The sequence below is a fragment of the Enterococcus pingfangensis genome (assembly GCF_005405205.1).
Classification (GTDB): Bacteria; Bacillota; Bacilli; order Lactobacillales; family Enterococcaceae; genus Enterococcus_A; species Enterococcus_A pingfangensis.
The window spans coordinates 1-57,671 of the sequence record NZ_BJDP01000007.1 but is presented as its reverse complement, the minus strand read 5'-3'; the positions used below and the strand labels follow the sequence as shown (position 1 = coordinate 57,671).

The 57,671-nt window shown below is 38.7% G+C and carries 56 protein-coding genes and 1 other annotated feature (1 of these 57 running past the window's edge); of the genes, 43 read left to right on the top strand and 13 right to left on the bottom strand.

Annotated elements, in window-relative coordinates; all coding sequences use genetic code 11:
• The 4 genes from FFM63_RS05370 to rplS all read left to right on the top strand — a co-directional run.
• Window positions 1-797: the 3' portion of a hypothetical protein gene (locus FFM63_RS05370; protein ID WP_137609296.1), read on the top strand. It extends 40 nt beyond the left edge of the window; only the last 797 of its 837 coding nucleotides appear in the window; its start codon lies off the left edge, out of view; it ends in the stop codon at window positions 795-797.
• A gap of 23 nt (window positions 798-820) precedes the next feature.
• A complete protein-coding gene (gene rimM, locus FFM63_RS05365) occupies window positions 821-1,345 on the top strand; it encodes a ribosome maturation factor RimM (protein ID WP_137609295.1) in 525 nt (174 codons plus the stop codon).
• Entirely contained in the window at window positions 1,332-2,072 is a 741-nt protein-coding gene (trmD, locus tag FFM63_RS05360) for a tRNA (guanosine(37)-N1)-methyltransferase TrmD (RefSeq protein WP_137609294.1), read from the top strand. The genes rimM and trmD overlap by 14 nt, the downstream gene beginning before the upstream one ends.
• Before the next feature lie 353 nt (window positions 2,073-2,425).
• Complete coding sequence (gene rplS, locus FFM63_RS05355) at window positions 2,426-2,773, top strand: 50S ribosomal protein L19 (RefSeq protein WP_137609293.1); 348 nt, start codon at window positions 2,426-2,428, stop codon at window positions 2,771-2,773.
• A gap of 316 nt (window positions 2,774-3,089) precedes the next feature.
• Here the strand turns inward: rplS and FFM63_RS09880 are convergent, their stop codons facing one another.
• Window positions 3,090-3,398, bottom strand: coding sequence for a hypothetical protein (locus tag FFM63_RS09880; protein ID WP_246033290.1), 309 nt, complete (start codon window positions 3,396-3,398; stop codon window positions 3,090-3,092).
• 642 nt (window positions 3,399-4,040) lie between these two features.
• Here FFM63_RS09880 and sstT point away from each other — a divergent pair.
• On the top strand, window positions 4,041-5,276 hold the full coding sequence (gene sstT, locus FFM63_RS05345) for a serine/threonine transporter SstT (protein WP_137609292.1): 1,236 nt from the start codon (window positions 4,041-4,043) through the stop codon (window positions 5,274-5,276).
• A 666-nt stretch (window positions 5,277-5,942) separates the two neighbouring features.
• On the opposite strand, the gene FFM63_RS05340 is transcribed toward sstT, so the two are convergent.
• From FFM63_RS05340 to FFM63_RS05330, 3 genes are all read right to left on the bottom strand, one after another.
• Window positions 5,943-6,530 carry an ECF transporter S component gene (locus FFM63_RS05340; protein WP_137609291.1) on the bottom strand — a complete coding sequence of 196 codons (588 nt, stop codon included), beginning with the start codon at window positions 6,528-6,530 and terminating at the stop codon, window positions 5,943-5,945.
• A complete protein-coding gene (locus FFM63_RS05335; protein ID WP_137609290.1) occupies window positions 6,493-6,897 on the bottom strand; it encodes a DUF4430 domain-containing protein in 405 nt (134 codons plus the stop codon). Before FFM63_RS05335 ends, FFM63_RS05340 begins: the two co-directional genes overlap by 38 nt.
• 199 nt (window positions 6,898-7,096) lie before the next feature.
• Entirely contained in the window at window positions 7,097-7,666 is a 570-nt protein-coding gene (locus FFM63_RS05330) for a cob(I)yrinic acid a,c-diamide adenosyltransferase (protein ID WP_137609289.1), read from the bottom strand.
• Between the two features lie 244 nt (window positions 7,667-7,910).
• On the opposite strand from FFM63_RS05330, the gene orr reads away from it, so the two are divergent.
• The 10 genes from orr to FFM63_RS05280 all read left to right on the top strand — a co-directional run bounded on the left by orr (window position 7,911) and on the right by FFM63_RS05280 (window position 18,311).
• Window positions 7,911-8,987: an ornithine racemase Orr gene (gene orr, locus FFM63_RS05325; protein ID WP_137609288.1), complete on the top strand. Its 1,077-nt coding sequence runs from the start codon at window positions 7,911-7,913 to the stop codon at window positions 8,985-8,987.
• 14 nt (window positions 8,988-9,001) lie between these two features.
• Window positions 9,002-10,426: an amino acid permease gene (locus tag FFM63_RS05320; protein WP_137609287.1), complete on the top strand. Its 1,425-nt coding sequence runs from the start codon at window positions 9,002-9,004 to the stop codon at window positions 10,424-10,426.
• Between the two features lie 31 nt (window positions 10,427-10,457).
• Window positions 10,458-11,513, top strand: coding sequence for a 2,4-diaminopentanoate dehydrogenase (ord, locus tag FFM63_RS05315; protein ID WP_137609286.1), 1,056 nt, complete (start codon window positions 10,458-10,460; stop codon window positions 11,511-11,513).
• A 20-nt stretch (window positions 11,514-11,533) separates the two neighbouring features.
• Window positions 11,534-11,833 (top strand): 2-amino-4-oxopentanoate thiolase subunit OrtA, encoded by a 300-nt coding sequence (ortA, locus tag FFM63_RS05310; RefSeq protein ID WP_137609285.1) that lies wholly within the window; start codon window positions 11,534-11,536, stop codon window positions 11,831-11,833.
• A complete protein-coding gene (ortB, locus tag FFM63_RS05305) occupies window positions 11,833-13,233 on the top strand; it encodes a 2-amino-4-oxopentanoate thiolase subunit OrtB (RefSeq protein WP_137609284.1) in 1,401 nt (466 codons plus the stop codon). The genes ortA and ortB overlap by 1 nt, the downstream gene beginning before the upstream one ends.
• Window positions 13,234-13,245: 12 nt before the next feature.
• On the top strand, window positions 13,246-13,617 hold the full coding sequence (locus FFM63_RS05300; protein WP_246033289.1) for an ornithine aminomutase subunit alpha: 372 nt from the start codon (window positions 13,246-13,248) through the stop codon (window positions 13,615-13,617).
• Between the two features lies 1 nt (window position 13,618).
• Window positions 13,619-15,577: a D-ornithine 4,5-aminomutase subunit OraE gene (gene oraE, locus FFM63_RS05295; RefSeq protein ID WP_137609283.1), complete on the top strand. Its 1,959-nt coding sequence runs from the start codon at window positions 13,619-13,621 to the stop codon at window positions 15,575-15,577.
• Between the two features lie 341 nt (window positions 15,578-15,918).
• Entirely contained in the window at window positions 15,919-16,545 is a 627-nt protein-coding gene (locus FFM63_RS05290; RefSeq protein ID WP_137609282.1) for a TetR/AcrR family transcriptional regulator, read from the top strand.
• Window positions 16,546-16,548: 3 nt separating this feature from the next.
• Entirely contained in the window at window positions 16,549-17,499 is a 951-nt protein-coding gene (locus tag FFM63_RS05285; protein ID WP_137609281.1) for an aldo/keto reductase, read from the top strand.
• Between the two features lie 221 nt (window positions 17,500-17,720).
• Complete coding sequence (locus tag FFM63_RS05280; protein ID WP_137609280.1) at window positions 17,721-18,311, top strand: PepSY domain-containing protein; 591 nt, start codon at window positions 17,721-17,723, stop codon at window positions 18,309-18,311.
• A gap of 238 nt (window positions 18,312-18,549) precedes the next feature.
• Here FFM63_RS05280 and FFM63_RS05275 read toward each other — a convergent pair whose 3' ends face one another.
• Together FFM63_RS05275 and FFM63_RS05270 are read right to left on the bottom strand one after the other, a co-directional pair.
• On the bottom strand, window positions 18,550-19,641 hold the full coding sequence (locus tag FFM63_RS05275; protein ID WP_137609279.1) for an ABC transporter permease: 1,092 nt from the start codon (window positions 19,639-19,641) through the stop codon (window positions 18,550-18,552).
• Window positions 19,628-20,368, bottom strand: a complete 741-nt coding sequence (locus FFM63_RS05270; RefSeq protein ID WP_137609278.1) for an ABC transporter ATP-binding protein — start codon at window positions 20,366-20,368, stop codon at window positions 19,628-19,630. The genes FFM63_RS05275 and FFM63_RS05270 overlap by 14 nt, the downstream gene beginning before the upstream one ends.
• Before the next feature lie 133 nt (window positions 20,369-20,501).
• Here FFM63_RS05270 and FFM63_RS05265 point away from each other — a divergent pair, with 133 nt between their 5' ends.
• On the top strand, window positions 20,502-21,104 hold the full coding sequence (locus FFM63_RS05265) for a TetR/AcrR family transcriptional regulator (RefSeq protein ID WP_246033288.1): 603 nt from the start codon (window positions 20,502-20,504) through the stop codon (window positions 21,102-21,104).
• A 242-nt stretch (window positions 21,105-21,346) separates the two neighbouring features.
• On the opposite strand, the gene FFM63_RS05260 is transcribed toward FFM63_RS05265, so the two are convergent.
• The gene (locus FFM63_RS05260; RefSeq protein WP_137609277.1) at window positions 21,347-22,270 is read right to left on the bottom strand and encodes a LacI family DNA-binding transcriptional regulator; all 924 of its coding nucleotides are present in this window, start codon (window positions 22,268-22,270) and stop codon (window positions 21,347-21,349) included.
• A gap of 23 nt (window positions 22,271-22,293) precedes the next feature.
• Window positions 22,294-22,566 (bottom strand): hypothetical protein, encoded by a 273-nt coding sequence (locus FFM63_RS05255; RefSeq protein ID WP_137609276.1) that lies wholly within the window; start codon window positions 22,564-22,566, stop codon window positions 22,294-22,296.
• Window positions 22,567-23,026: 460 nt separating this feature from the next.
• Between FFM63_RS05255 and alsS the strand changes: the two genes are divergently transcribed.
• Together alsS and budA are read left to right on the top strand one after the other, a co-directional pair.
• Window positions 23,027-24,679 (top strand): acetolactate synthase AlsS, encoded by a 1,653-nt coding sequence (gene alsS, locus FFM63_RS05250; protein ID WP_137609275.1) that lies wholly within the window; start codon window positions 23,027-23,029, stop codon window positions 24,677-24,679.
• A 13-nt stretch (window positions 24,680-24,692) separates the two neighbouring features.
• Entirely contained in the window at window positions 24,693-25,406 is a 714-nt protein-coding gene (budA, locus tag FFM63_RS05245) for an acetolactate decarboxylase (protein WP_137609274.1), read from the top strand.
• A 64-nt stretch (window positions 25,407-25,470) separates the two neighbouring features.
• On the opposite strand, the gene FFM63_RS05240 is transcribed toward budA, so the two are convergent.
• Window positions 25,471-26,871, bottom strand: a complete 1,401-nt coding sequence (locus FFM63_RS05240; RefSeq protein ID WP_137609273.1) for a peptidoglycan DD-metalloendopeptidase family protein — start codon at window positions 26,869-26,871, stop codon at window positions 25,471-25,473.
• A 320-nt stretch (window positions 26,872-27,191) separates the two neighbouring features.
• On the opposite strand from FFM63_RS05240, the gene msrC reads away from it, so the two are divergent.
• Together msrC and FFM63_RS05230 are read left to right on the top strand one after the other, a co-directional pair.
• Entirely contained in the window at window positions 27,192-27,668 is a 477-nt protein-coding gene (msrC, locus tag FFM63_RS05235) for a free L-methionine (R)-S-oxide reductase MsrC (protein WP_137609272.1), read from the top strand.
• Between the two features lie 118 nt (window positions 27,669-27,786).
• A complete protein-coding gene (locus FFM63_RS05230; protein WP_137609271.1) occupies window positions 27,787-28,014 on the top strand; it encodes a hypothetical protein in 228 nt (75 codons plus the stop codon).
• A 93-nt stretch (window positions 28,015-28,107) separates the two neighbouring features.
• Here the strand turns inward: FFM63_RS05230 and icd are convergent, their stop codons facing one another.
• Window positions 28,108-29,343, bottom strand: a complete 1,236-nt coding sequence (gene icd, locus FFM63_RS05225; protein WP_137609270.1) for an NADP-dependent isocitrate dehydrogenase — start codon at window positions 29,341-29,343, stop codon at window positions 28,108-28,110.
• Window positions 29,343-31,988, bottom strand: a complete 2,646-nt coding sequence (gene acnA / locus FFM63_RS05220) for an aconitate hydratase AcnA (RefSeq protein WP_137609269.1) — start codon at window positions 31,986-31,988, stop codon at window positions 29,343-29,345. The genes icd and acnA overlap by 1 nt, the downstream gene beginning before the upstream one ends.
• 169 nt (window positions 31,989-32,157) lie before the next feature.
• Between acnA and FFM63_RS05215 the strand changes: the two genes are divergently transcribed.
• The 5 genes from FFM63_RS05215 to FFM63_RS05195 all read left to right on the top strand — a co-directional run bounded on the left by FFM63_RS05215 (window position 32,158) and on the right by FFM63_RS05195 (window position 37,999).
• On the top strand, window positions 32,158-33,501 hold the full coding sequence (locus FFM63_RS05215; protein WP_137609268.1) for a citrate/2-methylcitrate synthase: 1,344 nt from the start codon (window positions 32,158-32,160) through the stop codon (window positions 33,499-33,501).
• A 180-nt stretch (window positions 33,502-33,681) separates the two neighbouring features.
• Window positions 33,682-33,928 (top strand) — a binding site (T-box leader).
• 113 nt (window positions 33,929-34,041) lie between these two features.
• On the top strand, window positions 34,042-34,881 hold the full coding sequence (locus tag FFM63_RS05210) for an SAM hydrolase/SAM-dependent halogenase family protein (RefSeq protein ID WP_137609267.1): 840 nt from the start codon (window positions 34,042-34,044) through the stop codon (window positions 34,879-34,881).
• 41 nt (window positions 34,882-34,922) lie between these two features.
• Window positions 34,923-35,474 carry an ECF-type riboflavin transporter substrate-binding protein gene (locus FFM63_RS05205; RefSeq protein ID WP_137609266.1) on the top strand — a complete coding sequence of 184 codons (552 nt, stop codon included), beginning with the start codon at window positions 34,923-34,925 and terminating at the stop codon, window positions 35,472-35,474.
• Window positions 35,475-35,490: 16 nt separating this feature from the next.
• On the top strand, window positions 35,491-37,179 hold the full coding sequence (locus FFM63_RS05200; RefSeq protein ID WP_137609265.1) for an ABC transporter ATP-binding protein: 1,689 nt from the start codon (window positions 35,491-35,493) through the stop codon (window positions 37,177-37,179).
• Window positions 37,166-37,999, top strand: a complete 834-nt coding sequence (locus tag FFM63_RS05195) for an energy-coupling factor transporter transmembrane component T family protein (RefSeq protein WP_137609264.1) — start codon at window positions 37,166-37,168, stop codon at window positions 37,997-37,999. Before FFM63_RS05200 ends, FFM63_RS05195 begins: the two co-directional genes overlap by 14 nt.
• A 106-nt stretch (window positions 38,000-38,105) precedes the next feature.
• Here the strand turns inward: FFM63_RS05195 and FFM63_RS05190 are convergent, their stop codons facing one another.
• A complete protein-coding gene (locus tag FFM63_RS05190) occupies window positions 38,106-39,467 on the bottom strand; it encodes an MFS transporter (protein WP_137609263.1) in 1,362 nt (453 codons plus the stop codon).
• 101 nt (window positions 39,468-39,568) lie between these two features.
• Here FFM63_RS05190 and FFM63_RS05185 point away from each other — a divergent pair, with 101 nt between their 5' ends.
• From FFM63_RS05185 to FFM63_RS05100, 18 genes are all read left to right on the top strand, one after another.
• Window positions 39,569-39,988: a MarR family winged helix-turn-helix transcriptional regulator gene (locus FFM63_RS05185; protein ID WP_137609262.1), complete on the top strand. Its 420-nt coding sequence runs from the start codon at window positions 39,569-39,571 to the stop codon at window positions 39,986-39,988.
• Window positions 39,989-40,008: 20 nt separating this feature from the next.
• Window positions 40,009-40,578 carry a hypothetical protein gene (locus FFM63_RS05180; protein WP_137609261.1) on the top strand — a complete coding sequence of 190 codons (570 nt, stop codon included), beginning with the start codon at window positions 40,009-40,011 and terminating at the stop codon, window positions 40,576-40,578.
• Window positions 40,579-40,601: 23 nt separating this feature from the next.
• Window positions 40,602-40,811: a hypothetical protein gene (locus tag FFM63_RS05175; protein WP_137609260.1), complete on the top strand. Its 210-nt coding sequence runs from the start codon at window positions 40,602-40,604 to the stop codon at window positions 40,809-40,811.
• Between the two features lie 478 nt (window positions 40,812-41,289).
• Window positions 41,290-42,414 carry an acyl-CoA dehydrogenase family protein gene (locus tag FFM63_RS05170; protein WP_137609259.1) on the top strand — a complete coding sequence of 375 codons (1,125 nt, stop codon included), beginning with the start codon at window positions 41,290-41,292 and terminating at the stop codon, window positions 42,412-42,414.
• Window positions 42,415-42,479: 65 nt separating this feature from the next.
• Window positions 42,480-43,268: an electron transfer flavoprotein subunit beta/FixA family protein gene (locus tag FFM63_RS05165; RefSeq protein WP_137609258.1), complete on the top strand. Its 789-nt coding sequence runs from the start codon at window positions 42,480-42,482 to the stop codon at window positions 43,266-43,268.
• Between the two features lie 14 nt (window positions 43,269-43,282).
• Window positions 43,283-44,251 carry an electron transfer flavoprotein subunit alpha/FixB family protein gene (locus FFM63_RS05160; RefSeq protein WP_137609257.1) on the top strand — a complete coding sequence of 323 codons (969 nt, stop codon included), beginning with the start codon at window positions 43,283-43,285 and terminating at the stop codon, window positions 44,249-44,251.
• A 44-nt stretch (window positions 44,252-44,295) separates the two neighbouring features.
• Complete coding sequence (locus tag FFM63_RS05155; protein WP_137609256.1) at window positions 44,296-45,165, top strand: helix-turn-helix domain-containing protein; 870 nt, start codon at window positions 44,296-44,298, stop codon at window positions 45,163-45,165.
• Window positions 45,166-45,663: 498 nt separating this feature from the next.
• A complete protein-coding gene (gene nox / locus FFM63_RS05150; protein ID WP_137609255.1) occupies window positions 45,664-46,998 on the top strand; it encodes a H2O-forming NADH oxidase in 1,335 nt (444 codons plus the stop codon).
• 346 nt (window positions 46,999-47,344) lie between these two features.
• A complete protein-coding gene (locus FFM63_RS05145) occupies window positions 47,345-48,439 on the top strand; it encodes an ABC transporter substrate-binding protein (RefSeq protein WP_137609254.1) in 1,095 nt (364 codons plus the stop codon).
• A gap of 163 nt (window positions 48,440-48,602) precedes the next feature.
• Entirely contained in the window at window positions 48,603-50,228 is a 1,626-nt protein-coding gene (locus FFM63_RS05140; protein WP_137609253.1) for an ABC transporter permease, read from the top strand.
• The gene (locus FFM63_RS05135) at window positions 50,218-51,177 is read left to right on the top strand and encodes an ABC transporter ATP-binding protein (RefSeq protein WP_137609252.1); all 960 of its coding nucleotides are present in this window, start codon (window positions 50,218-50,220) and stop codon (window positions 51,175-51,177) included. Before FFM63_RS05140 ends, FFM63_RS05135 begins: the two co-directional genes overlap by 11 nt.
• Entirely contained in the window at window positions 51,174-52,385 is a 1,212-nt protein-coding gene (locus tag FFM63_RS05130) for a glycosyltransferase family 4 protein (RefSeq protein ID WP_137609251.1), read from the top strand. Before FFM63_RS05135 ends, FFM63_RS05130 begins: the two co-directional genes overlap by 4 nt.
• Window positions 52,386-52,436: 51 nt before the next feature.
• On the top strand, window positions 52,437-52,682 hold the full coding sequence (locus tag FFM63_RS05125) for a hypothetical protein (RefSeq protein WP_137609250.1): 246 nt from the start codon (window positions 52,437-52,439) through the stop codon (window positions 52,680-52,682).
• Between the two features lie 286 nt (window positions 52,683-52,968).
• Window positions 52,969-53,169: an ATP-binding cassette domain-containing protein gene (locus FFM63_RS09920; protein ID WP_212741168.1), complete on the top strand. Its 201-nt coding sequence runs from the start codon at window positions 52,969-52,971 to the stop codon at window positions 53,167-53,169.
• Between the two features lie 13 nt (window positions 53,170-53,182).
• Window positions 53,183-53,833: an AAA family ATPase gene (locus FFM63_RS05120; RefSeq protein ID WP_212741167.1), complete on the top strand. Its 651-nt coding sequence runs from the start codon at window positions 53,183-53,185 to the stop codon at window positions 53,831-53,833.
• Entirely contained in the window at window positions 53,830-54,630 is an 801-nt protein-coding gene (locus tag FFM63_RS05115; protein WP_137609249.1) for an ABC transporter permease subunit, read from the top strand. Before FFM63_RS05120 ends, FFM63_RS05115 begins: the two co-directional genes overlap by 4 nt.
• A 150-nt stretch (window positions 54,631-54,780) precedes the next feature.
• Complete coding sequence (locus FFM63_RS05110) at window positions 54,781-55,161, top strand: VOC family protein (RefSeq protein WP_137609248.1); 381 nt, start codon at window positions 54,781-54,783, stop codon at window positions 55,159-55,161.
• 1,330 nt (window positions 55,162-56,491) lie between these two features.
• A complete protein-coding gene (locus FFM63_RS05100) occupies window positions 56,492-56,830 on the top strand; it encodes a hypothetical protein (protein WP_137609246.1) in 339 nt (112 codons plus the stop codon).
• A gap of 111 nt (window positions 56,831-56,941) precedes the next feature.
• Here FFM63_RS05100 and FFM63_RS05095 read toward each other — a convergent pair whose 3' ends face one another.
• Window positions 56,942-57,610, bottom strand: coding sequence for a DUF975 family protein (locus FFM63_RS05095; protein WP_137609245.1), 669 nt, complete (start codon window positions 57,608-57,610; stop codon window positions 56,942-56,944).
• Between the last annotated feature and the right edge of the window lie 61 nt (window positions 57,611-57,671).

Genomic DNA, 57,671 nt, shown 5'->3' with positions numbered 1-57,671 from the left:
TCGCTGCCTGTAACTCAGGAAATAGCAATTCACAAGATAGCACCGCAGAATCGACTGTTGCGACAAAGATAAGTTCGAAGACAAGTACATCGAGTTCAACGGAAAATTCAAGTTCCAGCACAGATTCATCCACTATAGCTAACACTAACACACAAAATAGTTCAACAAAAACCAATTCATCGCATGAAAATCATGCATTATCGGCGATGGAAGAATTGCAAGCCAACTATCCGAATGACAAGTTTCCTGATCCAACAACAATCAGCAGCGGAAACCCAATTGGTATCACTGTTTCTGAAGCGCAGCAAACACTGACCATCAATTATTATGAAGCGGGAGAAGCCGTACCGTTAAATGATCCGTCATTAAATGGTCAAACACCAGTCGCTCAATTTCAGCGCAAAATTTTTAACTCAAGCGCAGCGGCACAAAATGAAGTTGGACAAACCTATGATCCAAATGGCCAACAAGTCGATCTCGGATATAATATCACGGGCTATCAGAGCGCTGGTGCGGGATCTAGTTTTTTGATGTGGCAAGAAGGCAATTGGAGCCTAGCTGTGCAAGCCAATAATCTTGAGCAGGAGAATCCCGTTCCGTTAGCCAAGCAAACCGTTGAATATTTGGAGCAAGCTTTTCTGCCAGTCCCGCATGATGCTGGACAAATTTCTTTACGAGTAGCTACAGGTGATTATCAATCAAACAGGGTGGTTTGGCAAGACAATCAAACCATGTATACAATTATGAATGCTGATTCGATGAGCAGTTTAAAAATGGCTGTCTCAATGGCAAACTAGCCTAAGCAGAAAGAGGAAAATAAGTGACTAATTACTATAAAGTCGGAAAAATCGTTAATACGCATGGAATACGCGGTGAAGTTCGAGTGATTTCTACTACTGATTTTACGGAAGAACGTTACCAAGTTGGAGAACAGCTGCTTTTATTCCGTGACAAACAAGAAGTTCTTCCTTTGACGATCGCAAGTTATCGCAGACACAAAAATTTTGATTTGCTCAGTTTTGAAGGCTATCCCAATATCAATGATGTTGAAGCCTTTCGCGACGGCGTCTTGAAGATTTCAGAAAAACAATTGGGTGAATTAGACGAACATGAGTATTATTATCATGAGATCATTGGTCTGACAGTAATTGACGAAGAAGATAAGGAAATCGGCAAAATCACCGAAATTTTATCGCCTGGAGCCAATGATGTCTGGGTTGTAAAACGCAAAGGACAAAAAGATGCTTTATTGCCATATATTGAATCTGTAGTCAAAGCTGTCGATTTGACCGCAGGCACAGTTCGCGTTGAAATTCCGGAAGGATTGTTAGATGATGCGGATTGATGTCTTGACGCTTTTTCCTAAAATGATCGAAGGCCCATTAGGAGAATCGATCATCGGAAAAGCAGTAGAAAAAGAATTATTAGAAATCAACGTTCATGATTTCCGGCAATATTCTGATAACAAACATAAACAAGTCGATGATTACCCTTATGGCGGTGGCGCTGGAATGTTGTTAAAAGTTCAACCAATCCATGATAATCTGCAAGTGATTGAAGCTGAAACGGCCAATCAAAAAAAGCGCGTGATTTTACTCGATCCGGCTGGGAAACCTTTCGATCAAAAAATGGCAGAGGAATTTTCGCAAGAAGAACAATTGATCTTTATTTGCGGCCATTACGAAGGCTATGACGAACGAATTCGTTCACTAGTAACCGATGAAGTTTCTTTAGGAGACTATGTTTTGACCGGCGGCGAACTTGGCGCGATGGTAATGATTGATGCAACGGTGCGGTTATTGCCAGACGTTTTAGGCAACCAAACGTCCGCCAAAACAGATTCTCATTCGACGGGTCTATTAGAACATCCGCAATACACCCGCCCCGCAGAATTTGAGGGGATGGGTGTACCAGAAGTCCTGATGAATGGCAACCATCGTTTGATTGAAGAATGGCAATTAAAAGAATCACTGCGCCGGACTTATTTGCGTCGCCCAGACATGTTAGAAAAATTAGAATTGACACCAGAAATGATGAAATTTCTAGCTGAGATCAAACAAGAAGAACAATAAGAAGTTGTGCTAGCAGTATACAGCTTCAAGAATAAGCAGAGAGTTCATAAAAATTGCTGCTCAAATTTTTATGGAATTTTGGCCCATTTCCAAAGAGGTTGGAACACTATTTACTCGGAAAAAGGACTGTGACAAGACTTTTGTCACAGTTCTTTTTGATGAAAGTAAATTGAAGTGAACATTCAGCAGCAAAATAGATCTGGATCAAAGCAAAATATTTCTGACAAGAATTTTATCTTTACAGATATATATTCCTCTGTTAGAATATTCAAGTGAGTGTAAAACTCATCTATTACGATAATCCGCTGGGGTGATAGACCCTAAGATTGTTTGGAAATTAGGAGAATGATAAAATGAATCCATTAATCGAAGCTTTAACTCAAGAACAATTACGTACGGATATCCCAGCATTCCGTCCTGGGGACACTGTTCGCGTTCACGCGAAAGTTGTCGAAGGAACTCGCGAACGTATCCAGTTATTCGAAGGCGTAGTTATCAAACGTCGCGGAGCTGGCATCAGCGAGACTTATACTGTACGTAAAATCTCTAACGGTGTTGGTGTGGAACGTACATACCCATTACACACTCCACGTGTTGCAAAAATCGAAGTAGTTCGTTACGGTAAAGTACGTCGTGCAAAACTTTACTACCTACGTGCATTACACGGAAAAGCAGCTCGTATCAAAGAAATTCGTCGTTAATCGATTGTTATCCGATGAAGCAAAGCCCTTGTCTATCAAGGGCTTTTTCTTTTTGAGTTGTTTTTTTATTTGAAGAAAAATAGCATTGATAAACTCTTCAGAAAACGAAAAGGGCAAAAAAGAGGCAAGATCTTACAATTTCTCCAAGTTTTCCTTCAAACGTTTCTTTGTATTTTTCGTTACGTGAGTATATATTTTTTCGGTTATGTCGCTATGTTCATGACCAACACGATCTTGGATAACCTAGAGTAGTACGCCAAGTTCAGCAAGTTTTGAAATATGGGTATGACGAAATATAGGTGAGCTGAGTGGCTTATCAATTTCCATTCGTTTTTTTACGATCTCGTAAATAAGTATTGATTGCTGTGATCTGAAACGGAGTTCCTTTTGTTATTTGAAATAAAAAATGCCCTTTAGGATTCCTTTCTAGAAGTTCATTGTAAATATCAACCGCTTTTTTCGGAATACTAATTTCTCGCATGCCAGCATTATTTTTCGTTGAATTAGATTTCTTCCTACCTTCGTCGATTTTTTTATCTAATAATTTTTGAGCCTCTTTTTTTGTATCCTGTGCTTTGTTAGGCGTTGTGACAGTCATTTTTTTGTGTATTTGTTCGCGAATCAAAATGCCGCTCGTTAAATTATATGTTGTTTTTCCTTTGAAAGGTGATGGAAATGGGAGTAATCTACAATTTACAGAAAATTATGACAGTCAAAAAGTGAAGTTTCATACAAGCAGACTAAATGATCTTTTAGGCAGACATTTCACCGAGTCGTTTCCTAAAAGATCGGGTACATTTTATATAATCCCTGGACCGTAAAGTCAGAAGGAACGTTAAATGCTTCTAATTCAAGAATAAAGAATATTTTTACAAAATTCATCTATAATTTTATTGGGAAATCACCTAAAGAAGCGATGGTTCCGCTAATCAAAAGAATAGATGAAAATAATAAAAGTGGATTACTTGCCTATAAACTAGATACACAGTAGTAACACTGCTTAGGTGTAAGGCGAATGTGTATTTTTCTTAGTTAGCTGGACAGAAGAGTCATTTAAAAAAGACTCAGAGAAATTTATCTGATTATTTGAGCCGTCCTTCGCTTGATTTATGTTGGAAAATTAAAGCTAACCCATGATATTTCATCTTTAGTATTATTTTAATTAGAAAGTAACAACATTCTATGTTGAAAATATCTGCTTATTCAATTAAACTTTAATTATCATACGATCATATGATAATTAAAAATAGAAAAGAGGGCACTTATTTTGCTAGAATTTTTTAAACAGCTTTCGCTCATCAAACGAATTGCCATAGGGATTGTCATTGGTGGAATATTAGGGGTTTTCCTTCCTCAATGGAGCTTTATTGCGATACTAGGCAGCCTATTTGTTGGCGCGTTAAAAGCGATTGCTCCATTATTAGTATTTGTATTAATCATGGCTTCTGTATCGAAACATCAATCAGGAACTCAAACTTTTATTAAGCCAATCATTTCTCTGTACTTATTCACTACCTTGCTAGCAGCAATAGTTGCTGTATTGGCTAGCTATATCTTTCCTCTAACTATCTCTTTGCAACAGGTTTCAGGAACTCAAGAAGCACCAAAAGCTCTGGTCGATGTATTGACGACTATTTTAAATAATATCGTTCAAAATCCATTACAAGCAATGATTGATGGAAATTATTTAGGAGTTCTATTTTGGTCAGCTTTAATTGGCTTTGCTCTACGTGCACGGAAAAATTCGGTAAAAGAAGTAATTGACGAATTTTCTCAAGCAATCACCGGAGTAGTCCAGTTGATTATTGCTATGGCACCATTCGGTATCGCTGGTCTAGTCTTTGATTCAGTTGCCTCAACCGGTCTGGCAGGATTAGCACAATATGGCCGACTTCTACTTCTATTAGCAGGAACAATGTTGGTTGTAGACTTGATTGTTTATCCGTTAGTAGCTTTTGTGGTAATTAGACAAAATCCATATCCTCTCGTTTGGTTCTGTTTAAAAGAAAGTGCTATTCCAGCATTCTTTACTAGAAGTTCTGCAGCAAATATTCCAATCAATATGATGTTAGCAAAACGCTTAGGGTTAACAAAAGAATCTTATTCTATTTCGTTACCATTAGGTGCGACTATCAATATGGGGGGAGCAGCAATTACTATCTCTATAATGACCCTAGTTACAGTCCATACTTTAGGAATCGATGTTCCTTTTGGTTTGGCCTTGATTTTATGTGTGCTGTCAGCCTTGGCTGCTTGTGGAGCTTCAGGAATCGCTGGGGGATCCTTATTATTGATTCCATTAGCCTGCAGTCTCTTTGGAATTTCTAACGACATTGCTATGCAAGTTGTCGGTGTTGGGTTCATTATTGGGGTGGTTCAAGATTCCGTTGAGACAGCTGTTAACTCATCAAACGATTTATTTTTCACTGCAATCGGTGAATTTTCAGATCTTCGTAAACGTGGAGAAAAAATCGATCTCAAGGAACGCTTGCTAAACAAATAAATGTTCTCCGATTTTATTGACCTAGCTGAAAGGTTCAAGAAGGGTCTAGAGTAAATGAAGGGGACGTTTTATACGTATTTATAAAGTCAAAAAGGAGAATATTGTTTTTGAACTAATCCGGAATTTATAATTTTTGTTTCCTATATTTAGGCGTGCACAGAAAATGGGATAGGCTCCTTATAAATAAAGATGGAAAAACAAGAATTTTGTGAAATTATCAAGAAAAACTCAACAACACTCAGTTAAAAAAATTAGGATTATCTTTTCTAGAATTCTTCAGAGAATGGATGATTAAGGGGAGACTGTAAATAAAGTCCAAATTTTGGGCGGATATTTACAGTCTTTTTCATATTTCTAAATGTCAAATTAAGTTAGACGAGGACTCTTCAATCATGTAGCTCAAAAATACTTACAAAGTAGTTGCCTACTAGAAAAATTAGCAGACCTAGTAGCACGATTCACTTTTAGCTTTTCAGCTAGATAATTTGCGAATTATTCTTTTTACTTAAAAGAAATCTATTGATAGTGATGAAGAGGTATTTGGCACCTTAATTTTTCAATATTTTTATTTATTGACGGGGCACCGTTTCGGATGTTTTTGTGTCCCGAATGGTGACCCGTACTCATAAAAAAACCACCCGTTTTCACGAGTGGCAACGCCTTAGCTTACTTTTCAGGACTGAACCTGTGCCATTTTTGGATCGTCTGAGTTAATAATTTTTTTAAAATCGGTGTTAGCAATATATAGAATATAATATTGCCAACAGCATGCATGATGTCCATTGGAATACCGGCTAAATAATAGGGCAGAAAAGCGGAAATACCGAAAAAAGGAGCTTGGATGGCCGAAATAAACAGACCGAACAGCAATCCGGTAATACCTGCATAGGCAGTTTGGAGTACAATGCTATTTCTAAAAATTGATAGATTCGTTAATAATCCTGTCAGAACTATTAGTAGAAAATAGGTTGCGATTTGCGCAATTGTCCAGACGCCCATCCCCATATAGAAATTTGTGATCAGAATTGAGAGGATGCTGACTAGCAGTCCTTGATAGATTCCCCAATAGATTGTGATGATCAATAGTATTGCGGTCACAGGCTGTACATTAACAATAAATTGAAAAATAGAACGACTGACCACACATAAGGCAATCATCATTGACAGCAAGCTTAATTCTTTCACTCCTAATGAAAAGAGAGAATAAATTTTGCTATTAGAATTGTTCAAGTTTGAACACCACTCGATCGCCATTCTTTAATACAACGTCTTTTGCTCCGGAGTTTACTTCCTCATCATTTACTGTAAAGACCCAATACTTATTATTTTTATCATCTTGCTTGTGACCGTCAATCGAGGTGATCATGCCATCCTTATCCTCAATAGCATAATTTTCTGCTAGCACATCAAACAACTTTTCCCCATCTTTGAATTCAACTTCTTTTTTTGATAGTTCTTTTTCCCCATCTAATAGCGTGATGCTTGCTTGGATCTCTGCCTCTTTACTGCTGGAAACGGCTTCTGTGGATGAATTTTCTGTTGTGCCGGCCTCTTTCGTAGTACAACCGCTGAACGCTAACAGGCTGACTAATAGTGTAAAAGCTAAAATACTTCTTTTCATATAACTCTCTCCTTTTCAAAATTAGTTAATAAAAAAGACACCTTAAATAAAAGGGTGTCTAAAATGATTGAAACAAACGACCCTGATATTGCTTGTTTTTATCAATCAAAATTAGTGTCTGACTTTGCATAAAGCATTTACAGTAGAAAGGGACTGTAAAGGAATTCCACCTTTTTCCTAATGTATGATTGAAATCTATTTAGTTTTTAAAAACATTGTCACTGTTGCGATAGAAAACTTCTGTTTCATTCGTTTGATTGTTGACGTACCGAGCAACTATGAATAGATAGTCTGATAAACGATTAATAAAGACATAGGCATGAGTATTGATTTCTTCTTGTTCTAACAATGTCACTACACGGCGCTCAACTTTACGACAAACAGCTCGAGCATAGTGAAGCCAAGAAGCTAAAGAACTTCCACCTGGCAATACGAATTTTTCAATCGTAGGTGTCTTTTCAACATAATCATCAATCTGCTGCTCTAACCATTTTGTTGGATCTGCCGTGATGCGCAAGGGGAGATCACCATCTATGTTTGCTAGGTCTGTTCCTACATCAAATAGTAAATGTTGAATTTCAATAAGCTCATTAGATAATTTTGTGAATGTTTCTTGCTTTAATTCTTCTTGACTGATTATTAAACCAATGAGTGAATTTAACTCATCTACCTCGCCATATGCATCAATGCGCGGAGAGTTTTTCATGAGACGGGGGCGACCAATTGCGCTGGTTTTCCCTTTATCGCCGCTTCTAGTATAAACTTTCATTGCAACAAGACCTTTCTAAATTGATTGGATAAGTATACTTCTAAAATAACAGATTAATTTAATAAAATAAATACCAAAACAGAATGGTTAGTATGCCGTTTTGTATTATTCAGCACATAATTTGATCAGCGGGCAAAGGCAATCGTTTTTTGAATAGTAACTATGCTTGTTTAGGATTTTTTTTATAAGAAGAGAAAGTATCATTTAGTTGAAAGCGCTTTACTAAAAAGAAAGGACGAATTGTATGAGAAATCCGAGAATAGTTGTTGATCGGAAAAAGTTGAGAGAAAATATTTCGTTTATTGTTTCCAAACTGAAAAAACATCAACTTTCGACCATGGCAGTAACCAAAGTATTCAATGCACATCCGGAGGTGATCGCTCTATATGATGAATTTCCCGAAATTCTTTATTTTGGCGATTCACGTATTGAAAACTTAATGAGCTACCACAACTCAAGAAAGCAAAAAGTATTGATTCGACTGCCGATGATAAGTGAGGCCACTGAAGTAGTTCAATATGCGGATATTAGTTTTAATTCAGAAATAGCGACGATTCGAGCGCTCAACCAAGAAGCAGTGAAACAAAAAAAGAATCATAAAATCGTTCTAATGGTCGATCTGGGTGATTTACGTGAAGGTTTTTTTGAGCGAGAAGCTCTCTATGACTGTATTCAAGAGACTATGAAACTAGAAAATATTCAAATCTATGGACTAGGTGTGAATTTAACTTGTTACGGTGCAATAATTCCTAGCTCGAAAAATTTAGGGGACTTGATCAGTATCAAAACAGAAATTGAAGAACGTTTCAATTTACCGATTGCGATGATTTCTGGTGGAAACTCTAGTTCACTTTATTTATTAGATTCGTCAGAAGACATGCTTCCGATTGGAATTAATAATTTGAGAATTGGCGAAAGCTTCGTACTTGGGAGGGAAACCGCTTATGGAGCTGATTACAAACAAATGAATCAAGATGCTTTTACCTTAGTAACGGAAATCGTCGAGTTAAAGGAGAAACCTTCTTATCCGATTGGCGAAATTGGTGTGGATGCATTTGGACGAAAACCTCAGTATGTTGATAAAGGGAATATGAAACGATGCATCGTGGCCATTGGGTTACAAGATGTGTCGCTTGACGATATCACGCCCAAAGATTCGCAAATTGAGATTTTAGGAGCAAGTTCGGATCACTTGCTTTTGGATCTGACTCATGCTGAAAGAGACTACAAAGTTGGCGATGAAATTGAGTTTACTATGTCTTACGGTTCCGTTTTAAGCACATTTACTAGTAAATATATCAAAAAAGAGTTCATTCGATAAAAGGGGGAAAAATAATGTCACTCAAAGAACAACAGGAAGAGACAGCAAACGATTCTGGTTCGCTAAAAAGAGGAATGAAAATTCATCATGTTGCGATGCTCAGCGTAGGTGGAACGATTGGAACAGGGTTATTTTTGGGAACAGGATACGTCGTTCAGCAGTCTGGTCCAGGAGGAACTTTTGTTGCCTATGCATTTGGTGCATTGATCATGGTACTTATGATGTTGAGTATGGGAGAAATGCTGGTACAAATACCAGTAGCTGGGAATGTCCAAGTTTATGCGTCAAAATTTCTAGGCTATGGCGCTGGGTTTACTGTTGGTTGGGTAAAGTGGTTGCAGTTGGCAGTCACCGTTCCAACACAGATCGTTGCTTCGGCAATTATTATGGGCAATATCATCCCACAAGTGCCATCACTTGTATGGATTGTCGGATTTAGTTTGTTACTATTTTTCTTAAATTCTCGTTCTAATGAAGAATATGGCTCGTCCTCCTTCTTCTTCAGTAGTATCAAGGTAATTCTAATCGTTGTCTTCGTGTTAGTTGGTCTAGGAATGATTTTTGGCGTAGGAGGTAGTCAGGGAGTAGGACTCGTTAATTACACTAATGATGGCGGTTTGTTTCCAACTGGATTTAGTCCAATCATGATGTCTATGATGACAGCTGTTTTTGCTTATAGTGGGGCAGATATGTTCGCAACAGCCGCAGGTGAGAGTGAAAATCCAGAAAAGAATCTGCCTCGAGCGATCAAGATCAGCTCATTGAGTATTATCATCAGCTATGCGTTGACATTGTTTGTTTTAGTCGCTGTTTTACCATGGCGTGAAGCAGATCTGATGGGCAGTCCATTTGCTTATGTTTTCGCTAAATTAGGAATCCCTTCAGCAGAAATGATTGTGAACCTGGTTGTCGTAACATCTGCCTTATCTTCAGCAAATGCCCATGTTTTCGCAGCTGTTCGGACGTTATGGTCAATGGGACATTTTGAACAGGCACCAGGTTTTGTAAAAAAAGTAAACAAACGAAAAGTTCCATTGAATGCGTTGATTGTGACGATGGTCTTTGCCGTATTTGCAGTCGCATCAAGCTTTATTTCACCAGATGTAGTGTATCTATTTTTAACTTCATTTATCGGTGCCGCAGAATTAGTAGTTTATGCGATTACTGGATTATGTGCGATGAAATTTAGGAAGGCCTTTTTAGCGGAAGGCAATCATATCTCTGATTTGAAATTTAAGATCCCGCTATTTCCAATAGTACCGATACTTTTGATTATTTTGTGTATTTTGGTAGCTACCGGAATGATTTTAGAACCAACGCAACGCGGAGCTTTAACGATGGGTGCACCGGTGTTCATTGCATTATTTGTCGGAAGTACTTTATGGGCAAGTATGAAGCGAAAAGTTGGTGTGAAAGCACCTGATGAAACAAAAGAATAAAAAATTGAAAAGTAATTAAGGAGGATTTATTTTGGAAAACGTAAAAGTCATTATTTGGGGAATGGGTGCCATGGGCAGCGGCATGGCAAAAATGTTAATGAAAAAAACAGGTGTCGATGTAGTTGGAGCTATCGATATTGGGGACAAGATTGGAAAACCAATTTTTGAAGTATTAGGAGAAGAATTTCCAAATAATGAAAATATAAAAATAAGTACTGCGGATGATGCAATCAAAGAAAAATCAGCAGATATCGTTCTGCTTTGTACAGACTCTTTTACAGCCAAAGCATTCGAAAAAATTAAAAAAATCGTTGAAAATAAAATCAACGTTATCACAAGTGCAGAAGAGATGGCCTTTCCGAAAGCTCAAAATCCAGATTTAGCTGAGAAATTAGATAAATTAGCGAAAGAAAATGGCGTATCGATTCTAGGAACAGGAATCAATCCCGGTTTAATCATGGATGTTTTAGTATTGGTGATGACCGGTGCTTGCGAAGATATCAAGCACATTACTTCTCGCCGAGTAAATTCGCTTTCTCCATTTGGCAAAGCAGTAATGGAGGAGCAAGGTATCGGTATTTCAGTAGAAGAATTTGAACAAGGAAAAGAAGACGGCAGTTTAGCAGGGCACGTTGGTTTCTCAGAATCTATTTCAATGATTGCAGAAGCTTTGGGCGTCAAATTAGATGCTATCAATCAATCGATGGAGGCAATCGTAACCGAAGTAGATCGGGTCGCACCATACGGCGAAGCAAAAGCAGGATCTGTTGCCGGTGTTTCAATGAAAGCTAGCGGTATGAAGGATGGGAAAGAACTGATTGCAATGGATCATCCGCAACAAATCGAACCAGAACAGGTAGGTGTTCAAACTGGTGATTATGTGATTATTGATGGCAATCCACAAGTAAATTTAGTTAATTCTCCAGAGATTGAAGGCGGAGTTGGAACGATTGCGATGTGTGTCAATATGATTCCCCAAACGATCAATGCTCGCCCAGGTTTAGTCAGCATGATTGATCTGCCGATTCCTCATGCGATTTTAGGCGATTTTAGAGATCAAATTCACGAAGAGGCAAAAATTGTTTAGGAATAGGGAAGGATAGAACTATGGTGAAAAAGGGAAGTTGGGTACAGATTCATTTGGTTGTGTTAAAAACGAATGAGCGAGCACCGCAAGTACCAGATAGCACAAAAAAAGTACCACTTGAAATGTGGGTAAAAGGTTTTTTACAAAAGGATGCAGAAATTGGTGAAGAAGTTACTATCAAAACAGTTACCGGACGTTTGGAAATTGGCAAGTTAGTCCAAGTAAATCCTACGTTTACGCATAGCTTTGGCAATTTTGTACCAGAAATCATTGAAATTGATCAGATGTTGCGAAATGAATTATTTGGAGGTGAAAGTTAGTGAGAGACGATAGTTATCAAGCTGTTATGGCACGTCGCGGAGAGCTAATGGAAGCCTCATTACAAATCAACTATGAAGAGTTTGAGTTAGAAGGTATCGCATTTGATTACGAGAAAATGATGTCAGAAGTAGCCTACTCTATGGAAGAAATGCTTGAGATCCAACGGACATTAGGCGTAGGAAATACTCCGATCATTGAGCTGAAGAATTTGACTAAGCTCGCAAGAAAGTATGCTGCAAAAGGAAAAGGGGCACGGATTTTTGTAAAAGATGAAGCAGCCAATGCTTCGGGGAGTTTTAAAGATCGACGCGCGGCAATCTCCGTATACCATGCTAAAAAGTTAGGATATGAAGGAGTTGTTACCGCTACTAGCGGAAATTACGGTGCGGCCGTTGCTTGTCATGCCGCAAAACTAGGGTTGAAGTGTATTGTTGTACAGGAATGTTTCGACTCAAAAGGTGTTGGGCAACCTGAAATTGTTGAGAAAGCGCGGAAATGTGAAGCGTTAGGTGCGGAAGTCGTTCAATTAACTGTGGGCCCTGAATTGTTTTATCAGTTTTTAAAATTAATTGAGAAGACGGGCTTCTTCAATGCTTCCTTATATACGCCATTTGGAATTGCTGGTGTTGAATCTTTAGGTTATGAAATCGTCCAACAATTTAAGCAGTTTGGCCAACAGCCAGATATTGTAGTTGCCACAAATGCTGGTGGTGGGAACTTGACAGGTACTGCCCGAGGAATGCGGAAAGCTGGGAATACTGCGACTAAAATCGTTGGAGCTAGCGTAGATCTAAAAGGTTTGCACATGGCATCAGATTTAGACTTTAATCGAAAGTCATTCACGACTGGTCATACTGGTTTTGGCGTACCATTTACAACGTCACCGGATCGTTCTGATGTTCCGAGGTCGGCAGCACGTCCATTACGTTATATGGATCGTTATGTAAAAATTCGTCAAGGTGAAGTGTTCTTTATCACAGAAGCTTTGGCAAATTTAGAGGGACTAGAAAAAGGGCCGGCAGGAAATACATCTTTAGCCGTTGCCTTTGTTTTAGCGCAAGATATGCCAGAAGATCAAATTATTTTAGTCCAAGAGACTGAATATACTGGTGCTGGAAAAAGTGTTCAGCCACAATTATCCTTTGCAAGAGAAAATGGAATTAATATATATTTTGGCGATCCTGAAGAAGAGGTTCCAGGGAAATCGATTGTTTTACCGTCTTCACCGGCTGAAATTTCAGTGAATGACATTGATTTGTCTTACTTGAAGCAATCACTTATAAAAAATGCATTAAAAACAGCTGATCAACCATTATCAGAAGTTGAGTTGAATTATTTAGCTGAAGAAATTAACGGTTCTGTTGAACAGGTGCAACAAATTATTGAAAAATTGAGCTAAGAGGTGACGAAATTGGAAAACAAAGCAGAAAGAATAAAATTTGAAGAAGCCAGAAAACATTTAGCAGATTTAAACGATGAAGAATTGAAGGCACGTTTTTGGCAATTAGCCGAAGAAGTTGTTGAACCAATGTTAGAAATGGGGAAAAAATATACCTCGCCATCAATCGAACGTTCTGTTCTGCTGAGAATGGGATTTTCTTCAATAGAAGCAACAGAAATCGTAAAACGCGTGCTATCGCATGAGTTAATGGGCAAAGGCGCCGGACATATCGTCTATCGAATCGCTAAAGAAAATGATCTAAGCGTGCGAGATGCGGGCTTAAAATTAGCTGATGGCGAACTTTGGGAACAAGTAGATAATATTTTCAAGGAGGCAAATTAATATGTCAAAAGAAATTAAGCTTGATGAAAATAAAAAATTAGATATTCACGAAATCTTAGATGATTTAGCTAATTATCGCCCAAGACGCCGCGGCTGGTCATGGCGTACACCAGTGCCGCGTTATAAAATGCATAGTTTTGAATACCATGATATGGCAGAATCATTGAAAAAATATGTACCATTGCCTTCAGCAAAATATTTTGACAACATTGATCCGCAAGGGACATCTTCGATCACAACCGAAATTGCCTCAGGTCGTTTTGAAGATGATATTCGCAGAATGCGTATGGCTGCTTGGCATGGTGCGGATCATTTGATGGTTATTCGTACCGCCGGTCAGTCTCATTTTGAAGGCTTGATTGAAGGAACACCGCAAGGAATCGGCGGTATTCCAATTACTCGGAAACAAGTCCGTGCTCAAAGAAAAGCACTGGATGCAATCGAAGACGAAGTGGGTCGTCCAATTAACTATCATAGTTATGTTTCAGGAATCGCTGGACCAGAAGTTGCGGTAATGTTTGCTGAAGAAGGGGTCAATGGCGCACACCAAGATCCGCAATACAATGTCTTGTATCGAAATATTAATATGATTCGTTCTTTTGTCGATGCTTGTGAATCTAAAAAGGTAATGGCTTGGGCAGGGATCGCTCAAATCGATGGTGCACATAATGCTAATGCAACGGCCCGTGAAGCTTGGAAAGTAATGCCAGAACTAATGGTACAGCATGCAATCAATTCTATTTTTTCTCATAAAGTAGGAATGGAAAAATCAGATATTTGCTTGTCAACAGTACCGCCAACAGCGCCCCCGGCACCGTCAATGTATTTAGATCTGCCGTATGCTGTTGCACTGCGTGAATTCTTTAGCGACTATCGGATGCGTGCCCAACAAAATACAAAATATATGGAAGCATCGACCCGTGAAGCGACGGTGACCCACGTATTGAATTTACTGATTTCAAAATTAACAAGTGCAGATATTCAATCGACCATTACGCCAGATGAAGGCCGAAACGTTCCGTGGCATATTTATAATATCGAAGCAGTGGATACTGCTAAACAAGTTTTTCAAGGATTAGACGGATTTGGCGACATGGTGAAATTGCTTGATGACGGTCCGTTGCACGAAACTGCGCGTGAAATCAAAGAAAGAGCTGTCTTATTCTTTGAAGGAATCATTGAAGCCGGCGGATACTTCCAATCAGTTGAAGATGCCTTTTTCGTGGATTCAGGAAACTATCCAGAAAGAAGTAATGTAGTGTGTCATATGGTCACATCAATTGACGGCAAAATAAACGGACAGTACGCAAAAGAACCCTTAACTGAGAAAATTTTTGGTTTTTACTATGAAACCTTATTTGATCAATTGGGAACTGCAATGGCGGTAGGAAGAGCAACTAATGCAGAGTCTTTAGAAGTAGTTGGGCATACCGAAATAGATTTTGAAAAATATAAAGATACTGATATTGATTATGAAGATTTTATCGTTCAAGATCCAGATAAATACTACTTCTTAAGTTTTGACAGAAAAGGCAGTTGTAATTGGGCAAAAAGTCATTTTGAACATTTGGGCAAACGACTGTTGATAGTTGAAGTATTAACGAAAGAAGTCAAAAAGGAATATCTTGCCTATTTACGCGAAGTTGGTATTCCCTATATTTTTGCTGGGGAGTCTGCTTCAAAAATGGATTTGAATCTTGCTTTGAGTAAACTTAAAACAGAATTCGGTATTGAGAATGTAGTATTATGTGGCGGTGCAGTTCTCAATGGTGCATTTTTTAAAGAGGATTTAATTGATGAAATCTCTCTTACCGTTGCTCCATATATAGAAGGAAACAGAGATGCAAAATCCTTTGTTGAATTATGGGCTGATTACCGGAATACGCCTTTTCCACTAAAAGAAGCCACTCCTATACCTGGTGGCGGTGTCCATTTGATTTATAAAAAAGCGGACCAATAACTGTGAATTTGGCATCTATTTATCGAGGGGAAATTTGATTTAGAAGCATAAAAAGTTGGAATAGAATTACAACAGGAAAAATCACAAAAAGATTTTTTTCAAATTGTTTCACAGATAGTTGTTATACTAGTAGGCCCAATCGTCTTAACAGATGATTGGGCTTTTTTAGAAGAAAGAATATTCTAGGGAAGACAAAACCTATTGTCTAAGTGACCCTATCTGCCAAGAGCATATCTCTTCTTCATAGGAATGAAAAAAACTAAAGAAAAAATATTGACACGGTGTCAGAATCGGAGTATGATCTTTTTGTAGTTGACACGATGTCAGGAGGTGAAGAATGAATGACACAAGAAAAAGCTAGTAAAACAAGAAAGAGTGAGATTCTTACAGCGACAAAAGAATTAATTGATCAAGGTTACTATTATAAAGATATCAATATGAAAAAAATCAGCGTGATGACCTCTTTTAGTAGGCCTTCAATTTATAACTATTTTCAAACGAAAGAAGAAATATTTTTGGCATTGTTAACCCAAGAATATGTCGACTGGTCCGGTGAATTATATTCTTTAAATGAACAAGCAGGTCAGATTCATCAGCAAGAATATATCGAAAAACTTGCCCAATCTTTAGAAAATAGACCACTGATGTTGAAACTAGTATCAAATAATTTGACTGATTTTGAGGAAAATAGTCGGATGGAACTGATTATTCCATTTAAGGCTTCATATGGTGAGACGTTAAAGGCGGCTGATAGTAATCTGCAACACTTTTTCCAAAAAATGTCGGAGAAAGATCGTAACGAATTTCTTTTTGCCTTTTTTCCCTTCATTTTTGGATTGAATCCTTATGCGGTAGGAACAAAAAAGCAAAAAGAAGGACTGAAACAAGCGGGAGTGGCATATACTTACCATTCTGTTCATGATTTAACACTGAATTTATTAAAAAAATTATTGAAAATTGAGGGATAGAATATGGAAAATAAGAAGAATGAAATTGCACTAGGTACTTGGTCTTGGGGAATAGGTGGCTTTGCAGGCGGAAATGTTGTTTTTGGCAATCACTTAGACACAAGTGATCTAAAAAAAGTTTTTGCAAGCGCCGTGGCGAATGATTTAAATTTATTTGATACGGCTTATGCTTATGCAAATGGCGAATCTGAACGAATCTTAGGAGAATTAGTTGCGGATTATGATCGAGAAGCGATACAAATTTCCGATAAGTTTACGCCGGGGATGCAAAAAGATGAAGCCGAAAATCCTGTATTGGATATGCTAGAAGGGAGCCTTGAGAGATTAGGTACAGATTATATTGACATTTACTGGATTCACAATTCAGCTGATATTGAACGTTGGACGCCGTTTTTAGCAGATGTTGTGAAGTCAGGAAAAGTTCGCCGTATTGGTGTTTCAAATCACAGTTTAGATCAAGTGAAGCGAGTCCAAGAAATTCTTGAACCAGCAGGAATTAAAATTTCAGCTGTTCAAAATCACTTCAGCTTGCTTTATAGAGAATCAATTGAATCTGGACTTTTAGATTATTGCTTAGAAAAGGATATCCAATTCTTTTCTTATATGGTTTTAGAACAAGGAGCTTTATCTGGTAAATATGATGAAACACATCTTCTACCTGCAGAATCTAACCGTGGGAAAACCTATAATCCACTTTTCTCAGATTTAAAAGATCTTTTAGCAGGGTTAAAAGGAATTGCCGCTAAACATGATGCTTCAGTAGCACAAATTGCAACTGCATGGGCAATCGGTAAAGGAACAACTCCAATTTTAGGAGTAACAAAAGTCAATCAAGTGGAAGATGCAGCACAATCAGCACGAATTAATTTGTCAGAAGAGGAAATGCAACAGTTAGAAAAATTAGCGATCGACGCTAAGATAGATACTCGCGGCGGCTGGGAAGGCGAAGCGTAGTATTTCTGCTAAAGATAGATCCGACCATTTAATAATGAATATAATATTAAAAAAAACGATATTATTAAATTAAAAACAAACGAGTTAAATATATTTTTTTGATGATAAAATAATTCAATGATTTTACAATTCGCTAGATAAATGTAATGATTAATGTGTATTTGTAAATGGGAAGTTGGCTTTGAGCCGACTTATTTCCTATCGATTAAGGAGTGGATATCATGAAAAAAATTATTGTCTTAGGTTTATCGGCAGCACTGCTTGCTGGTTTAGCAGGTTGCGGGAGCGATCCGGAATATTCGAGCGGTTCCAGTTCTGCGCAAGAAACGAGTCAAGCGAGTCAGTCAAGTAATGAAGCGGATACGGATTTCAAGGTGAGTGTTGATGATGCGATCAACGCATATCAAGAAGCGTATCCTGATAGTGATATAACATCCATCGATTTAGAGAAGTCATTGGGCAACTATGTGTATAAAATTGAAGGTGTCGATGACGACAAAGAGTATGAGCTACGAGTAGATGCCAACACTAAAGCTGTTTCTAAAGAACGTGAAGAAAATCTAGATACAGAAGATCAAGCGGGTGTTAAAAGAACAGAGGATAAATTGGATTTGCAAGATCTATTGAGTATCAAGCAAGTATCTGATATTGCTGAAGAACATGTTGGAAATGGGAAAGCGACTGATTGGAGTCTGGATAAAGAAGACGGGACGACTTATTGGGAAGTCAAGGTAACGAATGGAAACGAAGAAACAGAAGTTAAAATTGACGCACAATCAGGCGAAGTATTAGAAACTGATGTAGATGATTAATAATTATTATGGAGGTCCGCGATACTTATCGTGGACCTTTTTTGTGTGGGTATTTTGATTATCGGAAAAATATTTACAAAAAATAGTGTTCCGGTTTCTTCGGAAATTTTAGCCTATTCTTGAAGCGGTCCACTTCTGTCACGGCTTTCTTTCACGAATAATGGCAATAAATATCGTCTGTATTTCACTTGTGATGTTCTGACAACGAACCGTGTTCTCGTTAAGTGTAGGACAGGACTTAAACTTTCCGGTATTTTTTTAGTCCAGTAATATTTAATAAAGTGAATGCTGTGATGAATAAAATCAAAATCAGCAGATCAAATTTAATCGTTTCCCAGCCTTGGCCTTTAATCATGATGGCGGTCAAAGCGTCTCCTCCGTAACTTAAAGGAAAGATATGGGAAAGGTAGCGTGCCCAAGGAGCCATAGTATCTAATGAAATCAAGCCTGAAAAGAAAATCTGCGGAATAACGACTAATGGGATAAATTGAATCATTTGAAATTCAGAGCTGGCAAAAGTTGAAACGAAGATCCCCATGGAAAGAGCAGTCAATGCTATCAAAATGTTTATTATAATTACCCAGATTAGGCTTCCAGCGATTTGCAGATCGAGTACATAAACTGAGAAGAGGATAATCACAAACGTCTGGATAATCGCAAACAGACCATAGCTTGCCAAGTAGCCTAAGACGAGCTCGCTGCGTTTGATTGGTGTTGCTAACAAGCGTTCCAATGTCCCGCTAGTCCGCTCTTTTAATAACGCGATGCCGGAAATTAAAAAGACAAAGAAGAAAATAAAGAAACCAATCAAAATTGGAAATATCTTATCAAAGAAAGTACTGTTAGCTCCGCCATAAACGTAAGAATTTTTGATATGGATAGTTTGAACTGCGGCAGGTGTCTGGGTTTCAGCTGACGATTTTTGTAATGCTTGCCCCATTTCTTTCATTTTATTAGTTGTTAAAATATTTTGGATCATGGCTTTGACCTGTGTAGTATTGCTGGGGGCTTCATTTTCATACATCACTTTGACGGTTGTATTGTCTAATGTGATAAAAGCAGTGAGATTGTCTTGCTTGATCGCGTCTCGAATAGCTGTTTTTTTAGGATAGGTTTTCGTTTCAACTTTGTCAGCAGGGAAACTTTCTACTAACGCAGAAGGGACGGTATCATCTACACCGATCGTTGCTTTAGTCTCTGAGTTTGAATCGAACACGATATTCATCAGCGATAAAATAAGAATTGGGGCAATCAGCATAAGTGCCAATGTTCGTTTGTCGCGAATCAATTCTTTTAATACTCTAGTCAAAACGGCATTAAAACGCTTCATTTGTTTCACCCTCCGCCTTTAAGAAAACTTCTTCAATAGAATCAACTTCAAATTTTTGTTTTAGTTCAGTTGGACTACCAAACGCAAAGATTTTTCCGGCAATAATCAAGCCGACAGCATCACATTTTTCGGCTTCATCCATTACATGTGTAGTAACAATGATCGTTTTTTCTGATTCTGCAAGCAAGCGGAGCTGGTTCCAAATAGCCGCACGTAAACTTGGATCGATTCCAACAGTAGGTTCATCTAAAACGATCAGATCGGGATTAGCTAACAAGGTGATTGCTAAAGACAATCTACGTTTCATTCCGCCAGAATACGTTCCAACTAACTGATCCATAAATTCGTTTAAATTGACCAAAGTCATCGTTCGCTCGATTGCTTGAGTCAACTTCTCTTTTGGCATCCCCGTCAATTGTCCAAAGAAGAGTAAGTTTTCTTTAGCGGTCAGTTCATCGTATAGAGCATTGCTCTGTCCCATATAACCGATTCTGCTTAAAATTTTCCGGTTGGGCATTTTAGTTTGGAAAACGGTCGCTTCGCCTTGATCCAGTTTTTCCATTCCTAGTAAGCATTTGATGGTAGTGGATTTTCCAGCGCCGCTAGGTCCAATCAGTCCGATGATTTTTCCAGTTTCGATTTGAAGATTCACATCCTTTAAGATCTCCCTTTGATCAAAAGATTTGTAGGCGGCAGTAATTCTTGCCGCTATTTTGTCAGTAGTCATTTTATTCCTCCTGCAAAGGCTATATTTTCTTAAAACTTCGAGTTGAATTGGCATAATAGACATCGTGTCTATTATTTTGTACTATATGAATTATAAAAGGACTACTATCTGTTGCAAGAAAAGAATGTTAATAATGGATAAACGGAAAAATACTGTTCACTATTTTGAAGAAGGTATAGAATTGAAAGAAGACTTACGTTATTATCGGACCCGAAAAAATATTTTAGCCGCAATGACTGTACTGCTTCAAACTAAAAAATTTGAGCAGATCACCGTGACAAATATCTGCGAAGAGGCTCAGATCAGTCGAAGCGGTTTCTACCTGCATTATGTAGATAAGTATGATTTAGTTGAAGCGAATTTAAAAGAGTTCCGCGATCAAGCCAATCAATTTATCCAAACAAAGAATGAAAACAGCAAGACAAAACTGTTTCTCAATATGCTGACGTATTTGCAAAGTGAAGGAAAACTTATCGCCGCTTTGATCTCGGAGAATGGTTCGGTGGAAGTCCAAAATTATATTAAACGGATGATGCGGGAAAATGCTCGGATAAATATTTTTCCGCGATTAGATTTGAAACTTGAAAGTGCTACAGAGATCCATTATGCGTTATTATTTTTGAGTAATGCAGTGTTTGGCGTTTTGCAAGATTGGATCAATCGGGTACAAAAAGAATCACCTGAAGAACTTGTAAGAATAATCGATCGTTTATTAGCGTTTGAATTTAAAAGTTAACAACCCTGCTGTAAAGTATTGATAATTTTGTTTAACGCGGACTCCTAGAAATGATAAGTAAGTTATTCTGATTTTGCTGCCATAAAGAAAGAATACTCTGGTTATATGTCAGGTAGAAGCGGGTGATGTGAGGTTGTGACAGAAGTGGGCGTCAAAAAATCAGCAGGAATTTCTTGAAGCTACTGAAACGTTATTTATTCAAAAAAAGGGGTTTGACAAGATTTTTGTCAAACCCCTTTAGGTTAACGTTGAATAAAATCATGTGGAATACATAATTTTTCTTGTTTATGATAAAAGAATGCTTCAAAAGCTCGTTGTCCAATTTCTGCTAAGTGATGATCGATGCTGGGAAAGCCAATCAAACGGCTGATCAATAAATTTTCGCGTCCAATCACTAAAGGCGTCTTGTCATGAGAGTGTGCTACTATGACTGCGGCAATCTCATCACCATTTGTCAAAATACCATCAACTTCACGTTTTTTGAAAAACTCCACTGCTTTTTGCCCGTCTTGACCATGAACGCAGCAATCCCAAAAGATATTCTCCTTATCAAAACCAGGGAAAATTTCTTCAGCAATCTGAAGTGTGACTTTTGAGTTATGGCTGATATGTTTACTGCGGCCTAAAGTCATTCCAAGTTGCTTCACGCCATTGTCTTTCAAATATTGGAAGGCTTCACGCAAGGAATGTTCTAAATTGAAATAAACGCAGCTAACAGGGGCATCTGGAATATTTTCGCAAAAAACGATGGGACCATATTGATGATAGTCCGCAAAAACTTCAATGGGGTTTGATTTGGTCGTAACGATCAGCCCATCATAAGTTTTTGTCGCAAATTCATCCAAGTAGCTTTTTTCAAGTTCTTGGTCGTAATTTGTCGGCAACAGACTGACACGGTAACGATGTTGAAAAGCCGCTTGCATGATACCGCTAAGCATCTGGTCGTAGTAAGCATGGTTGATGAACGGCAAGACGACACCGATGTTCTTTGTTTTGCCGTAACTTAAATTTTGCGCCGAACGATTCGGAACATAATTCAGTTCTTTCATTACTTCCAAGACTTTCGCCCGTTTTGTTTCATCCACATAAGGATGATTGTTGATGACACGAGAAATCGTGGAGACAGAGTAACCAGTGATCTTTGCGATATCGCGGATATTTGCCATAAAACACACCTCTTCTAACTTTATTAAACGAGTAAATGTTCTTTTAAATACTCGGTGACGCCAAGACCAGATTGATAAAACGTATACCGGCGGTCTCGATAAAAGAAACTGATAATGGGACAGCCAAAAAATTCATTGATAAATAGATGTTTGATTTCAGCTAATTGAAGGTTCTGGATAGTTGGTCGTTTGAATCCACGGCTTCTGACTAGCTGCAATTGTTTATCAGAGAAATGCAGGGAAACTTGAAAATGTTCTTGAAGATGATCTTGCTGAACTTTTACATAAGTATTCATAAAAAATTCCTCCTTTTTCTTTACGAGGAAAGTATAATTTATGAAACTCGTTTCATAGCAAGTGTTTTATTTTAGTTTTTAAACTTCATCGGTAAATTGAAATGTACATCCTTACTATCCCATAGATTTTTTCTGACCACAATCAAAAATAGCGTTAAAAAGATTTCTTAGAATTTATCCTTCAAGAGTAGTTATGAAAAGCAGAATCGGATAAAGAGCGGTCGAACGTTTGCATTGAAAGGCCGGCATCGTTTTAACTGTGTCAGAACTATTTCAAGTAGCTGATTTTGTTAGTAAATAGAATAAAATATTCAAAGTAAAGGAGAAGTCTTAAATAAAAGGCTTCTTTTTTAGGATTATGATAAAACAATTTGAACCGATGTTTCATCGTTGATAAATAAAGATAACGGTGCTATATTATCAAATATAATTAATACAGATTTTAAGGAGATGTAATACAGTGAGCAAGAAGGGTTCAGAAATCATTGTTAATAGTTTAGAAAATCATCGCGTGCCATTTGTTTTTGGGATTCCCGGTGCTAAGATCGATGGTGTGTTTGATACATTAGAAGATCATGGGCCGCAATTAATCTTGACGCGTCATGAACAAAATGCTGCTTTTATGGCACAAGCTATTGGACGCTTAACAGGAGAACCTGGAGTAGTGATCGCAACAAGCGGTCCTGGCGCAAGTAATTTAGCCACAGGATTAGTTACTGCGACTGCAGAAGGCGACCCGATTCTAGCGTTAGCTGGTCAGGTGAAACGATCGGACCTTTCAAAATTGACTCATCAAAGCATGGACAATGCGGCACTGTTTGCACCGATTACAAAATACAGCTCAGAGATCCAAGACTCAGAGACGTTATCAGAAAGCATTGCGAACGCGTTTCGAATTGCTAAAACAGCGAAAAAGGGAGCCAGCTTCTTATCGATTCCACAAGATGTAACAGATGGAGAGGTTGAAGGAGAAGCGATCAAACCTTTATCTACCCCCGTATTAGGTACAGCCGCCGATGAAGATATCGCAGATTTAGTAAAACGAATCCAAGAAGCGAAATTGCCAACATTATTAGTCGGTATGCGGGCTTCTGGGGAAAAAGAAACACAAGCAATCCGAAAGTTGGTTGAGAAAACTGGCTTGCCGGTAGTCGAAACATTCCAAGGAGCCGGGATTATTTCTCGTGAATTAGAAGAACATTTCTTCGGCCGAGTAGGATTGTTCCGTAATCAACCGGGAGATATGTTGTTGAAGCGCAGCGATTTGGTTTTAGCAATCGGTTATGACCCGATCGAATACGAAGCACGCAATTGGAATGCAGAAAAAGATGCTCGAGTGATAGTTATCGATGAAGTTCCGATGGAAATTGATCAATACATGCAACCGGAAGCTGAATTGATCGGGAGCATCGCGAAGACAATCGAGAAGCTGAGTGATTCAATCGCGGCATATCAATTGTCAACAGATGCTGATCAGTATTTAGCGACACTGCAGGAAACATTAGTCAACGGCAAACAAAAAAGTAAAACGGCTGAGAGTCGAGTACATCCATTAGAAGTCATTGACACTTTGCAAAAAAATGTGACTGATGAAATGACAGTGACTGTTGACGTGGGCAGCCATTATATTTGGATGGCACGCCATTTCCGCAGTTATGAACCGCGCCATTTATTATTCAGTAATGGAATGCAAACGTTAGGGGTCGCTTTACCATGGGCGATTGCAGCAGCATTAGTACGACCAGCAACACAAATTTTCTCTGTTTCTGGCGATGGCGGCTTCTTGTTTTCTGCGCAAGAACTTGAGACGGCTGTTCGTTTGAAACAAAAAATCATCCACTTGATTTGGAACGATGGTAGTTATAATATGGTGGAATTTCAAGAAGAAATGAAATATGGCCGTTCTTCGGGCGTTCATTTTGGACCGGTTGATTTTGTGAAATATGCGGAAGCTTTTGGAGCAAAAGGGTTGCGTGCGACGACCCAAGCGGAATTAGAAGCAGCTATCCAAGCGGGATTGGCAACAGAGGGTCCGGTTATCATCGATATTCCAATCGATTACTCTGATAACAAAGAACTAGGCAAGACAATCTTACCGGATCAATTTTATTAAGAGGGGATTACTCATGACAGTGAAAACAAGAAATTATATCTATCAGCATGGAACACTTGGTGGATTGATGCAAGATTTGCTGGAAGGTACAGAGAAAATCGGGACTTTAGCAAATTATGGTGATTTTGGTTTAGGGACATTGGAAGGCGCAAATGGCGAAGTCATTATCTTAGATGGCGTCATTTATCATGTCGATCAAACAGGAAGAGTCACTCAATTAACTGGCGATGAGCTGACACCTTATGCAGCAGTCACTAATTTTGAATCTGAAAAACAATTTTTCTTAACGAATGTTTCTGACGCTGTCGTAAAAACAGAGATTTCAGCAGAAATTAGCCACAATTTATTCTCGGCTGTTAAAATAAGCGGAACATTCAGTCACATGCATGTGCGCGTAGTACCTAAACAACAAAAACCGTATCCGCGCTTTGTAGAGATCGCGCGAAATCAACCAGAATTTTCAGCGGATAATATCACTGGGACGATCGTAGGTTTCTTTACACCAGGGTTATTCCAAGGAGCCGCCGCAGCTGGATTTCATTTGCATTTCATTAGTGATGATCGGAGTTTTGGCGGACATGTCTTAGATTTCTCATTAGAAGAAGGGGGAATCGATCTGATGGAATTAGCAGAATTTAGACAAAACTTTCCAATAAAAAGTGCGGATTATTTAGCTAATGAGATTAAATTAGAAGACATTTCAAAAGATATCGAAGAAGCGGAATAAAAGTGTTATTTACTAACTAAAAAGTGCAACAGCGTCTATCGGCTGTTGCACTTTTTTACTTTTTTTAAATACCTAATAATGGAGCAGGATCAACAAATCCAGACCATAAAGCGGTAGACACACCGAAATGTAAATGAACACCAGTCGAGTTTCCGGTCGTTCCCATGCCGCCTAAAACTTGTCCGGCACTGACTTCAGAACCGACAGCGACACTTGGTGCAGAAACCATGTGCATGTAGTATGAGTAGTGGCCGTCTGAATGTTGGATTACAACGTGGTTGCCGGCAGACCAATGGAAACCGGCCTCAACAACTTGTCCACTTTTAGATGCCATGATCGGAGTTCCGGCAGAACCCGCGAAATCTATTCCGTCATGCTGGGTGCCGGAAGCACCAGTTGGATCTTGACGCAAACCGAATGGACTAGTCACAGAAAGACCGATTGATAAAGGCGCGGCCCAGCCACTGCTATTTTCCGCCGGTTTCGACTCAGTTTCTGCAGGATTTGTCGTTACCTGACTAGCACTTGTGTCAATTACTGTTTGCGCTTGTTCTTGTTGTTGTTTTGCTTGTTGTTCTTGTTGCTGTGCTTCTAGTTGAGCAATTTCAGCTGCTTGTTTTTGCTTTTCTGATTCAGCGGCCGCCGCTTGAGCTTGAGCTTCTTCTGCTGCCTTTTGGGCTTCTTCTGCCGCTTTTTTTGCTTGTTTTTCTGCTTCAGCTTGCGCTTTTTCACGAGCGGCTGCTTCTTTTTTGCGTTGCTCTTCTAATACTTTCAAAGCTGCTTGCCGTTTCTTTTCAGCATCTTCTTTTTGTTTCTCATATTTCTTCTTCTGATCTTTTTCAGTCGCGATACTTGCTTGCAGATCATTGATTTTTACTTGCTGATCCAACTTTGTTTGGACGAGTTGATCTTGCTTCGCTTTTAGCTCCGCTGTTTTTTGAGTAATCAGTTGCAAGCGTTGTTCTGCTTCTTTTCCAAGCTGTTCAAGTTCAGCCTTATCTTTTGTTTGTTGTTCCATGATATCTTTGCTCGCACTTAAGATAGTAGAGACGGCTATTGTTTTTTTCACAGCTTCGCCAACAGATTTTGCGTTGATGACAACATCTACGATTGAAGCGGAATCATGATTGGTTTGGACATCGCGTGCTTGATTTCGAATCTGTTCTTCGCGTTTTTGGATTTTAGTTTGAAGAAGTCCGATTTTAGCAGTCAAATCACTTAATTTTTTTTCTTCATTGGTTTTTTCTTTTAAAACGTCTGCGACTTCTTGTTCAACAGCCGCAACTTGTTGTTCTAATACGGCTTTTTGCTCTTCCACCGTTTGTTCTGTTTGCTGCAAATCAGAGATCTTTTTATCTTGATCAGTAATCTTTTGGTCATATTCGTCTGCTAATACACTTAATGGTGCAGTAGTTAATGTCAAGGCACATAAAGTTAGTGCTGTATATTTTTTTAATTTAATCAATGGGTTCCCTCACTTTTCATCTTTCGAGCTTAATTATATAAGAAAGTCGGATTGAAAAGTTTAAAATAGTCGAATCTTCATTTAACCGTATAGATTGTAATGGTAATGAAATATTCAGCAAACAGAATTAAGCGGAAAATCAAGTAACAATATTTTTCCAGCAATAATTTCATATTTTATCGGCGGGAACGGTACTGTTATCAATGGAGTTCTCTTCAGAGTTAGGGTAGAATAAATCAAAAGTTATAAATTTTACTATTAATAAGGATAGACAAAGAAGCGATGTTCGATTGAGATCGAATGAAATAGGAGGAATTATTGTGAGTTGGAAAGATCAAACGGAAAAAGAAGAAGCCTATAAATTATTATTGTTGCAGCAAAAAGCGTTACTAGAAGGAGAAACGGATTTGATCGCTAACTTGGCGAACTCATCTGCTTTATTAAATCAAACGTTACAAGAAACGATCTTTGCCGGATATTATTTGTTTAAAAACGACGAACTGATCTTAGGACCGTTCCAAGGAAATGTTTCATGCGTTCATATTGCCATGGGAAAAGGGGTCTGCGGTGAATCAGCAGCAAAGAACCAAACGGTGATTGTTGAAAATGTCTTAGAACATAAAAATTATATTGCATGTGATTCAGCGGCGCGTTCTGAAATTGTAGTACCGATGAAGAAAAATGATCAGCTGATCGGTGTGCTGGATCTTGATAGTTCTGAAATTGGTATGTATGATCAAATCGATCAATTGTATTTAGAACAATATGTGTCGTTATTATTAGAAACTGTCAACTAAAACTAGAAATATCCGCCTAAAAAATCGTTTATTTAACAAATAACACTGTTAATGTAGTTTTTAATCCGCGTTAGTGCTATTATATAAGTGTAGTATAAAACATTAATGAGGTGGTTGAATGAATAAAGAAGCGATTATTGTAGGAGAAAGCTATGAGTGCCGTAAAACTGATTTTGCTCGGCCGATCATTGGTGAGGTAATCCGTAAAGAGAACAATGGCTGTATCGTGAATGTAGAGCGTTTTTACGGGTTAGATGCAGATAAAATCGATCAAGTAGACGGGCAAGTATTAATTAAATATAGTGAAATAGCGGGAATTAATTATAAGAAATGTTTCTTTAATTAATAAATCGGTCTATCTAAAAAACCACTCAAAAATATTTTGAGTGGTTTTTTTGTGCGTAATGACAGTAGACTAGTCCATTCTCAATCGATGGGTTCAGTGAGCTTTTTGCAGAGCGTTGATTAAATAGTCAGAAAATTCCGCAGTAGACAGTGCTTTGGTTTCTAACATCTGTGCAAAGTCGTGAGTCACGTGCTTACTTTGTAAGGCTTGTTCGATAGCGGCTGTAATTTTTTTGCTTGCTTCGAACCAACCTAAATGATTCAGCATCATCGCAGCGGAAAGAAGCAAAGAGCAAGGGTTGGCCCAGCCTTTGCCGACAATATCTGGGGCTGTACCGTGAGTGGCTTCAAAAATCGCATGTCCCGTCTGATAATTGATGTTTGCTCCTGGCGAGATACCGATTCCGCCAACTTGAGCGGCCAAGGCATCTGAAATGTAATCCCCATTCAAATTTGTTGTCGCTACGACTTGATAATTTTCTGGGTATAAAAGAATTTGTTGTAAAAAATTATCCGCGATGACGTCATCTACAATGATTTTATCAGAACTTTTTGCTTCTTTTAGTGCCGCATCTGCTTTTTCGACGCCTATTTCAGTAGAAAGCTTTTTATAGCGATTCATAGTAAAAACTTGCGGGTAATTTTCTTCAATTAATCCATAGCCCCAGTTTTTAAAGCCGCCTTCAGTAAACTTCATAATGTTTCCTTTATGGACTAATGTCACACGTTTTTTTCCGTGTTCAAGTGCATAATCCAAAGCGGCTGTGATCAAACGCTGACTTCCTTCTTGAGAGATCGGTTTGATTCCCAAGGCGCTTGTTGCCGGAAAGCGAATGTTAGTCACCGCTAATGTTTCCGTTAAAAAATTTAAAAGCTGGTTTGCCTCGGCAGATTCGCTGGCAAATTCGATCCCGGCGTAGACATCCTCAATGTTTTCACGAAAAATCGTCATGTCTGTTTTTTCGGGCGCCTTTAAAGGGGAGGGGACTCCTTTGAAATAGCGGACGGGTCGTACACAAGCATAAAGATCTAATTCTTGCCGCAATGTAACGTTTAGCGAACGAAAGCCTTCACCGATTGGGGTAGTCAAGGGGCCTTTAATCGTAAGTTTATATTTTTTTAGTGCCGCCAAGGTTTCTTTAGGAAGCCATGCTCCGGTTTGATCAAAGGCTTTCTGACCAGCAAGGACTTCTAACCAGTTGATTTTACGTTCAGCCTGATAGGCGGAGTAGACCGCAGCATCAACAACTTTTTGTGTTGCTCGCCAAATTTCTGGGCCAATACCATCACCTTCAATATAAGGGATGACAGGGTTTGCGTGTTTTGTCATTAGTCCTGCTCCTTTCTTATTTTTTTGTGGATGACTAAAGGCAGGATCCCATGGTTTTTCCAATAGGCAATATCTGCTTTTGAATCAAACCGCAGTTTAACTTTGAAATGAGTCGTTTGCTCGCCTTTAGCAGTCACATCGATGATTTGATTGATCAGTGGCTTGTTAGGAAAGTCGAAACTGTAATTTTCTGTCCCTGTTAAACCAAGCGTTTCAGCTGTTTCTCCTGGAAGATATTCAAAAGGAATGACACCCATCATCACTAAATTGCTGCGATGGATTCGTTCATAACTTTCTGCTAAGATTGCTTTGACGCCTAAGAGATTGGTTCCTTTAGCCGCCCAATCGCGGGAAGAACCCATTCCGTAATCTTTTCCCGCAAGGATCAAAGTGCCAATTTGTTTCTTTTGATAAGACATAGCTGCATCATAAATCGACAGCTCTTCACCTGTAGCCAGTTTTGTATAGCCGCCGGTTAGCTCCGGTGTTAATTGGTTTTGGATTCGGATATTTCCAAAGGTGCCACGCATCATCACTTCATGATTTCCGCGTCTGGAACCGAAGGAATTAAAATCTTTATAAGTGATGCCGTGATCTTTCAAGTATTTTCCCGCAGGTGATTGAAGGCCGATATTTCCAGCTGGCGAAATATGATCTGTTGTTACTGTATCGCCAAATTTAGCTAAAACCGATAAATTTTTTAAGGGCGCTTCGGCTGTCGCTTGATTTAAGTTGGTAAAGAAAGGGGGATTTGCAATATAAGTAGAGGCGTCATCCCACTCATAACAATCACCCGCAGAAGTTTCGATTTGGTTCCACCGTTCATTTGAGTGATAAATATTTTTATACGCAGCACGAAAATCTTCAGGATTTAAGAAATCGTTGATGTAAGCATTCACTTCTTCTTGCGAAGGCCATAAGTCTTTTAAGTAAATGGCTTTTCCGTCAATAATCGCGAGTGCTTCTTTAGTTAAATCTTTTTTAATCGTTCCCGCCAAAGCATAAGCGATAACTAGCGGTGGGGAAGCTAAATAGTTCGCTTTGATCAGCGGATGGATTCGCCCTTCAAAATTTCGATTGCCGGATAAGACCGCCGACACGACTAATTCACTTTCTTTTAAACCAGTCTCGATTTCAGCATCTAAAGGACCTGAATTTCCTATACAAGTAGTGCAGCCGTAGCCTACGATATCAAAACCTAACTCAGCCAAAGGTTCGAGCAAATGGCCTTTTTCTAAATAACTTGTCACGATTTTTGAGCCGGGAGCTAAAGAAGTTTTGATTGTTTTTGGTACGCGCAATCCTAGCTTCACAGCATTTTTTGCTAATAGTCCAGCAGCTACCATGACAGAAGGATTGCTTGTGTTGGTACAGCTGGTGATCGCAGCTAAAACTAAATCGCCCGTCTCAATCGAATCTTTTGTGTTTTCTAACACTATTTCTCGCTCGATTTCAGCAGCTGCTAAACCAAAGCCTTGCGGTCCATTTGGCTTAGTCAACGATGCTTGAAAATTTTCTGCGACTTCAGCTAATAAAATTCGGTCTTGCGGTCGTTTCGGTCCGGCAAGAGAAGAATGGACAGTAGATAAGTCTAAGTGGATTACGCGCGTGTAACAGGGCGTTTTGGTCTCATCGTAAAAAAGCTGGTTTTGCTTTGCATACGCTTCGACTAAATCGACTTGTTCTTCAGAGCGGCCGGTCAAACGAAGATAGCTCAGTGTTTCCTCGTCGATTGGACAGAAGCCGCAAGTAGCGCCGTATTCAGGTGCCATATTGGCAATTGTCGCACGATCGGAAAGGCTTAAATTTTTATAACCGGATCCAAAGTATTCAACGAATTTTCCAACTACTTTTTCACTGCGCAAAAGTTCCGTCAGAAAAAGTGCCAAGTCTGTTGCGGTTGCACCAGGACTTAAGGTTCCAATGACTTCTACTCCGATGACTTCCGGCGTGGGAAAATAAGAGGCTTCGCCTAAAATAGCCGCTTCTGCCTCGATGCCGCCGACGCCCCAACCAAGGACCCCTAATCCATTGATCATCGTTGTGTGCGAATCAGTTCCCTCTAAAGAATCTGGGAAGAGCAGATTTTCCTCATCCCTTAAGACGACATCCGATAAATATTCAAGATTGACTTGATGGATAATTCCAGTTTCAGGTGGAACGACATCAAAATTATCAAACGCTTGTTGAGCCCATTTCAGAAATTGATACCGTTCATGATTACGTTCAAATTCTTTTTCAGTATTATAGGCCAAGCTTTCTTTGGTGCCCGCATGATCTACTTGAACCGAATGATCTACGACTAAAGTAACTGGGATCTCAGGATTGATGAGTTTTGGGTCGCCCCCTAAAGCAACGACCGCATCACGCATAGCTGCAAGATCGACAACAGCAGGCACCCCTGTGAAATCCTGTAAAACAACCCGTGATGGTCGAAAAGGAACAACACCAGTTGGTTTTTTTGCATCAAAGTTGATCAATTTCTCTAAATCAGTGATTTCTTGATGACGGGCCAGACTTTCCAATAATACACGGATACTGTATGGGAAATCAGTGATTTCTTTTTGATAGTCAACAGCAATCGTTGAAAGGTCGAAATATGTATATTGTTCGTTATTAACAAAAAGTTCTTTTTTCCAGTTCAATGAAAAATCCCTCCTAAGTACGTTATCGTTTGGATTGAATAGTTATATTATACGAATAAAAAAATAGAAAGTAAATGAAATTATTAAAACTATTTCATTTTAAACCAATGATGTTATAATGTTCCTTAACCTGATTATTAAAAATTTATAGGGTTAGGAGGACACAATAATGTTAGATTTAAACCAATTGGCAGATGTTTGTCGCAAAGAGGATCATTTAGAAGCTTCTTTATATAGGAAGCATCATGTAAAAAAAGGGTTGCGAGACCTTGATGGAAAAGGCGTTTTAGCTGGACTTACCAACATTTCTACGATCCATTCACAAGTGATGGAAGGGGACAAAATCATCTCCCAATCCGGCGAACTGCGTTACCGCGGAATCAATATTAATGAACTGGTGGACGGATTTGTTTCAGAAGACCGTTTAGGGTTTGAAGAAATCAGTTATTTGTTATTATTTGGTTCGTTGCCGACCCAATGTGAATTGGCGGAATTCAAAGTGTTGATCGGTAAAAGACGAACACTTCCAACTAACTTTGTTCGTGATGTTATTATGAAGGCGCCCTCGCATAATATTATGAATGTGATGGCTCGCAGTGTCCTGACATTAGGATGTTACGATCAAGCATCTGATGATACTAGTATTGAAAATGTTTTAGATCAATCTTTGTCCTTGATCGCTGCGTTTCCAATGATTGCGGTCTACTCATATCATGCCTATAACCATTATAGCAAAGGGGCTAGTATGTATATCCATCGGCCAGATGAGAACTTGAGTACAGCAGAAGCGATATTAACGATGTTGCGTCCAGATAAAAAATATACTTTCCAAGAAGCACAAACATTAGATATGGCATTGGTTTTACATATGGAACATGGAGGAGGGAACAATTCGACTTTCACTACCCGAGTTGTTACTTCAAGCGGGACAGATACTTATTCAACAATTGCGGCGGCACTCGGTTCACTAAAAGGTCCCAAGCACGGCGGCGCCAATATCAAAGTGACACAAATGATGGAAGACTTAAAAGCAACGATCACTGATTGTGAAGATGAAGAGGAGATTCGTGACTATTTAGAAAAACTTTTGAAGAAAGAAGCTTTTGATAAACAAGGGTTGATCTACGGTATGGGTCATGCCGTTTATGCTGAGTCTGATCCGCGAGCGGAAATCTTTAAGCACTATGTTGAAAAATTAGCAACAGAAAAAGGGTCTGAGGCGGCGGCTGAATTCAATTTGTATCGTAAAGTCGAATCTCTAGCACCGGAGATCATCGCGAAAAGCCGCAAAGTTTACAAAGGCGTCAGCGCGAACATCGATTTTTTCAGCGGCTTTGTCTATCACATGTTAGATCTGCCGCAAGAATTATATACGCCGATGTTCGCAATTGCTCGAATCGTCGGCTGGTCAGCCCATCGCGTAGAAGAGCTAGTGAATGTACAAAAGATCATTCGACCTGCTTATATGGAAGTTTCTGAAAATCGTGAGTACCAAGAAATGAAAGAACGCTAAAAAATCTATAATTGATTGGCTATTTTTCTCTGATCAATCGTTAAGACAGCTAAATTTTTATACTCTTATTGTAATAGAAAAGCATTCGTTGCTTATTTTGACTGTAGCTATTGATAAGCAAGTTTTCATTGACAAGTTAGCTCTTCTCTGCTATTTTATTAACAATCAATGAAAAATGAATGAAACGCGATGAAAAAGAAAGTAAAGTAATGAAATTTTCTAAAGAGAGTTCCTGTTTGGTGAAATGGAATGTTGATTCGTTACATGAAAATGGCTTTTGAGCGGATTTCCCGAATGTTTAAGGAAATACGGATGCCCCCGTTAACAGGACACAGTCTCCAAGAAATAACTTTTTGGGTACTGATCGAGGTGAAGTCTGTGAGGATTTTACGATTAAAGGTGGTAACGCATAGTCAATGCCCTTAGCAATTTTTGCTGAGGGTATTTTTTTGTGTTTGCTTTGACGCAAGGGGTGACGACCTCAAGCTGAAAAATGATTCAATGATCAACCTCAAAAAACGATTGGAAGGTGGGAAATTTATGGCAGGTTTTTTAGTAGTTCAAACGGATTTCGGGTTGCAAGATGGGGCGGTTAATGCGATGTATGGCGTGGCGTATCAAGTCGAGCCAACATTAAATATCAACAATTTAACGCATGAGATTGAACCATATAATATCCATGATGCAAGTTATCGTTTATTACAGGCCGTGACTTATTGGCCGGCAGGAACCGTTTTTGTTTCAGTCGTCGATCCGGGCGTCGGCTCAACGCGCCGAAGTGTTGTTGCGGAATTGAAGGATGGACAATATGTTATCACGCCAGATAATGGCACGTTGACTTATTTAGCACAATATGTGGGAATCAAAGAAGTCCGACAAATCGATGAAGAAACTCAGCGCTTGCCAGGATCTTCAGAAAGCCACACATTCCATGGACGCGACGTGTATGTTTATAATGGCGCACGTTTAGCAAGTAAAAAAGTGACGTTTGCTGAATTAGGTTCGGTGATTTCAATTGATGAATTAGTGACATTTCCTTTGATTGCTCCCGTTCAAAACGAAAATAAAATCATTGGGACGATCGATATTACGGATATTCGTTTTGGTTCACTATGGACAAATATCCCAGTCGACTTTTTTAAAAAGTGGCAAGTTGGATACGGACAAAGCCTATTAGTGAAAATATATTATCAAGGCGTTGTACGTTACCAAGACGAAGTCGTCTTTGGACGGTCATTTGCGCAAGTCGCACCAAAAGAAGCGGTACTTTATATCAATTCATTATTAAATGTTGGTCTCGGGGTCAACTTAGATTCATTTTCTGCCGTGTACAAAATTGGGACCGGCAATGATTGGACGATCGAACTGACAAAAATTTAAGAAATAAGCACTTATAAATTATTAATTGGAGGAGTAAAATTATGAATAAAAAGTTTACAGTAAAACACATTGTGGCAATAGGTATCGGCGCGGCGGTCTTCTTTATTTTGAAACGGTTTGTAACGATCCCAACAGGAATTCCCAATACTGATATCGCAACAGCATATCCCTTCTTAGCTTTATTAGGTGTTGTGTATGGTCCAGTCGTTGCGGGCTTAGCCGGTTTTATCGGACATGCGCTAGGTGATTTGACAACTTATGGAGCTTGGTGGTCATGGATCGTTGCTTCTGGGATCTTGGGAGTCTTCTTTGGTCTGTTAGCTAAACGGATCCCGATTGAAGAAGGAATTTTTGGCAAGAAAGAAATCGTGACCTTCTTAGTTGGTGAAACTATTGCCAATCTAGTCACTTGGGTAATCATCGCACCAATCGGCGACATCTTGATTTATGCAGAAGCGCCAAGTAAAGTCTTTACGCAAGGAATCGTTGCTGGAATTACAAACGCGATTGTCACAGGGATCATCGGTTTTATTTTGTTAAAGGCCTACGCGCAAACAAAAACGAAAAAAGGCAGTTTGAATAAAGAAGCTTAGAACGAGAGGAAATAAAATGATCGAGTTTCGTAATTTTACATTTCAATATCAAAGTCAAGCCGAACCCACACTGAAAGATATCCAGCTGACTATCAATCAAGGAGAAAAAATCTTAATTATGGGACCCAGCGGTTCAGGTAAATCGACGTTGGGAAAATGTTTGAATGGTATCATCCCACAAAATGAGCAGGGCAGTTTTACCGGCAGTCTGACAATCAATGATAAAGTTTTTAGTGAAGCTTCTATCTATGATCTTTCTTTAGACGTCGGGACAGTATTGCAAGATACTGATAGCCAATTTGTCGGATTGACCGTGGCAGAAGATATCGCTTTTTCGCTTGAAAATGAGATGATAAAACAAACAGAAATGCGCGAAGCAGTAAATTACTGGTCGAAAAAAACCAATCTGGCAGCTCAACTGGAAAAACGTCCGCAAGACCTTTCCGGTGGACAGAAACAGCGAGTGACGATGGCAGGGGTTTTGATCGATGAGACACCGATTCTTTTATTTGATGAGCCGTTAGCCAACTTGGATCCCCAGACTGGCTATGAAGCAATCCAAATGATCGATCAGCTGTATCAGTCGCAAAAATTTACGACGATCATTATTGAACACCGTTTAGAAGAAGTCTTAGCAGCTCCCATCGATCGAGTTATTTTGATGGATGAAGGCAGGATCATTGCGGATCTGACGCCGACTGAATTATTGAAAAGTGATTTATTAGCTAAATACGGGATCCGTGAACCCCTTTATATCACTGCTTTAAAACGGGCGGGGATCTCATTAGCTGATTTTTCGGATTTGACCCAAGTCGATCAATTGGTTTCGCCGGAAATATCAGCTGCTTTAGCCAAGGCGCAAGGGACATTCAAACCACTGCCTAAAAAAGAAGATGCATTACTAACATTAAATCAAATTTCCTTTGGTTTCGGGGATGAGCTGGTGATCAAAGGAATCGATCTGACTCTTTATCAAGGAGAGATGGTCAGTTTAGTTGGGCATAACGGTGCGGGAAAATCTACATTGTCCAATCTGATCACTGGTTTTCATTCTTTACAGCAGGGTGATTTATTGTGGAAAGGGCATTCGATCGCAGCAGCAAGTATCAAAGAACGAGCGGATAAAATCGGCTATGTTTTACAAAATAGCAGCCAAATGCTCTCAAAGAATATGATTTTTGAAGAGGTTGCGTTAGGTTTAGAAAACCGAGGTGTTGATCCTGAGACGATCCAAGAAAAAGTCTTTGAAACATTGAAGGTTTGCGGGCTTTACGAGTTTCGTAATTGGCCGATCTCAGCGTTGAGTCACGGACAAAAACGGCGAGTAGCAATCGCGGCGATTTTAGTGCTCGAACCGGAGCTGCTTATTTTAGACGAACCGACAGCGGGGCAAGATTATTATCATTACAATGAAATGATGGTATTTTTACGCAAGCTGAATCAACAGGGAATCACGATCTTGATGATCACCCATGATATGCATTTGATGCTGGAATATACACAGCGGACGATCGTATTAAAAAATGGGCAAGTCATTGCGGATAAAACCCCAGCCAATGTTTTATCTTCCGCAGATTTAGTGGCTTCCGCAAGTCTGCGTGAGACGAGTCTGTATCGTTTAGCGAAAAATAATCATTTAACAGATGCTGCGGGTTTTGTTTCGGCATTTATCCAACATGAGGAGGCGTCTTATGGAGACCAATAATTTGATCGGTTATCTGCCAAAAAAAACTGCGATTCATCAACTCAGCGGTTTTACCAAACTCATTTGTTTCTTGATGATCTCAATCGTTGGTATGATCTCATACGATACTCGTTTTTTGCTGGGACTTGCTGTATTTTCGGTGATCATTTTCCAACTTGCACAAATCAGTTATCGCGAAATTTCCTTTGTACTGAAATTTATCGCGTTTTTCTCTATTTTGAATCTGCTGACGGTCTATTTGTTTGCGCCAGAATACGGAGTGACGATTTATGGAACACGCCATGTACTTTTTGAAGGAATCGGTCGATACACAATTACGCAAGAACAACTTTTTTATGAATTTAATTTATTAGTTAAATACTTTGTTACGATACCGCCGGGGTTGATTTTTATTTTGACGACAAATCCGAGTGAATTAGCATCAAGTATTCATCGAGTTGGCGGATCGTATAAGATTGCTTATGCCTTTTCTTTGGCTTTGCGGTATATTCCAGATATCCAAGAAGATTTTCGAACGATTTCAAAAGCGCAACAAGCCCGCGGTAATGAGCTTTCCAAGAAGGCATCGTTGATGAAACGAATTCGAGGAAATCTGACGATTGCGATTCCTTTGATTTTTTCAAGTTTAGAACGAATCGAGACGATTTCTTCTGCGATGGAACTACGGCGTTTCGGTAAGAAAAAAGGACGGACATGGTTACTGGCTAAACCATTGAAACAGCAAGATTATCTGGCTTTAGCAATTGTGATCCTCTTGTGTTCGGCAGGAATTTTCTTATTAGTTATCAATGGTGGCCGCTTTTACAATCCTTTCCATTAATTAAAAACAGAGTCAGCTGGTTTGCGCCGCTGACTCTGTTTTTGTATCTGGATGAAGTTGTACCGGCTCCTCAATAAAGTCGGTCAGAGCTATTTCCATAAGATTATTAATTCTTTATCCGTTCTTTTGAATTCTTACGGTAGCTGACTAAAAGTAACAGGGCAATAAAGATGATACTAATCGTTAAATAGACACTATGGTAGCCGGCAATCTGCTGATTTTCCAGCAAAAAGATTTGCTGGTTGATCACACTGAGCAAAGTTACCATAAAGCTTTGACCTAATGTCCGGCAAAGAGTAATAAATCCAGAAACAGTGCTAAGATTTTGCGTAGTCGCATAAGCTTGGGCTGAGATCACGCTGAGCGTTACTCCAGTTCCAATAAAGAAACCGAGCAAGCTAGAAAAGATAAGTAAAGTCAGATAACCGGTGGTACTAGGTAAAAGGCTTAAACATAAAAATCCAAGCAAGGCGCCGCTGATCACTAATTGTAATAAACGTTTTTGTCCAAATTGGATCAAAAGCTTGCTGGAATAATAAGATCCAATAATAAAAAATACAGAAGATGGCAACAGTGCCAACCCAGCTGAGGTAGGAGACAGATGCAATTCTGTTTGGATCCACATAGGAAGATAGACTTGAAAACCGATTAAAGCACCGTTGATCAGGAAAACACAAATTGTTAGTAAGCGAAAATCGTAAATGGCGATTGTACTGACAGGGATGATCGGACTATCTTCCTTTTTTTCACTATGATAAAAACGAAAAAGAACCAAAATACCTACAATCAAAACACCGATCCCTAATAAAAAGTGGGTACTGAATAATTGGATTCCGCTCAATACTATCAATAAGCCTAAGATGAAAGAGGTATATTGTTGAAACACGCCTGACTGGGCAACTATCTGATGCGCTTTTTCTTTGTAAAAAAATTGTACGATCACAAGCACGATCAATATAAACGGAACGTTGATAAAGAAAATCCAGTGCCAAGTAAGCTGTTTTAAAAGCAAGCCACCGATCAATGGGGCAATCAATGAAGCGATTCCCCAGGCAGAATTATTCAGTCCCATGACTTTTCCGCGAGTAGTAATATCGAAAAGTTCACCGATCAAGGCAAAGGTCATCGGCATGATTCCGCCGGCGCCGATTCCTTGGACGACACGGGCACTAAAGAGCATCCAACTAGAAACAGAAAATCCGCAAAGAATCGTTCCCAATAAAAAAAGCAGCAGTCCAATCTGAAAAATTTTCTTTTTCCCATGATTATCCGCCAAGTGGCCAAAAATGGGAGTAGCCAGCGCACTTGAAAATAAATAAGTTGAAAAAATAAGTGAGGTCAAGTTGGGATTTCCTAAGGAACTTACAATTGAACGGGTCGCAGTGACTACAATGGTAGATTCGATGGCAGTCACGAGGGTTGCAAGATAGATTGCGAGGATCATCCAGTTAGTATTAGTCTTAGACAAGATAAATTCCTCCAATTGAATCTTTTTATTTGACGACACTAAGTATATGTTATATTATTTGCTTGCGCAAGTAAATAAACTTTTAAAAGGAAGTGACCGAATTGCAACACGCAATTAGTGAGATCGATACATTGAAACAATTACCCGTCGTCAGCCGCAGATATATCAAATTGATCGATAATTATCTTGCACCGTATCAATTAAATTCAAGTCTTTACTATTATATTTTGAAATTACATGATTTTGGTGATCTTCCGCAAGAAAAATTAGTGCAATTGACCGGAGTCAATGCCAGCAACGTGACCCGAGCGATTCAGAAGTTAATGGATAATCAGTATGTCCTTCGTAAAGAAAACCCCGAGGATCGGCGCGGTTATCTACTTTCTTTGACAGAAGAAGGAAGTAAGATGTATCAGGTGATTTTAGCAGCTTTGCAAAAAGCCAATGAAACATTTTTTGCTCCGTTAACTTTAGAAGAACAAACAACTTTCATCGCAGCTGTTAACAAATTGAGCGAATAGACTGAAAGGAAGTCTGTAAAATGAAAAGGCAAGAATTATTAAATGAACTAGTAACTGTTCCTAAGGATTTTCGATTGGTTGACGAAAAAAATGAAACTCGCAACAAACAAGAAGTCACTATTTGGCGCTTTCAAAAAGATGGAATATATGAACTGAATGGTCCAAGAATCATCGCTGTCTTTTTTAAAGATACACTGATAAGTGTAAAAAACATGGCGACTATTCCTTCAGGAAAAATGAGTTCACCCGATCGTGCCCGTGAAATTGCAGAAACTATTTTTTCAAAAAGCAATCGAAATTATGCCCGCGGTCTGTCCTTTCTTCGGATTGAACGCCAACAACGCCAGCTTTTAGATGAAGACGGAAAAAACCATCAATTTCCAGTACTATGGATCAAATTTGGTCATTCGAATGGCAGTTATAATTGGGTCACTTTAGGAGCAGACAATCAAGTGATCGAAATGGAAATCGATTCTCGCTGGGACTATTTCCGTGGCCGCCGCAAAACAGAAATGTGGGACAATGATGACTGGGTGCTGGCTAAAGAAGGCAACGGACCACAATTAGCCAGTCCAAACGCGTTGGCTTAGTACTTTGAAGGGAGCAGATCATCATGGATGAACGACAATATGAGAATAATCTTGAACTCTTAGGTCAACTTAGAGATCGGTTGCAGCGATTAGAAGAAATGGATTATATGACCGCATATTACAAAGGCTACAGTACAAGTGGGGCAACCTTAGATGAGATCAAAGAAGAGATTCAAATTCTTCAAGGACAGATTCATGAACTAGAAGTACAACTAGACGATTTTGAATGGTGAGCAAGTTGCGTGCACAGTGTTCAAACGAATTATTTAAGAGTTAAAATCTTCCTTCTATCTAATGGGCAAAGCTTTCAATTAAGTTAGTCATTTAGAAAAATAACCCCTGCTAATTTTATTGAAAGTCATAAAACCAACTATTTATAGCGATGAAATTCTATCCGTAAGCCTGCGGATAGAATTTTTTTTACAATAAAATTAAAGTTATTTTTATTTTTGTATATAAAAAAATATATATTGACAGTTTCATAAACAAAGATATTTTTTAGTATAATTCTACTTAAATTCACTGTTTGCGTTGATTTTATGAAAATGAGTCTGATTTTTCAATAATGGTCAACGGACGCTAAAAATTATCTATAAAGTTATTGTATATAAAAAAATATATATTTGCGTTGACAATTAGTTTTGCCGTGGTTATTATCTTGTCAGAAGCAAGTCTTCTAACTTGTGAAAATAAAAGCAATGGAGGCCTACAATGAGTGTCAATTTAACGCAACCACAATTAATGCTGCATCATATGGCAGTAGAATTTGCCGAAAAAGAGATCAAACCATTTGATATGGTGATTGATAAAAAAGGCGATTTTACAGAAGGACTGTTTGAAAAATTAGTAGAAAACGGCTTTTTAGGCTTGATGTTACCGGAAGAATACGGCGGGGCAGGATTTGATCCAGTTAGTACTGCACAAGTTATTTATGATTTAGCAACAGCTAATGCCAGTGTAGCAGTCACCTTAGAAGGTCACTACAAAACGATCGATCAATTTGTGAATTTTGGAACAGATGCTCTAAAGAAAAAGTATTTACCTAGTGGAAGCAAACGAATCTTTGCTTTTGGGATGACTGAATCAACAGGCGGATCAAATCCAATGGGGATCGCTGCTACAGCCGTTAAACACGAGGATCACTGGATCTTAAATGGAAATAAAATCATGATCACTAACGGCGGGTTGGCTGAAGTTTATGCGGTATTAGTAAAAACAGCACCAGAAGAATTATCTGTATTTGTTGTTGATAAAGATATGCCGGGATTCAAGTTCGGAAAACGGGAAAGTTTTTTAGGCCTACGCGGAACGCCAGTGGCAGAGATTTTTATGGAAAATATCGTCGTTTCTGAAGACCATTTGCTGGGCAAATTAGGGGAGGGTCATTTAATTGGCGAACGTGCTCACGATGATGCACGAATTTTGATGGGTGCAGTTTTAGCCGGGATCTTAGAACATGAACTGGAAATCGCAACGACTTACGCTAAACAACGCTTGGCAATTGATAAACCAATCATTGAATTACAAGCGATCCAACGAAAAATCACAGATATTGCGATCGCTAAAGAAAATACAACGTTGCTTTATCAAGAAGCAGCTCGTTTGAAATTTGAAAAAAAACCTTATGGAAAAGTCGCGGCAATGGCTAAGGCATACGGCAGTCGGAGTGCAGTTGCTGCCGGCGATGACGCGCTGCAAGTTTTAGGAGGATACGGATACAGTTTAGAATATCCGGTTGAACATTTGATTCGCGACGCTCGAGCGTTAGAAATCGCAGAAGGTACCGTTGAAAAAATGCGGACTGAAATCGCATTAGCTGAAGCTGCGGCTCGATAGTTCATTTCTTTTGTTTCGAATGAATTAGATAGAATGTAAAATTCCAAGCTAAAAAGGAGTAGAAAATGAAAATTTTAGTATGTGTGAAACAAGTACCTGAGAGCAATAATGTTCAAATCGATCCCATCACCCATAACTTGGTGCGTTCGGGAATCGCAGGGATTATTAATCCTTATGATAAAAATGCTATTGAAGCAGCCTTGCGTTTAAAAGATCAAATCAATGCAGAAGTGATTTTAATGTCGATGGGACCAAAAGACAATGAGGTTTCTTTGCGAGAAGGGATGGCCATGGGGGCAGATCGCGGGATCTTATTAAGCTCTCGTCAATTTGCGGGTTCGGATACTTTAGCAACGGGATATGTTTTAAGCCAAGCAATCAAAAAATTACAAGATGTCGATTTGGTATTCTTCGGTCGGCAAGCAGTAGATGCGGATACAGGACAAGTTGGTCCCATCGTGGCAGAATTTTTGAACTGGCCGCAAATCACATTTGCCAGTGAACTTGAACTTGCTGGTGACGACAGTATTGTCGGAAAACGTCAGTTGGAAAATACGGAACAAGTTGTTCGGGTCCAATTGCCAGCAGTCGTCACTGCACGGAGCGAACTGAATCAACCTCGTTATGAAACACCGCGCAATATCCAACAAAGTTTCAAAAAAGAAATCGATGTGTGGACAGAAGTAGATTTAGAATTAGACGAAACACGAATCGGGATCAGCGGATCACCAACGATTGTTAAAAGTATTACAACGCCTGAACGGAAAGCAAAAGAAACCGTTTATTTGTCAGAACAGCCGAAAGAGGCCGTCAACGAATTATTGACCGCTTTGAAAGCTAAAAATTTAATCTAGTGGGGACGAGAAAAATGGAAAAAACACCTGAAATCTGGATTTTTGCAGAAAAGCGCTTAGCGGCGATCGAACCAACGACTTTTCAGTTGATTACGAAAGCTAAAGCCGTCGCACCGAATTTCAAAACAGTTGCAGTTTTATTGGAAACACCAGAAGAAAATTTAGAAGAGAGTTTGAAAGAGTACGGACCAGATAAGATCTTAGTGATCAAAGATACTCGTTTGAACCAGCCAGCCGATTCTGAACAAGCAGATCTATTGGCACAATTAGCTAAGCGCTACCAGCCAAACAGTTTTTTATTCGGTGCTACAATTACAGGCCGCTCGATTGCACCACGCCTACAAGCAAAACTTCAAACGGGCTTGACCGCTGATTGCTTAGATTTATATTTTGAAGAAGAACAGCTGGTTCAAGTGAAACCCTCTTATGGAGATAATATTATGTGTGAAATTCTTTGTCCTGATCGCCGTCCACAAATGGCGACAGTTCGCCCGAATACTTTTACTGCAAAAAAAGCAGCCGGAAAAGTAGACGTTGAAATAGTGGAAGATTTAGAATTCCACCCTTCTGCAGGAATCACGATCGAAGCAGAACATGTGATTTTGTCTAACAGCGACAACATAGCGAACGCGAAACGAGTGATTGCCTTAGGCCGCGGTGCCGCGGATGATCAAAGCATCCAGTTAGCAGAAGAACTTGCCGGAAAATTAGGAGCAAAAGTCGGTGTTTCTCGTCCTTTGACAGATAAAGCACAATTTAATGTAGATGATCAGATCGGACAAAGCGGGAATACGATCGCTCCAAATTTCTTGATCAATCTGGGAATTTCTGGCGCTGTTCAATATGTTTCAGGAATTGAAAATACGGATATCATCGTTTCGGTCAATACGGATAAACAAGCCCCTATTTTTAAAGTGTCTGATTATTGTTTTGTGGGCGATGCGAAAACCTTTTTAACAGAACTTGGCCATGCAGTAAAATGATGTGATACAATGGTAGTCGATTAAATGCTAGGAGCCATCAGAAAATGGATATACAACGATTTATCGCTACCCGTAAAGCACTCGGATTCTCTCAAAAAAAATTAAGTGAGGGCATCTGTACCCAAGTAACATTGAGCCGCTTTGAAAATAATGGACAAATCCCTACGATCAAGATTTTGATTCGTTTGTGCAATCGTCTGCAGCTAAATTTAGGTGAGTTATTTCCAAATGTTGGCATTCAAGATTCAAAGGTCAATAAGCAACTTGATCAATCTGAATTTTATTTGGTTACTCGTGAATATTGTGAAGCAGCAAAGATTTTGAATCAAATTCCGCAAGCAGAATTACAAACACCGGCACAGAAATGGCACTATCTGTATTTAAAAGGTTATTTAAGCGCCTTGCAAAGCGGACCGGTAACTGAAACATTCTTTTACTTGAACCAGATTTTATCAGAAAGCCCCAAAGAAAAGTCATATATCTTTGTTTTACTGGCATATACCGGCTTAGGGATAGCTTATGCGAACGAAGCAGACAAAGAAAAGGCGGAGTATTTCTTTGAAAAAGCGGTCAGTGATGTTTATCACTACCCCATCGAGACTTCTGCAGATATTTGGCGAGTGTTGAATATTTTATTTTACTGCGGAACTTTTTACGCAAGCATCAAAGATTATAATGTCAGCGATGCACTGTTGGAACATGGTGTAACGATCTGCTCTGACAATCATGTAACGTATTATCTTGCTAGATTGATGTTTCAATTGGCTAAAAATGCATTAGTACAAAATAAAGCGCTCGAAGTGATCCGAGAATATGTTGCCGATGCGCAGGCATTTGCTAAAATCAATCAAAATACAGTCGAGCTTCGCGAACTAAAAGTATTGCAGGCGCGACTAGATAAAAGAGAGCAATAGTTTTTTGAGGAGACGGATCAGAACCGTTTCCTCTTTATTTGTATAAAAAGAAAATAAGCCGCTGCCCGAAAGGATCCTGTATTTACAGCAGAATAAAGGATAAATTTTGCTGAATTTACCAATTTTAATAACCTGAGCTAAACTACTTTACAATCGTTATAATCAAGAGTATTATTCACTTTAAGAAAGCGCTTAATTTTAGCAACTTTTCTATCCAAAAAGTGAGTAGAAAATTTCACAATTTTAGCTCTCATTCAGCTAGCCGAAAGTAAGCAGCAAGCAGATTGATGCAATGATAAAAAAATTATTTTATTGCGTTACTAGAATAGTCTGGCTGAGTATGGTTTAATTTGCAACGACTTGTGAAAAAATAATCAAAGTTAGTGAAGTTGACTCATTCGTGATTGTAAAAGGTTCATTCTGCTAATAAATATACATTGGAAATAAGTGCTTTTACAAAAGAATTGAAATGGTTTTAGAGGAGCAGGAGGAAAAATTATGACAAAGACAGTTATTATTGGAACAAATCATGCGGGGATTGCGGCAGCTAATACGTTACTGGATAATTACCCGGATCAAGAGGTTGTAATGATTGATCGTAACTCTAATCTAAGTTATCTAGGCTGCGGAACAGCTTTATGGGTTGGCCGCCAAATCGATGACTACCAAGGATTATTTTATACAAATAAAGCAGATTTTGAAGCTAAAGGCGCTAAAATCTACATGGAAACATCGGTTGATCGGATCGACTTTTCAGAAAAAAAAGTTCATTGTGTTCAAAAGGACGGCAATGCGTTCATTGAATCTTATGATAAATTGATCTTGGCAACTGGTTCGCGGCCAATTGCTCCAAAAGTTCCGGGACATGATTTGGACGGCATCCATTTCTTGAAATTATTCCAAGAAGGGCAAGCAGTTGATGCGGAAATTTCAAAAGGCAGCGTAAAAAAAGTAGCAGTTATTGGTGCCGGTTATATCGGTGTTGAAATCGCAGAGGCCGCTAAACGTCGCGGAAAAGAAGTTTTGTTGTTCGATGCAGCAGACCGCTCATTGCCAAGTTACTATGATAAATGGTTTACTGACGAAATGGATAAAAATTTAGCAGACCACGGAATTGAAACTCATTTCGGCGATTTGGTGAAAGAATATAAAGGAAGCGATCGTGTCAATGCCATCGTTGCTGATTCCGGCGAGTATCAAGTCGATATGGTCATCAATGCTATTGGCTTTGGTCCGAATGCTGAATTAGCTAAAGATCATTTAGAATTGTTCCAAAATGGTGCTTATTTAGTCGATCGCCATCAACAAACAAGTGATCCAGATGTTTACGCAGTAGGAGATTGCGCGACGATCTATTCAAATGCATTAGAAAAAATGACGTATATCGCACTAGCTTCCAACGCAGTACGTTCAGGAATCGTAGCTGGTCATAATGTCGGCGGTACACCATTAGAAGCAGCTGGTGTCCAAGGATCAAACGGGATCTCAATCTGGGGATTAAACTTAGTTTCAACCGGTCTATCTGTAACAGCTGCTGAGAAAAATGGGGTAGATGTGAAATATACAGACTTTGAAGACTTGCAAAAACCAGGTTTCATCAAAGGAGAAAACGATACAGTCAAGATTCGGATTGTCTATGAAGCAAGCAGTCGTCGAATCGTAGGAGCACAATTATCTTCAAGAGAAGACATTTCAATGGGAATCCATATGTTCTCATTAGCAATCGCAAAACATGTAACGATCGACGAATTAAAACTGTTGGATATTTTCTTCTTACCACATTTCAACCAACCATATAACTACATTACAATGGCTGCATTGTCTGCAGAGTAGACCTGAATAACGTAGTATAGTAAGAGCATAATTACGATTATGCTCTTTTTTTTATTGTAATAATAAGAAACGAATATTATTTAAGCGGTTGCAAACTTTGTATGTAAAGGGTATAGTTATTACTAATGGAAGAAATGTTTTTATAAAAATCCATTTTAATTGAGGCTGTCCAGATTTTCGGAGGCTTTTTTTCTTTTCTATATGATAAATGAAATAGTATTAAGGAAGACCGTTAATCTTAATTAAGCAAACGTGGCACGAAAATTTTTTCTTGGTTCTGCTTTGCTTATTATTAAGATAATAGTATAAATTATATTTGTTAAAAACTGATCAAAGGGGCGGGAAAATGAAAAAATCGAAGAAACTAGGTATTTTAGCAACGTTGGTATGTGGTGTCCTGTTGTTTGCCGGTTGCGGCAGTAGTACTGATGAATCCAGTGCATCAAATTCTGAAAGTAAAGTGGAGGAAACAGCTAGTAGTGAGACAGCTGAAACGACTGATTTTAGCGGTAAAACTTTAAATGTGGTAACGACTTCGGACGCTTATAAAGCCTTGTTCGACAAATTCAGTGAAGAAACTGGTGCAAAGGTAGAGTTTCTATCTATGTCTAGTGGAGAAGTTTTGTCGCGGATGAAGGCGGATAAAAGTGAGCCAATGGCTGATTTATGGTTTGGCGGCGGTTTAGATGCTTTTATGCAAGCTAAAACGGATGGTTTGTTGGAACAATATCAATCGGATGTAGTTAAAACTATCGATGAAGACTATCGTGATCCTGATGGCTACTGGTTATCAAAAGGCTTAACAGTGGGCGGTTTGTTGGTCAACGATGAAATTCTTAAAGAAAAAGACATTGAAGCACCTGAAACTTGGGCTGACTTAGCAGATTCAAAATACAAAGATGAAGTAATCATGAGTGATCCAGCAATTTCTGGAACAATGTATGCAATTGTAAAAGGTATTTTAGATAAAGATGGTACTGATAAGGGCTGGGAATACTGGGAAAAAGTGAATGAGAATATTCAATTTTACGGTAAACGAGGAAAAGACCCACAGGAAAAAACAGCTTCTGGAGAATTTGCTATCGGTTTAGTACCGGTCGATCAATCTACCTTTGACGCAGCCGAAGAAAATGACTTATCAGTCGTTTATCCTTCTGACGGAGTTCCTTGGGTTCCAGAAGGCGTAGCGGTCTTCAAGGATGCGCCAGGCAAAGAAATGGCAGAAGCGTTCATCGACTTTATGTTGAAACCAGAAAATATGCAGCAATTAGCAGAAATCGACGGTAAAGATACTAATCAAATTATTGTAGACGGCGTGGAAGGTTTGGATCTCGGATTAGAGAAAAAAGACTTAATCAAAGAAGACCTGACTACTTTCGGCTCGGATCGTCAAACTATTTTAGATAAATGGGCAGATATGACTGCCGATAAAGCCCAATAAAGATAGTAAACGCTAAAGTTTCTGATTGAAACAAGTAAACGATAAGAAGAGCTGAGCTGAATGTATCAATTAGCTCAGCTTTTTTCTATAAACTATACATATATTAGTATCAAACTGGATGTGTCTGTGACATTGAAAGAACAGACTGGAAAGAGGAAAAAGTGTGAGTAGACGAAAATTACAAAGTCTAATTATCGAAAAAGGTGTCTACCTAGCATTGATTGTTTCTGTAGGGTTATTTATTTTATATCCATACATAGTAATTTTCTACGAAGGATTGATAGTAGAAGAAGGCGGCCTCATCAGTTATCTGGGAGAGAACTGGCAATTGCTGAAAAACTCTCTGTTTGTCGCAGGACTGACTACAATTTTCTCATTATTTTTTGTCATTTGTCTAACGGTTTGTTTCATTTTCCTTGGTAAAAAACTGCAACGAGTAATGCGATTAGTATTTCTGATTACTATGGTATCGCCACCTTTTGTAACGGCGCTAGCGTATATTACACTGTTTGGAATGCGAGGATTGATCACTCATGATTTACTGCATCTGACTTATAATCCCTACGGACCACAGGGGATCATCATGATGCAAACCATGAGTTATGCATCACTGAATACCTTAGTGTTGATGGGAATGGTAAAAAATATTGATCCTACTATTATTAAAAGTGCCCGCTCATTGGGAGCTACACCCGATGCGATCATTAAGGACATGTTTTTACCTTTATTGAAGCCAGGGCTAATTGTGGTGGCATTGATAAGTTTTATCCGTAGTTTAGCAGATTTTCAAACACCTACGATCATCGGCGGTAATTATCGAGTGTTGGCTAGTGAAGGTTATTTCGCAGTTATTAGTCAAGGAGATATCCATAAAGCAGCATTGATCAATCTAACATTGTGTATCCCAGCACTGTTCTTCTTTTATTTTTATACAAAATATGAAAAAAAGATAGCTCAACAAAATCATGGCTTGGAGAAAGGAGAGTTGAGTCTGCCGCGAAAAGGTTTTAGTTTCTACGGCAGTAGTGTGATTTCAGGGTTGTTTATCCTATTTATGACTGCTCAATACGTGGCGATTGCAATCAATGCTGTTACAGTAAAACGGGGCGGGAAATTCTTTTTGTCTCTGCGACCGATTTTAGAGAGCCGTGATTATATTGACGGGATTGTTCTCCGAACTATTATTTATTCTTTGATTGCCGGATTTGTGGGTAGTCTTTTGAGCTTTCTGATTATTTATTTTAGTCAGGTAAAAGATTCTAAGGTGATGCGATGGGTGGAATTAGTTGGAACGTTGCCTTATTTACTCCCAGGAACTTTTTTTGGATTGGGTTATCTATATGCATTCTCTAGTGGTCCTTTAAAAATGACAGGTACGGCTTTGATCGTTGTACTAAATGTTACCTTTAAGCAGTTGGCATTTGCTACGAAAGCCGCTAGAGCTGCTTCCAGTCAAATTGATGATACCTATTATAAGACAGTTCATGATTTGGGTGGTTTCACGATCAATGAGTGGCAAGATGTTTTTTTTCCGATGAATAAGCAAGGGTTTGCTTTGACTTTTATTAATGGTTTTATTAGTACGATGACTACTATCGGTTCGATTATTTTTTTGATAACTCCTGGACAAAAAATGTTGACCTTGGTGATGTTTGATGTAGTTCAGCGAGGAAAATACGGAATTGCATCGGTTCTAGCCTGGCTGATTATTTTTATCTGTCTGGCAGTAGCAGGAGTGATCTACGGTGGATTAAAACTAAGCGAAAGGCGGCGATTTCATGTTTCTTGAAGTCCGTGATTTGGATAAATTCTATGGTAATGAACAAATCTTGAAGCAAATTTCCTTCACCGTTTCTCAAGGGGAGATGCTAGTCATTCTCGGTCCTAGCGGTTGTGGCAAAAGTACTCTTTTAAGTTGCTTGAATGGCTTTGAAAAAATTTCTAACGGTCGAATAGTGTTAGAAGAGCAAGAAATTACTGAGCAGTTGCCGGAAGAACGAGACATTACTACCGTTTTTCAATCCTATAGTTTGTTTCCCCATCTGAATGTGATGGAAAACTTATTGTATGGATTGAAGTTTCAGAAATTGACTAGAGCTGAAAAACAAACCAAAGGCCGAGACATGTTAAAATTATTGCGATTGACAGGGTACGAAAAAGCACAAATCCAATCGCTTAGCGGTGGTCAGCAACAACGTGTGGCATTAGGGAGAAGTTTGATCGTGGAACCTAAGCTGCTGTTGCTGGATGAGCCGCTGTCTAATTTGGATGAGAAACTGCGGGTGGACCTGCGGAAAGAAATTCGCCTGATCCAAAAAGAATTACAGATGACGATGATTTTTGTCACACATGATCAAGCAGAAGCCTTCGCCATTGCTGAACGGATTTTATTATTGGATCAAGGTGTAATCCAGCAATGGGGCACGGGACCAGAAATATACAACACACCGAGTGGAGCTTTTCCATTAGAGTTTATTGGTGAAAGTAATTCACTAGATGAGGAAAATTATGTGCGACCCGAAGAAGTAACGATTGTGCCGGATGAGACAGGTTCTGGTGTAATAATCGATAGTTTATTTCAAGGTGCGACTTATGAATATCAAGTACAATTGGTTGACGGGCAGATATTGAAAGTTACCCGCTTGAATCAAGGAGCACCATTAGAAATAGGCAGTAAAGTTGCAGTTAGTTTTGTACCAAAACATATTAACTTCGAAAAAGGAGAATCATTAAAATGAGAATTTTGCATATACAGGCACAGTTGCCAGCGAAGACTGGCAGCGGAGTGTATTTTTCTAATGTGATCAAAGGTCTGCAAGAGCATGAGCAGGCGTGTATTTATGGGATGTTCGGCGAATTCAGCTATGATTTGATCTCAAAAGAGAATCAATACCCCGTCGTATTTCCTAATGAAGAATGTGATTTTCCGTTGCCGGGAATGAGTGATGTGATGCCGTATGAAAGTACTGTTTATGGGGAAATGACGGAAGAAATGATTGCGCAATGGCAGAATGTTTTCCGTAAAAAAATTCATCAGGCGGTAACCGATTTTCAGCCTGAAGTGATTTTTTGTCATCACTTATGGTTTTTGACGGATCTGGTGCGAGAGGAAATTCCTCAATTGCCGGTATTTGCATTTTGTCATGGAACGGATATTCGTCAAGCACGCCAGCATCCGCATTTGTTCAAAAAATATGTCCAAAATCTTTCTAAGCTAGACCAAGTATTTGCTTTGAGCCATTTACAAATCGCTGATATCCATCAGCTGTATGGCGTACCAAAGGATAAAATCTTTGTTCTGGGTGGAGGATTCGATCCGGAGATTTTTTATCCGCCAGCAAAAAAAACTGAAAAGGATGAGATAGAGATTCTATATGCTGGCAAAATTTCTGAAGCAAAAGGCGTATTTACATTGGCGCAAGTTTTTGCTGACCTGACTAAACGACATCCGGAAGTTCGGTTGCATTTAATCGGGAATGCAGCGGGTGAAGCTAAAGAACGTCTGGCGCCTTATTTGGATAATCCGCAAATCATGCTTTATAATGTTGCCAATCAGCAACAATTGGCAGACGAATTTCGCAAAGGCGATTTATTTGTGCTCCCATCTTATTATGAAGGGCTGGGATTAGTGGCTATCGAAGCCTTAGCTTGCGATATGCGCGTAGTAATAACAGACATTCCAGCATTAAAAGAGCAGTTAGGTTCGGTAGTAAATGACAGCGGCGTGATTTCTTATGTTCCACTGCCGCGAGTGCGAAATCAAGACGAACCATACGAAGAAGATCTGCCGCAATATTATCATGATTTGGAAGTCGCTTTAGAAACACAGTTGCAGAACATTAAAGCTGGGAAGAAGATTACTAAAGTAGTAGAAGAGGCTATATTGAAAAGCAGCTGGCCGCAACTAATTGAAAAAGTGGAAGAAAAATTAAGCACAATTAAGTAGATTTCAATTACAAAAATAAAAAGGATTAGTAGAATAAAAGGAGCGATCCCGATGCCAGTTACAGCAACGGCTGAAAACCTTATTACTGATTTACACACGTTACGCTCGGAAATAGAGCTAGATAAATATCAGCGCTATTTTAAATTTGATACAACCCAAGAAGCCAAAGCAGATTATTTTGTTGGGGTGAAAATGGGCCAAGTATTTAAGTTAGCGAGGGACTATCTAACTATGCCGCTTTCTGAAATCCGAAAAGGGTTAGAAACCCACACTCGTGATATGCCAGTGAAAACTTGACGGTGGAGCAACGACAATACTTTCGAAAATTTTAGATTCAATTAAAGATATCTACAATTAGAATGCTGTTTTTTAAAATTAGTTATATCGAATAAGAGGAATCTTAGAATAGATTTCAAAATATTTTGTGTTGGTAGGAAATCAAGACTGATTTTCTACCAATATTTTTTGTCTAATTAGGATGAAAGAAAATTAAAATATTAGTCTGATTTGACAAAATTCCTACAGGGCACGTATATTTGGATAAGGGAGAGCGCTTTCTAAAACTGGGATCGAGGTGTAATGAATGGCAATGATTCAGACGCAGCAGCTGACAAAAATGTATGGAAAACAACGAGGGATCCAAGATGTTACTTTAGCGATAGAAGCAGGGGAAATATTTGGTTTTATTGGTCCGAATGGCGCGGGAAAGTCTACGACGATCCGATTATTGTTGGCAATGCTCTTTCCTACGGGAGGACAAAGATTGTTTTGCAAAAAGTCGTGAGGTTAAGCAGTTAGTGGGGTACACACCGGCAACGGGCAACTACTATAAACAGATGACAGCAGAGGAATTATTGCGGTATTCAGTGAGATTTTATCGGAAAGATTGTGTCAATAAAATGACAGAATTGGCGGATAGATTGGACTTGGATCTTACAAGGAAAATCAAAACGCTGTCCAGCGGCAATAAGAAAAAAGTTGGGATCATTCAAGCGTTGCAGCATGAACCTAAAGTTTTGATTTTTGATGAGCCGACAAGTGGATTGGATCCTTATATCCAAAATCAATTTTTTGATTTATTGGCAGAGGAGAAAGCAAAAGGCGTAACGGTCCTATTTTCTTCCCATGTGATGAGTGAAGTCGAACGAATTTGTGATCGAGTGGCGATCATACAAAAAGGACAGTTGTTGAAAGTCGAAAAGACGGCGCAATTGATAAGCAGTCGTTTCAAACGAATTTACGTGAAGTATCGAAAGCTGCCAGATTTTTCTACACTGAATAAAATGGACTTCCAACAAACAGAAAATACAGCGAGTTTTTTATATGAGGGTGAGTTGCCGTTTCTTTTATCAAAAATCAATCAGCTCGATCTGCTTGATTTGAAGATCACGGAGCCGTCGCTTGAAGAAGTCGTCCTGCAGTATTATGAAGGGCGGGAAGTGAAATGACGCTTTTTGTTCAAGAATTGAAGCAAAATTATCGCTCAATGTTGATTTGGCTGGTTGTGCTGATTGTCTGTAATGGATTGTTATTGACTAGTTTTCAAGCAACGGCAGAATTAGCACAATCAACGGAAGCTTTTTTGGCCCAATATCCGCAAGAATTTATTCAGGCACTGAATTTGGACGTGCTGGAGATGACAGACGTGTTGCATTTTTATGCTAGTCGCTCGTATTTACTGACCGCTATTTTAGGAAGTGCCTTTGCCGGCATCTTAGGAGCTGCAATGCTTACAAAAGAAGAAAGTGATCAGACTAGCGAATTTTTGTTAGCTAAACCGATCAGCAGGGGCAACCTGTTGATCGGAAAATTTGCCAGCGTCATTGTCTTAGTCACGCTATTTAATGGAGTATTTGCTATCAGCAATTTTGTTTTGCTGGGCCTAGTTCAACTCACAGATTTTAGCACCAGCAGTTTTCTTTGGTTGACGTTAGGGACTTGGCTTTTGCATCTTTTCTTTGCTGGTGTCGGCTTTTTTATCTCGGGATTCACTGCTTCGATCAAGACGAGTTTATCCCTTATTTTGGGCAGTATTTTAGTGATGTATATTGTTAGTCTAGTACCGGCTTTACAAGAAAAGCTAGCCTTTTTTCGCTTTTTGACACCATTTAGTTATTTTAATACTAAAGATCTGGTGATTGAAAGGAAAATCCAAGGCATATATTTGCTGCTTTTCTTAATCAGTTGTGCAATATTGTTGATCATCACTTGGCAATATTATCGGCGCAAGGATATTAACAGTTAAAAAATATACTCAATTGTCAGTTGATTGAACTGATTTTTTTGAAAGTACTCATCTACATGGTCACTAATAAAAAGGAGTTGTCTTCTATATGTAACTAAGAACCCAATTTATTTTTAAGTTAAAGTGAAGAAACATTAAGGAGAAATCACAATGAGAATTGAACACATCGCACTTTGGACAAGAGATATCGAGAAAATGAAGGTATTTTACGAAAAATATTTTAATGCAAAAAGTACCGAGCTGTATATTAATCCTAAAACTAAATTTTGTTCTTATTTTCTAAGTTTTGAATCTGGCAGTCGTTTGGAATTAACAAACAAGCCGTTTTTATCAGATCGTTCGGTGGGTACCGTTGGTTATACCCATTTGGCAATGTCAGTAGGAACTAAAGCAGATGTCGATACCTTTATTGAAACCATTCTTTCGGATGGATATCCTTTGCTAAATGGCCCGCGTACCACAGGAGATGGTTATTATGAGGCGGTTATTCAAGATCCAGAAGGAAATTTAATTGAGATTACAACAGACTAAACAGTCTTTAATAAATAAGATAAAAAAGAGCAGATAGTCTTGGAGGAAAAATTATCACGATCGGCAGTGGTAGCCATGAATCCGACCATTTAGCATTTCAAATCAATGAATCCAAAAAAATTTTTAAAAGAAAATAGGTTTTGCTCATTTTTGTACTTTTGGAAAAAAGGAGCCGATTTATCATAGACTGTAAATAGCGTAAGCAGAGCTATTAGCATTGAACATTACAAATGCAAAAAAATAACTGACTGAAGATCACCGTTTTGTTAGTGACTTCAGTCAGTTTTATTTGTCCATTTAAACAAGTAGATGAATAACTTGTTAAATAAAGTTTGAATAATCAACAAAAAAACAGCTGATTGAAGCGATAAGGAAGATTATAGCCAGCGCTAAGCTACTCCATTGTCCAAACATTACAAATGGCGACGTATTTTTATTTCCATTTTGTTTCAGATAAGTAAAGGACCGTTTAGTCATCCAAAATTGCCACACAGACAGCAGGAAAAAAATAGTACCAAACATATAACGCATGTAATCGTCTCCTTTTTCTATTAGTATACGCTCAAAAAAATTGGGTTACAATCAATCTAGAGCAACTCGAGGCTCAATAAAAAAACTAATTTCAGATTAATGCTGAAGCTGATCAAAGAAGTAAATCAAAACGGGATCTTTCAATAATCAGTTTTGATATTGGAACAAATGCTTCTCAAGCTGACTTAATTTTACATAATCGAAAAAGTAAAAGAAAAGGATCTCGTCATTTCTTATCAAGAATTGATCGTAGACATATACAATGCAATCTTTTTCAAAATCTAGTCATTAAAGCAAGCGAGATGTTCAATTAGTAAAATCTGTGACTGGCTGGCAGTCAAAAGGGAACCAGCGTATAATTGATTTGATAGGGATAGAATCGACAAACTACTAGTCCATTCTAGATGAATAGTACGTAAATTTGCGTAGATCGTTTTGTATTATGAATTTTATAGTTTGTGAGGGATAGCTGCAGAAAGAGGGAAAAGAATGTTTAAAGGACCAACGACATACAAAAGAGTTTTATATAGCATTATTTTTTTAGTCTGTTTCTACTTTTAATGGAGTTACTATTTTTACAGCCCTTTAATATAAAAACATATCTCAAGGCGATAGCTTGGTATGCAGCAACGTATGGAGTCATTGACTCAACAATCGTGTGGACGAATAAAAATAGAAAGAAATAGTGAAAAATTGCGAAGGATTCGTCCTTTTATCTACTATTGAAATAAAGACAGTTTGTAGATGATAAGAATTGTTTCTTTCAAGAAATTAGCTGCAAAAAAAGGAGAGGAAATTTATGAAAAAGGCAGTTTGGATATTCTCTATTAATGTTGATGATGGGGGAGCGCCATTTGGCTATGCTTTCAACCTAGCTGGCTGGAGGATAAAAAAATTTCAAGAGGAAATAAAAGAGGAATTGTTGCCAGATATTGACTTAGAGTTCATTAGTTATGATATGACAACCCATCAAATCCCTGCTGCAGATGTTGTTATTTTCAACGATAAGGATTCACGATTCATCGCTGATATGATCAGAAAAAACGGATTGTCAATTCCGTATCAAGATGTTTACGTTAAGGATATAGAAAAAATAAAAGACACCATCCTTACGTTCCTTAATACGATTAAAAGCTAAACTATTTTTTAGTTTGGCATCCTTTTCATGGATCGTGTACGAACATTAAAGTTTTCAAAACACAAAAGTCAGCTACCATAACAAGGCGGCTGACTTTTTTATTTTTTTAAACTAGATAGATTCTTCTCTTAAGTTATTTTGCAGGTCGTTGTAAAAAGCGGCTTTAGTAGCCGAAACATAAGGCCCCACCCATAAATAGGCGATTCCTAATGTAGGTATAGTTAAGAGATACCACCCAATGAAAGTGATATCTAACCAAAACAGTCGGCCTTTATGACCATCCATTAGACGGCGGCTTGCTGTGATCGTGTCGAGTATTTTAGGTTTTTCACCCGTTTGTTCTATTTGATCGTAATAAATAAAATAGCTTTGAGAATAGGAATAATGTTTTACAATCCCCGGAATGACTAGTAATAGTGACCATAAGGTTGTAAGGATACTGATTAGCAGTGTTAATAAAATGACACCGCCGATAAATTTTCCTTGAAATCCGCGAAAGGCATCTTTAAACGGATCGATTTGATCTCGGTCTCCGCGTAATAGATCCAGATAAGTCCAAGAGATCCCGCTTAAAAACAATGCACTAATAATTGAAGAGACAATATTTGTTCCCCAACTGCTTGTGGTGTTTTGTTGTTGCTCAGAAACAGAAGAAAATATTCCTCCACCGGATCCATGGAGATAAAAGCCGATCAGTCCAGAGAGTACGATAATAATAAAGACCGCTACACCTAATAGTGTCGGAATAAGGTTTAAAACAACTGCTGGATTTGAGTCAATATCTTGGACATATTTTAGTAGAGACTGCTAAGACATTTTCTCTGTTTCTAAATCTTCAAAC

Bases quoted from the DNA above. Each gene is read 5' to 3' on its own strand.
- trmD (WP_137609294.1), top strand. From the start codon at position 1,332: ATGATGCGGATTGATGTCTTGACGCTTTTTCCTAAAATGATCGAAGGC.
- rplS (WP_137609293.1), top strand. From the start codon at position 2,426: ATGAATCCATTAATCGAAGCTTTAACTCAAGAACAATTACGTACGGAT.
- FFM63_RS05340 (WP_137609291.1), bottom strand. From the start codon at position 6,530: ATGGCGATCGAGTGGTGTTCAAACTTGAACAATTCTAATAGCAAAATT.
- FFM63_RS05335 (WP_137609290.1), bottom strand. From the start codon at position 6,897: ATGAAAAGAAGTATTTTAGCTTTTACACTATTAGTCAGCCTGTTAGCG.
- FFM63_RS05330 (WP_137609289.1), bottom strand. From the start codon at position 7,666: ATGAAAGTTTATACTAGAAGCGGCGATAAAGGGAAAACCAGCGCAATT.
- orr (WP_137609288.1), top strand. From the start codon at position 7,911: ATGAGAAATCCGAGAATAGTTGTTGATCGGAAAAAGTTGAGAGAAAAT.
- FFM63_RS05320 (WP_137609287.1), top strand. From the start codon at position 9,002: ATGTCACTCAAAGAACAACAGGAAGAGACAGCAAACGATTCTGGTTCG.
- ortA (WP_137609285.1), top strand. From the start codon at position 11,534: ATGGTGAAAAAGGGAAGTTGGGTACAGATTCATTTGGTTGTGTTAAAA.
- oraE (WP_137609283.1), top strand. From the start codon at position 13,619: ATGTCAAAAGAAATTAAGCTTGATGAAAATAAAAAATTAGATATTCAC.
- FFM63_RS05290 (WP_137609282.1), top strand. From the start codon at position 15,919: ATGACACAAGAAAAAGCTAGTAAAACAAGAAAGAGTGAGATTCTTACA.
- FFM63_RS05285 (WP_137609281.1), top strand. From the start codon at position 16,549: ATGGAAAATAAGAAGAATGAAATTGCACTAGGTACTTGGTCTTGGGGA.
- FFM63_RS05280 (WP_137609280.1), top strand. From the start codon at position 17,721: ATGAAAAAAATTATTGTCTTAGGTTTATCGGCAGCACTGCTTGCTGGT.
- FFM63_RS05275 (WP_137609279.1), bottom strand. From the start codon at position 19,641: ATGAAGCGTTTTAATGCCGTTTTGACTAGAGTATTAAAAGAATTGATT.
- FFM63_RS05270 (WP_137609278.1), bottom strand. From the start codon at position 20,368: ATGACTACTGACAAAATAGCGGCAAGAATTACTGCCGCCTACAAATCT.
- FFM63_RS05265 (WP_246033288.1), top strand. From the start codon at position 20,502: ATGGATAAACGGAAAAATACTGTTCACTATTTTGAAGAAGGTATAGAA.
- FFM63_RS05260 (WP_137609277.1), bottom strand. From the start codon at position 22,270: ATGGCAAATATCCGCGATATCGCAAAGATCACTGGTTACTCTGTCTCC.
- FFM63_RS05255 (WP_137609276.1), bottom strand. From the start codon at position 22,566: ATGAATACTTATGTAAAAGTTCAGCAAGATCATCTTCAAGAACATTTT.
- budA (WP_137609274.1), top strand. From the start codon at position 24,693: ATGACAGTGAAAACAAGAAATTATATCTATCAGCATGGAACACTTGGT.
- FFM63_RS05230 (WP_137609271.1), top strand. From the start codon at position 27,787: ATGAATAAAGAAGCGATTATTGTAGGAGAAAGCTATGAGTGCCGTAAA.
- icd (WP_137609270.1), bottom strand. From the start codon at position 29,343: ATGACAAAACACGCAAACCCTGTCATCCCTTATATTGAAGGTGATGGT.
- FFM63_RS05215 (WP_137609268.1), top strand. From the start codon at position 32,158: ATGTTAGATTTAAACCAATTGGCAGATGTTTGTCGCAAAGAGGATCAT.
- FFM63_RS05210 (WP_137609267.1), top strand. From the start codon at position 34,042: ATGGCAGGTTTTTTAGTAGTTCAAACGGATTTCGGGTTGCAAGATGGG.
- FFM63_RS05205 (WP_137609266.1), top strand. From the start codon at position 34,923: ATGAATAAAAAGTTTACAGTAAAACACATTGTGGCAATAGGTATCGGC.
- FFM63_RS05200 (WP_137609265.1), top strand. From the start codon at position 35,491: ATGATCGAGTTTCGTAATTTTACATTTCAATATCAAAGTCAAGCCGAA.
- FFM63_RS05195 (WP_137609264.1), top strand. From the start codon at position 37,166: ATGGAGACCAATAATTTGATCGGTTATCTGCCAAAAAAAACTGCGATT.
- FFM63_RS05180 (WP_137609261.1), top strand. From the start codon at position 40,009: ATGAAAAGGCAAGAATTATTAAATGAACTAGTAACTGTTCCTAAGGAT.
- FFM63_RS05175 (WP_137609260.1), top strand. From the start codon at position 40,602: ATGGATGAACGACAATATGAGAATAATCTTGAACTCTTAGGTCAACTT.
- FFM63_RS05170 (WP_137609259.1), top strand. From the start codon at position 41,290: ATGAGTGTCAATTTAACGCAACCACAATTAATGCTGCATCATATGGCA.
- FFM63_RS05165 (WP_137609258.1), top strand. From the start codon at position 42,480: ATGAAAATTTTAGTATGTGTGAAACAAGTACCTGAGAGCAATAATGTT.
- FFM63_RS05160 (WP_137609257.1), top strand. From the start codon at position 43,283: ATGGAAAAAACACCTGAAATCTGGATTTTTGCAGAAAAGCGCTTAGCG.
- FFM63_RS05155 (WP_137609256.1), top strand. From the start codon at position 44,296: ATGGATATACAACGATTTATCGCTACCCGTAAAGCACTCGGATTCTCT.
- nox (WP_137609255.1), top strand. From the start codon at position 45,664: ATGACAAAGACAGTTATTATTGGAACAAATCATGCGGGGATTGCGGCA.
- FFM63_RS05145 (WP_137609254.1), top strand. From the start codon at position 47,345: ATGAAAAAATCGAAGAAACTAGGTATTTTAGCAACGTTGGTATGTGGT.
- FFM63_RS05135 (WP_137609252.1), top strand. From the start codon at position 50,218: ATGTTTCTTGAAGTCCGTGATTTGGATAAATTCTATGGTAATGAACAA.
- FFM63_RS05130 (WP_137609251.1), top strand. From the start codon at position 51,174: ATGAGAATTTTGCATATACAGGCACAGTTGCCAGCGAAGACTGGCAGC.
- FFM63_RS05125 (WP_137609250.1), top strand. From the start codon at position 52,437: ATGCCAGTTACAGCAACGGCTGAAAACCTTATTACTGATTTACACACG.
- FFM63_RS09920 (WP_212741168.1), top strand. From the start codon at position 52,969: ATGGCAATGATTCAGACGCAGCAGCTGACAAAAATGTATGGAAAACAA.
- FFM63_RS05115 (WP_137609249.1), top strand. From the start codon at position 53,830: ATGACGCTTTTTGTTCAAGAATTGAAGCAAAATTATCGCTCAATGTTG.
- FFM63_RS05110 (WP_137609248.1), top strand. From the start codon at position 54,781: ATGAGAATTGAACACATCGCACTTTGGACAAGAGATATCGAGAAAATG.
- FFM63_RS05100 (WP_137609246.1), top strand. From the start codon at position 56,492: ATGAAAAAGGCAGTTTGGATATTCTCTATTAATGTTGATGATGGGGGA.